The organism is Microbispora sitophila (genome assembly GCF_014892245.1).
Taxonomy (GTDB): domain Bacteria; phylum Actinomycetota; class Actinomycetes; order Streptosporangiales; family Streptosporangiaceae; genus Microbispora; species Microbispora siamensis.
Map to the genome: position 1 here is coordinate 1 of NZ_JADBGC010000013.1, position 56011 is coordinate 56011.

The 56011-nt window shown below is 72.0% G+C and carries 58 protein-coding genes (1 of these 58 cut by a window edge); 34 read left to right on the plus strand and 24 right to left on the minus strand.

All coding sequences use genetic code 11. From position 1 onward, the window contains the following. Positions 1-161: 161 nt before the first annotated feature. Complete coding sequence (locus tag IL992_RS23540; protein WP_193205556.1) at positions 162-752, minus strand: dihydrofolate reductase family protein; 591 nt, start codon at positions 750-752, stop codon at positions 162-164. A 611-nt stretch (positions 753-1363) separates the two neighbouring features. Between IL992_RS23540 and IL992_RS23545 the strand changes: the two genes are divergently transcribed. Together IL992_RS23545 and IL992_RS23550 are read left to right on the plus strand one after the other, a co-directional pair. Further along, positions 1364-1906 carry a hypothetical protein gene (locus IL992_RS23545; RefSeq protein WP_193205557.1) on the plus strand — a complete coding sequence of 181 codons (543 nt, stop codon included), beginning with the start codon at positions 1364-1366 and terminating at the stop codon, positions 1904-1906. Further along, positions 1840-2055, plus strand: a complete 216-nt coding sequence (locus IL992_RS23550) for a hypothetical protein (RefSeq protein ID WP_193205558.1) — start codon at positions 1840-1842, stop codon at positions 2053-2055. The genes IL992_RS23545 and IL992_RS23550 overlap by 67 nt, the downstream gene beginning before the upstream one ends. 6 nt (positions 2056-2061) lie before the next feature. Here IL992_RS23550 and IL992_RS23555 read toward each other — a convergent pair whose 3' ends face one another. From IL992_RS23555 to IL992_RS23565, 3 genes are all read right to left on the minus strand, one after another. Continuing rightward, entirely contained in the window at positions 2062-2826 is a 765-nt protein-coding gene (locus tag IL992_RS23555; protein WP_193205559.1) for an NAD(P)H-binding protein, read from the minus strand. Next, positions 2823-3890 (minus strand): patatin-like phospholipase family protein, encoded by a 1068-nt coding sequence (locus IL992_RS23560; protein WP_193205788.1) that lies wholly within the window; start codon positions 3888-3890, stop codon positions 2823-2825. The genes IL992_RS23555 and IL992_RS23560 overlap by 4 nt, the downstream gene beginning before the upstream one ends. Positions 3891-3981: 91 nt before the next feature. Then, on the minus strand, positions 3982-4383 hold the full coding sequence (locus IL992_RS23565; protein WP_226873666.1) for a VOC family protein: 402 nt from the start codon (positions 4381-4383) through the stop codon (positions 3982-3984). A 74-nt stretch (positions 4384-4457) separates the two neighbouring features. On the opposite strand from IL992_RS23565, the gene IL992_RS23570 reads away from it, so the two are divergent. From IL992_RS23570 to IL992_RS23585, 4 genes are all read left to right on the plus strand, one after another. Continuing rightward, positions 4458-5387: a LysR family transcriptional regulator gene (locus IL992_RS23570; RefSeq protein ID WP_226873667.1), complete on the plus strand. Its 930-nt coding sequence runs from the start codon at positions 4458-4460 to the stop codon at positions 5385-5387. Between the two features lie 123 nt (positions 5388-5510). Further along, a complete protein-coding gene (locus tag IL992_RS23575) occupies positions 5511-7226 on the plus strand; it encodes a PHP domain-containing protein (RefSeq protein ID WP_193205560.1) in 1716 nt (571 codons plus the stop codon). After that, entirely contained in the window at positions 7223-7777 is a 555-nt protein-coding gene (locus IL992_RS23580; protein ID WP_193205561.1) for a hypothetical protein, read from the plus strand. The genes IL992_RS23575 and IL992_RS23580 overlap by 4 nt, the downstream gene beginning before the upstream one ends. An 84-nt stretch (positions 7778-7861) precedes the next feature. Further along, the gene (locus IL992_RS23585; protein ID WP_193205562.1) at positions 7862-8518 is read left to right on the plus strand and encodes a hypothetical protein; all 657 of its coding nucleotides are present in this window, start codon (positions 7862-7864) and stop codon (positions 8516-8518) included. Positions 8519-8585: 67 nt separating this feature from the next. Here IL992_RS23585 and IL992_RS23590 read toward each other — a convergent pair whose 3' ends face one another. The 3 genes from IL992_RS23590 to IL992_RS23600 form a co-directional block, all read right to left on the minus strand. After that, on the minus strand, positions 8586-9185 hold the full coding sequence (locus tag IL992_RS23590; RefSeq protein WP_193205563.1) for a hypothetical protein: 600 nt from the start codon (positions 9183-9185) through the stop codon (positions 8586-8588). 156 nt (positions 9186-9341) lie between these two features. Next, the gene (locus tag IL992_RS23595) at positions 9342-11882 is read right to left on the minus strand and encodes an ABC transporter permease (protein ID WP_226873696.1); all 2541 of its coding nucleotides are present in this window, start codon (positions 11880-11882) and stop codon (positions 9342-9344) included. Between the two features lie 5 nt (positions 11883-11887). Continuing rightward, a complete protein-coding gene (locus IL992_RS23600) occupies positions 11888-12604 on the minus strand; it encodes an ABC transporter ATP-binding protein (protein ID WP_193205565.1) in 717 nt (238 codons plus the stop codon). A 118-nt stretch (positions 12605-12722) separates the two neighbouring features. On the opposite strand from IL992_RS23600, the gene IL992_RS23605 reads away from it, so the two are divergent. Next, on the plus strand, positions 12723-12995 hold the full coding sequence (locus IL992_RS23605; RefSeq protein ID WP_193205566.1) for a cation transporter: 273 nt from the start codon (positions 12723-12725) through the stop codon (positions 12993-12995). On the opposite strand, the gene IL992_RS23610 is transcribed toward IL992_RS23605, so the two are convergent. Beyond that, positions 12985-15888, minus strand: coding sequence for an ATP-binding protein (locus IL992_RS23610; RefSeq protein ID WP_193205567.1), 2904 nt, complete (start codon positions 15886-15888; stop codon positions 12985-12987). The genes IL992_RS23605 and IL992_RS23610 overlap by 11 nt on opposite strands. 338 nt (positions 15889-16226) lie before the next feature. Next, positions 16227-16427 carry a heavy-metal-associated domain-containing protein gene (locus tag IL992_RS23615; RefSeq protein ID WP_193205568.1) on the minus strand — a complete coding sequence of 67 codons (201 nt, stop codon included), beginning with the start codon at positions 16425-16427 and terminating at the stop codon, positions 16227-16229. Positions 16428-16591: 164 nt separating this feature from the next. Here IL992_RS23615 and IL992_RS23620 point away from each other — a divergent pair, with 164 nt between their 5' ends. Together IL992_RS23620 and IL992_RS23625 are read left to right on the plus strand one after the other, a co-directional pair. After that, positions 16592-19777, plus strand: coding sequence for a heavy metal translocating P-type ATPase (locus IL992_RS23620; RefSeq protein ID WP_193205569.1), 3186 nt, complete (start codon positions 16592-16594; stop codon positions 19775-19777). A 68-nt stretch (positions 19778-19845) separates the two neighbouring features. Next, positions 19846-20688, plus strand: a complete 843-nt coding sequence (locus IL992_RS23625) for a hypothetical protein (RefSeq protein ID WP_193205570.1) — start codon at positions 19846-19848, stop codon at positions 20686-20688. Between the two features lie 115 nt (positions 20689-20803). Here the strand turns inward: IL992_RS23625 and IL992_RS23630 are convergent, their stop codons facing one another. The 6 genes from IL992_RS23630 to IL992_RS23655 all read right to left on the minus strand — a co-directional run bounded on the left by IL992_RS23630 (position 20804) and on the right by IL992_RS23655 (position 27468). Next, positions 20804-22324 (minus strand): HNH endonuclease signature motif containing protein, encoded by a 1521-nt coding sequence (locus tag IL992_RS23630; protein WP_193205571.1) that lies wholly within the window; start codon positions 22322-22324, stop codon positions 20804-20806. Between the two features lie 540 nt (positions 22325-22864). Then, positions 22865-23545 carry a hypothetical protein gene (locus IL992_RS23635; RefSeq protein WP_193205572.1) on the minus strand — a complete coding sequence of 227 codons (681 nt, stop codon included), beginning with the start codon at positions 23543-23545 and terminating at the stop codon, positions 22865-22867. 54 nt (positions 23546-23599) lie between these two features. Beyond that, a complete protein-coding gene (locus IL992_RS23640) occupies positions 23600-24661 on the minus strand; it encodes an AI-2E family transporter (protein ID WP_193205573.1) in 1062 nt (353 codons plus the stop codon). Positions 24662-24886: 225 nt separating this feature from the next. Further along, positions 24887-25735, minus strand: coding sequence for a YihY/virulence factor BrkB family protein (locus IL992_RS23645; protein ID WP_193205574.1), 849 nt, complete (start codon positions 25733-25735; stop codon positions 24887-24889). Further along, positions 25732-27033 (minus strand): acyltransferase family protein, encoded by a 1302-nt coding sequence (locus IL992_RS23650; protein ID WP_193205575.1) that lies wholly within the window; start codon positions 27031-27033, stop codon positions 25732-25734. Before IL992_RS23650 ends, IL992_RS23645 begins: the two co-directional genes overlap by 4 nt. Beyond that, a complete protein-coding gene (locus IL992_RS23655) occupies positions 27034-27468 on the minus strand; it encodes a CBS domain-containing protein (RefSeq protein WP_193205576.1) in 435 nt (144 codons plus the stop codon). It lies immediately after the preceding gene. Positions 27469-27568: 100 nt separating this feature from the next. On the opposite strand from IL992_RS23655, the gene fbp reads away from it, so the two are divergent. Together fbp and IL992_RS23665 are read left to right on the plus strand one after the other, a co-directional pair. Next, positions 27569-28690 (plus strand): fructose-1,6-bisphosphate aldolase/phosphatase, encoded by a 1122-nt coding sequence (gene fbp, locus IL992_RS23660; protein WP_193205577.1) that lies wholly within the window; start codon positions 27569-27571, stop codon positions 28688-28690. 24 nt (positions 28691-28714) lie between these two features. Further along, the gene (locus IL992_RS23665; RefSeq protein ID WP_079320260.1) at positions 28715-28927 is read left to right on the plus strand and encodes a DUF1918 domain-containing protein; all 213 of its coding nucleotides are present in this window, start codon (positions 28715-28717) and stop codon (positions 28925-28927) included. On the opposite strand, the gene IL992_RS23670 is transcribed toward IL992_RS23665, so the two are convergent. Next, on the minus strand, positions 28897-29349 hold the full coding sequence (locus IL992_RS23670) for a DUF2267 domain-containing protein (protein WP_193205578.1): 453 nt from the start codon (positions 29347-29349) through the stop codon (positions 28897-28899). The two genes, IL992_RS23665 and IL992_RS23670, sit on opposite strands and share 31 nt — an antisense overlap. Before the next feature lie 76 nt (positions 29350-29425). Further along, on the minus strand, positions 29426-30061 hold the full coding sequence (locus IL992_RS23675) for a phosphoribosyltransferase (RefSeq protein ID WP_193205579.1): 636 nt from the start codon (positions 30059-30061) through the stop codon (positions 29426-29428). Positions 30062-30153: 92 nt separating this feature from the next. Between IL992_RS23675 and IL992_RS23680 the strand changes: the two genes are divergently transcribed. The 22 genes from IL992_RS23680 to IL992_RS23780 all read left to right on the plus strand — a co-directional run bounded on the left by IL992_RS23680 (position 30154) and on the right by IL992_RS23780 (position 46200). Then, positions 30154-30375 (plus strand): hypothetical protein, encoded by a 222-nt coding sequence (locus IL992_RS23680; protein WP_193205580.1) that lies wholly within the window; start codon positions 30154-30156, stop codon positions 30373-30375. A 9-nt stretch (positions 30376-30384) separates the two neighbouring features. After that, positions 30385-31419, plus strand: a complete 1035-nt coding sequence (locus tag IL992_RS23685) for a LacI family DNA-binding transcriptional regulator (RefSeq protein WP_193205581.1) — start codon at positions 30385-30387, stop codon at positions 31417-31419. 52 nt (positions 31420-31471) lie between these two features. Continuing rightward, entirely contained in the window at positions 31472-32647 is a 1176-nt protein-coding gene (locus IL992_RS23690; protein WP_193205582.1) for a sensor histidine kinase, read from the plus strand. After that, on the plus strand, positions 32644-33297 hold the full coding sequence (locus tag IL992_RS23695; RefSeq protein ID WP_193205583.1) for a response regulator: 654 nt from the start codon (positions 32644-32646) through the stop codon (positions 33295-33297). Before IL992_RS23690 ends, IL992_RS23695 begins: the two co-directional genes overlap by 4 nt. A gap of 79 nt (positions 33298-33376) precedes the next feature. Further along, positions 33377-34543: a hypothetical protein gene (locus tag IL992_RS23700; RefSeq protein WP_193205584.1), complete on the plus strand. Its 1167-nt coding sequence runs from the start codon at positions 33377-33379 to the stop codon at positions 34541-34543. A 90-nt stretch (positions 34544-34633) separates the two neighbouring features. Continuing rightward, positions 34634-34906: a GlsB/YeaQ/YmgE family stress response membrane protein gene (locus IL992_RS23705; protein ID WP_193205585.1), complete on the plus strand. Its 273-nt coding sequence runs from the start codon at positions 34634-34636 to the stop codon at positions 34904-34906. A 208-nt stretch (positions 34907-35114) separates the two neighbouring features. Beyond that, positions 35115-35699 carry a D-sedoheptulose-7-phosphate isomerase gene (locus tag IL992_RS23710; RefSeq protein ID WP_319018771.1) on the plus strand — a complete coding sequence of 195 codons (585 nt, stop codon included), beginning with the start codon at positions 35115-35117 and terminating at the stop codon, positions 35697-35699. Beyond that, positions 35696-35905 (plus strand): HypC/HybG/HupF family hydrogenase formation chaperone, encoded by a 210-nt coding sequence (locus IL992_RS23715; protein WP_193205587.1) that lies wholly within the window; start codon positions 35696-35698, stop codon positions 35903-35905. Before IL992_RS23710 ends, IL992_RS23715 begins: the two co-directional genes overlap by 4 nt. Beyond that, complete coding sequence (locus tag IL992_RS23720; RefSeq protein ID WP_319018772.1) at positions 35902-36588, plus strand: D-sedoheptulose-7-phosphate isomerase; 687 nt, start codon at positions 35902-35904, stop codon at positions 36586-36588. Before IL992_RS23715 ends, IL992_RS23720 begins: the two co-directional genes overlap by 4 nt. After that, on the plus strand, positions 36575-37639 hold the full coding sequence (locus IL992_RS23725; protein ID WP_193205588.1) for an NADH-quinone oxidoreductase subunit B family protein: 1065 nt from the start codon (positions 36575-36577) through the stop codon (positions 37637-37639). Before IL992_RS23720 ends, IL992_RS23725 begins: the two co-directional genes overlap by 14 nt. A 2-nt stretch (positions 37640-37641) precedes the next feature. Beyond that, positions 37642-39417: a nickel-dependent hydrogenase large subunit gene (locus tag IL992_RS23730; protein WP_193205589.1), complete on the plus strand. Its 1776-nt coding sequence runs from the start codon at positions 37642-37644 to the stop codon at positions 39415-39417. Then, entirely contained in the window at positions 39414-39896 is a 483-nt protein-coding gene (locus tag IL992_RS23735; protein ID WP_193205590.1) for a NifU family protein, read from the plus strand. The genes IL992_RS23730 and IL992_RS23735 overlap by 4 nt, the downstream gene beginning before the upstream one ends. Then, the gene (locus IL992_RS23740; protein ID WP_193205591.1) at positions 39893-40504 is read left to right on the plus strand and encodes a DUF5947 family protein; all 612 of its coding nucleotides are present in this window, start codon (positions 39893-39895) and stop codon (positions 40502-40504) included. Before IL992_RS23735 ends, IL992_RS23740 begins: the two co-directional genes overlap by 4 nt. Positions 40505-40506: 2 nt before the next feature. Then, the gene (locus IL992_RS23745) at positions 40507-41142 is read left to right on the plus strand and encodes a DUF6084 family protein (protein ID WP_193205592.1); all 636 of its coding nucleotides are present in this window, start codon (positions 40507-40509) and stop codon (positions 41140-41142) included. Continuing rightward, on the plus strand, positions 41139-42416 hold the full coding sequence (locus IL992_RS23750; protein WP_319018773.1) for a hypothetical protein: 1278 nt from the start codon (positions 41139-41141) through the stop codon (positions 42414-42416). Before IL992_RS23745 ends, IL992_RS23750 begins: the two co-directional genes overlap by 4 nt. Further along, a complete protein-coding gene (locus IL992_RS23755) occupies positions 42413-42892 on the plus strand; it encodes a hydrogenase maturation protease (protein ID WP_193205593.1) in 480 nt (159 codons plus the stop codon). The genes IL992_RS23750 and IL992_RS23755 overlap by 4 nt, the downstream gene beginning before the upstream one ends. Beyond that, positions 42886-42990, plus strand: a complete 105-nt coding sequence (locus IL992_RS48990; RefSeq protein ID WP_404804785.1) for a DUF6893 family small protein — start codon at positions 42886-42888, stop codon at positions 42988-42990. The genes IL992_RS23755 and IL992_RS48990 overlap by 7 nt, the downstream gene beginning before the upstream one ends. Positions 42991-42995: 5 nt before the next feature. Continuing rightward, entirely contained in the window at positions 42996-43403 is a 408-nt protein-coding gene (locus tag IL992_RS23760; protein ID WP_193205594.1) for a hydrogenase maturation nickel metallochaperone HypA/HybF, read from the plus strand. Further along, the gene (locus tag IL992_RS23765) at positions 43378-43626 is read left to right on the plus strand and encodes a HypC/HybG/HupF family hydrogenase formation chaperone (protein WP_319018774.1); all 249 of its coding nucleotides are present in this window, start codon (positions 43378-43380) and stop codon (positions 43624-43626) included. Before IL992_RS23760 ends, IL992_RS23765 begins: the two co-directional genes overlap by 26 nt. Positions 43627-43633: 7 nt before the next feature. Further along, the gene (gene hypD / locus IL992_RS23770; RefSeq protein WP_139579948.1) at positions 43634-44758 is read left to right on the plus strand and encodes a hydrogenase formation protein HypD; all 1125 of its coding nucleotides are present in this window, start codon (positions 43634-43636) and stop codon (positions 44756-44758) included. Beyond that, complete coding sequence (gene hypE, locus IL992_RS23775) at positions 44755-45834, plus strand: hydrogenase expression/formation protein HypE (protein WP_319018775.1); 1080 nt, start codon at positions 44755-44757, stop codon at positions 45832-45834. The genes hypD and hypE overlap by 4 nt, the downstream gene beginning before the upstream one ends. An 18-nt stretch (positions 45835-45852) precedes the next feature. Beyond that, on the plus strand, positions 45853-46200 hold the full coding sequence (locus IL992_RS23780; RefSeq protein ID WP_193205595.1) for a hypothetical protein: 348 nt from the start codon (positions 45853-45855) through the stop codon (positions 46198-46200). Here IL992_RS23780 and IL992_RS23785 read toward each other — a convergent pair. Continuing rightward, on the minus strand, positions 46197-47681 hold the full coding sequence (locus IL992_RS23785; RefSeq protein WP_319018776.1) for an MFS transporter: 1485 nt from the start codon (positions 47679-47681) through the stop codon (positions 46197-46199). The two genes, IL992_RS23780 and IL992_RS23785, sit on opposite strands and share 4 nt — an antisense overlap. Before the next feature lie 80 nt (positions 47682-47761). On the opposite strand from IL992_RS23785, the gene soxR reads away from it, so the two are divergent. Next, on the plus strand, positions 47762-48229 hold the full coding sequence (gene soxR / locus IL992_RS23790) for a redox-sensitive transcriptional activator SoxR (protein ID WP_193205596.1): 468 nt from the start codon (positions 47762-47764) through the stop codon (positions 48227-48229). 8 nt (positions 48230-48237) lie between these two features. On the opposite strand, the gene hypF is transcribed toward soxR, so the two are convergent. From hypF to IL992_RS46435, 6 genes are all read right to left on the minus strand, one after another. After that, complete coding sequence (gene hypF, locus IL992_RS23795) at positions 48238-50505, minus strand: carbamoyltransferase HypF (RefSeq protein WP_193205597.1); 2268 nt, start codon at positions 50503-50505, stop codon at positions 48238-48240. Positions 50506-50517: 12 nt separating this feature from the next. Beyond that, positions 50518-50844 carry an STAS domain-containing protein gene (locus IL992_RS23800; RefSeq protein WP_193205598.1) on the minus strand — a complete coding sequence of 109 codons (327 nt, stop codon included), beginning with the start codon at positions 50842-50844 and terminating at the stop codon, positions 50518-50520. Further along, positions 50844-51926: a cobalamin B12-binding domain-containing protein gene (locus IL992_RS23805; RefSeq protein WP_193205599.1), complete on the minus strand. Its 1083-nt coding sequence runs from the start codon at positions 51924-51926 to the stop codon at positions 50844-50846. The genes IL992_RS23800 and IL992_RS23805 overlap by 1 nt, the downstream gene beginning before the upstream one ends. Further along, a complete protein-coding gene (locus IL992_RS48490) occupies positions 51920-53512 on the minus strand; it encodes a PP2C family protein-serine/threonine phosphatase (RefSeq protein ID WP_193205600.1) in 1593 nt (530 codons plus the stop codon). The genes IL992_RS23805 and IL992_RS48490 overlap by 7 nt, the downstream gene beginning before the upstream one ends. A 53-nt stretch (positions 53513-53565) precedes the next feature. Beyond that, positions 53566-54561 carry a zinc-binding dehydrogenase gene (locus tag IL992_RS23815; protein ID WP_226873668.1) on the minus strand — a complete coding sequence of 332 codons (996 nt, stop codon included), beginning with the start codon at positions 54559-54561 and terminating at the stop codon, positions 53566-53568. 89 nt (positions 54562-54650) lie between these two features. Then, on the minus strand, positions 54651-56011 hold the 3' portion of the coding sequence (locus IL992_RS46435; protein ID WP_319018777.1) for a cellulose binding domain-containing protein. Its footprint extends 232 nt past the window's final position; 1361 of the gene's 1593 nt are visible here — the last part of the coding sequence; its start codon lies beyond the right edge, outside the window; its stop codon occupies positions 54651-54653.

The window sequence follows — 56011 nt, forward strand, 5'->3', positions numbered from 1 at the left end:
GAGTGAACTTCACCTCCTTCGGACCGGCCTTCACGATGGGCAACGCCTGGCAGTTCTTCATGGGCTACCGGTTCGCCATCTTCAACTACGCCACCCAATCGCTGGGCGGCGCGGTCACCGTCAGCCGATTCGACCTCACCACCCCCTGACAAGACGCGAAATTACTCCGCGACCCGGCGGTAGATGCACACCTGTACGCCGGTGCCGCCGGTGGTCGTGGAGACCAGTTCGAGCCTGTGCCGCAGGCCGTCGCCCGGGAAGATCGTCTTACCGCCGCCGAGGATGACCGGCATGACGATCAGCCGGAGCTCGTCGACCAGGCCCTCGTGCAGGAGGGTGCGCACGAGGCTCGGGCTCCCCATGACGACCAGATCGCCGTCGCCCGTGTCCCGCAGTTCGCGGATGCGGGCGACGGCCGCGTCGCCGGGGATTCGCGTGGTGTTCCAGGTCAGCTCGTCGTCACTCAGCGACTCCGACACCACGTACTTCGGCATCGCGTTCATCCGGTCGGCGAACGGGTCACCGGCCCGCGCGGGCCACGCGGCGGCCATGTTCTGCCAGGTGCGACGGCCGTAGAGCAGCCCCTCCGCCTTGCTCACCGCGTCGTCGAAGGCGCCGCCGACGATCTCCGGGTCGAAGAACGGGTGCGTCCAGCCGCCGTGCGCGAAGCCGCCGTCCCTGTCCTCCTCGGGACCGCCCGGCGCCTGCACGACGCCGTCCAGGCTCATGAACTCGATGACCGTGATACCCATGGCGCTTCTCCTTGGTGTCCGCCGGCGCCGTCGTCGGCTCCGTCGTGGTTCTCACGGTAGCTTCCGAAAAAATAAATTGTCAAGACAGTTGGATTGTTCGGAGTCGTCGTACGGCTGATGCCGTATCCCCCAGAGGCGGACGACTCCCCCCACGGCCGGGCGTACGGTGAGGCCCGAAATCGAGGATCATTCACGTCAGAATCGTGCTGGCCCGCCTGCTCGTCGCGGGCGGACGGCTCGTCCCGCGGAACACGCTCATCGAGGACGTCGGCGGCTCGCCTACCGGGAGGCGGCGTCCTGGTGGGAGGAGGCCGTCCGGGCCCACGGGGCCGCGGCCGGCGATCCCGGCAGGCACGTGGACCTGCTGCTGCGCCAGGTCGGCGCGCTGCTGGAGGCGGGCGACCTGATCGGGGCGCGGCGGATCAGGACCGAGGCCCTGCGCGTGGCGGACCGGGCCGCGGGCCGCCCGGAGCTGGCGGCCCGCGCGCTGACCGCGCTCGACGCCCCCGCCCTGTGGACGCTGCGCGACCCCTACGAGGCGGCCGGGCCGCGCCTGGCCCGCCGTTTCGAGACCGCGCTACGCGAGCTTCCCGGCGAGGACGTGCTGATGCGTGCCCGTCTGCTGGCCGGACCGTCTGTCGCCGCCCTGGCCCCGTCTGCAGCACACGCTGTGGCAGGCGAACCGGCTCGCCCTCGACGGCCGCTTCGACGACGCCGAGGCCGTGTACGGCGAGGCCGACCGTCAGGCCGAGCAGATCGGGATGTGTCACGCCAAGAGGATCGTCGCCACGGCGCGGCTCACGGTCGGCTACACCAGTGGCGCCATGGGGGCGGCAGGGCCGCTGATCGACATGGTCAGCGACATGCACCCGAGCTTCGTGCACTGCGCCCAGATCCTGCATCTGCTCGCGCGGGGGCGATACGAGGAGGCATACCGGCTCGTGGCCGGCGGGTGGCCGGTGCCGCCCTCCGACGCGTCCTGGGCGCCCATCAGGTGCATGCAGGCCGCGGCGATGGCGGCGGTCGGCGACGCCGACGCCTGCCGTGCCGCCCATGCCGACCTCCTCCCCTACAGCGGGCGATCGCGGTGGGGTACGGGATCGCCGGGCTGGGGCCGATCGACTGGCACCTGCACCTGCTCGCCGCCACCGTGAACGACCCCGGGATGGCCGCCCGGCACCTGCGGACAGTGGAACGGCTCGCGGAGCGCAACGGGTTGCACTGGTGGCGCGACCGGGCGAGGGCGGCGCTGCGCACGCTTCCTCCGCATACCCACAGCCGCCCGGTCCTGGCGGCCGGCTGACCTTACTTACCCGGGCAAATGCCCCAGAGCACGTGAGACGACCGTCTCGGCGGGCCGACCGAGCACCCGTTCGAGATCATCGGTCCGCTGTTCCAGCATGCCCCCGCGGATCTGCGCGTTGATCCAGCTCATCGGGCCCGGCCCGGCGTCGGGCACCTCACGGTAGGGCACGCCGAGCGCCTCGGCCACCTCGGGATAGCTCCACAGGGGTCCCGTGAAGTCGTACGCCCGGCCCAGATGTCCCTCACCGGTCAGCACGTTGGCCGCCGCCTCGGCGAGATCCGACCGGAACGCCGTGTTCAGCCCGCGCCCACCGGTGCTGCTGGTGATCTCACCCTCGACGACCCGCGGGACGAACGCGTCGCTGTAGAAGGGGTGCCGCAGGAACGTGTACGGCAGGCCGCTGCGGAGTATGGCCTGCTCGGTGGCGTGATAGGCCTCCGTCATGCCGGTCGCGCCGACGTCGGCCCCCAGGAAGCTGGTGAAGACGACCGCGCCGACGCCGGCCTCCTTGGCGGCGGTCACCGCGTTCAGGTGCTGCCCGATCTTGCGAACGGTGTCGAGCTCCGGAGAGGAGATCAGGAGGAGACGGGCGGCCCCGTCGAACGCCTCGCGCAGACTCGCCGGGTCGTCGTAGTCACCGCGGCGTGCCGGCACGCCCTCGGGCGCGCGGCCGGGGTCGCGCACCGCGGCCACCACCTCCGTACGGGTGCGTAGATGCTGGATGACGAGGCGGCCGAGCGCGCCGGAGGCGGCCGAGATCACGATCACGGGGCAAGTGAACTCCCTGCCATCGCGACCCTGCCACTGCTTTTCGGGCGGAAGCGGGCGCGGTAGTCGTTCCAGTCCCAGGTGGACAGGAAGGCCGCGGCGGCCGTCCGGCCGTTGCGGTAGAGGTCACGCTTCTGCCGCTCGTCGAGGTCGAAGTCGACCACCCCCACGCCCTCGGTGTCGACCTGGACGGTGCGGGCCCTGACCCAGGGCTGGTCGAGGTACGTCTGGTCGTGGCCGACGATCGCGGTCCCGACCAGGGACGTCAGCAGCCGCAGGGCGGGCAGGTGGGGAGCCCCGACGAGCGGCAGCCTGAGCGTGTCCTCCCGGAAGGCGGGGAGCAGCTTGACCCCGAACGTGGGCCAGCGCGGCTGCTTCCCGTCCTGCCGGTCGAACGTGTCGATGGGAAAGTTGGACAGCACGCCGCCGTCCACCAGGGTCGACACCAGTCCGGTGCCGCCATCGGCGATCGTGACGGGCTCGAAGAAGAAGGGGATCGACATCGAGGCGCGGACCGCGTCGGCCACCCGCTGCCTGCCCGGCTCCGCCACGCCGTAGACGCTCCGGTAGTCCCACGGCAGGCGCACCAGCCTGCCCAGGGTGACGTCCGTGGCCGTCACCACCAGGCTGTAGCGCTGGTCCTCGCCCATCCAGGGCGCCGGGTCGTCGAGCGCCAGGTCGTCGAACGTCTCGACACCCAGGTCGGCCAGCTCGTTCCCCAGCCACTCCCGCAGGTAGTCGCCCTCGAACACACCCCGTTCGAACAGCAGGGACAGCAGCGAGAACCCGGCGCCGACCAGCGGGACGCGCTCCACGGCGGACGCGTCCCTGAACCTGCGGTAGTCGACGCCGAACAGGAGCTCGCGCATGCGCTCCGGCGGCATCCCGGCCGCGGCCAGCGCTCCCACCACCGCCCCCGCGGAGGTCCCGGCGACCCGGGTGCCGACGGCCCGCCCGAACCGGTATCCGGCGGCGTGCAGTTCGTGCAGCGCGCCGACCAGGGCCACGCCCTTGACGCCGCCGCCCTCCAGCACCAGGTCGGCCCGCTTGTCCACCCCGGCCATCGGCACCAGCCCTTCTTCCGACCGTCCTCACCCGGATCTACCGCGCTCGGACGGACCGCACCCCGGCGCCGCGCCGGTGCGGGGTGAACCGTCACTCCTCCTTGTCCTGCGGATACCAGCGCAGCTCGATGACATTGCCGTCGGGGTCCTTCACGTAGACCGAGGTGGCGACGCCGCGCGCCCCGAACCGGGGGCCGGGTCCGTCGATGACGGTGAGGGCGCCGGAGTCGACGACCTCCTGCCAGTCCAGCGGCTCGACGACCAGGCAGAAGTGGTCGACGTTCGGCTCGCCGCGGGAGCCGCGCAGCAGGTCGATGATCGTGTGCTGCGACACCCGCACCGAGGGGAACGGCGCCTTGCCGGCCCGCCACTCGTCGACCCGCACCGGCTCCAGGCCGAGGACGTCGCAGTAGAACGCCAGCGACCGCTCGACGTCCTCCACGGTCAGCACCAGATGGTCGAAACCCTTGACCCGCATGTTCGTTGTGCTCATGGATCCAACGATGGTCGTTACGGCGGCCGGCACCAAGCCCCGATCACGCTACGATCGTTGACTCGCCTTCAACGATGGGGATCCGCATGCTCGAACGGCACGAGATCGAGACCTTCCTGACGCTGGCCGAGGAACTGCACTTCGGCCGTACGGCCGAGCGCCTGGGGGTCACGACCGGCCGGATCAGTCACGCGATCAAGAAGCTGGAGCGGCGCATCGGCGCGCCGCTGTTCGAGCGCACGAGCCGGGTCGTCCGCCTCACGCCGATCGGGCGGCGGCTCGCCGACGACCTGGCGCCCCTGGTGGCCCAGGTGGAGGCCGCCGTACGCCGGGCCGTCGAGGCGGGCCGCGGGGTCACCGGCCGGCTGCGAGTGGCCTTCCTCGGCGAGTGGACGGCGCCGGCGCTGCTGCGGGCCGTCGCCCTGTTCACCGAACGCCATCCGGAGTGCGAGGTCGAGGTCCAGGAGGTGCAGCTGTCCAACTCGCGGGCGAGCCTGCTCGACGGCTCGGTGGACGTCCTCATCGCCTCCTATCCCTTCGACGGCATGGCCTGCGGGCCGGTCCTGCTGAGGGAGTCGCGCGTGCTGGCCGTGCCGGCCGGGCATCCGCTGGCCCGCGAGGAGTCGGTGTCGCTGGATGTCCTCGGCGATCACCCCGTGGTGCAGTACCCCTCGGTCACCTCGGCCGAGTTCAAGCGCGACCGCACGCCCGGCCACACCCCGTCCGGCAGGCCCGTGCCCCGGGGACCGGTCGGCGGCACGTTCTCGGAGATGCTGTCGCTCGTCGCCATGGGCAAGGGGGTTCTGCCGGTGGGCGAGCACAGCCGCACGTACTACCCGCGCCCCGACGTCGCGTACGTGCCCATCCGGGACGCGCCGCCGATCGAACGCGGACCGGTGTGGCTGGAGACCAACACGACCGCCCGCGTACGCGAGTTCGTCCGGGCCGCGGCCGACGCGAACCCTCCGCGTGGCGCATCCGAAAAGGCGGTATCCGCCCTTTAGGATCAGCCGTAAAACCGTGGCCCCCTGCACGGCTCCCGGAGTTCACGCACGGTTCAGCCGGTCTCGCAAAGGTGCCTTTCGTAGCCGGAGCCGGCTTTCCGGCGGGACGCGAAAGGGCACCACATGAGCGAGGGGCACGTACACCCGCACCCCCATCCCCACCCCCACACGCATGACCACGACCACGGGCACTCCGACCCCGGCCCTGTGGTGGACATGACGGTCGCGGACGAGGAACTGTCGCCGGACCAGCTCTCCCGCCGCCAGATGTTCCGGCGGGCCGGGCTGCTCGGCGCCGGCCTCACCGCGGCGGGCGTGCTGGGCGCCCCCGGCCAGGCCGCCGCGGCGAGCACCGCGACCGGCCGCGGCGAGCGCGAGCCGAAGGACGGCTTCCTGTGGCTCGCGGGCGACCACCACATCCACACCCAGTACAGCTCCGACGGCATGTACCGGGTCATCGACCAGGTGCGGCACGCCAACGCGTACGGACTCGACTGGATGGTCATCACCGACCACGGGAGCACGACGCACGCCAAGATCGGCGTGGAGAAGGTCAACCCCGACATCGTCGCGGCCCGCGACGCGGTCAAGGACACCCTCGTCTTCCAGGGCCTGGAGTGGAACATCCCCGCCGCCGAGCACGGCACCGTGTTCGTCGCCCCGGGACGCGGCGAGGTCGCGACGCTGAAGGAGTTCGAGAACTCCTTCGACGGCTCGGTCAAGAACGCCACGGCGAGCACCCCGCAGAACGAGGCCCTCGCCATCGCGGGCCTCAACTTCCTGGCCGACGCCGTCAAGCGCCGCCGGATCCCCGACGCGCTGTTCCTGGCCAACCACCCCGCGCGCAAGGGCATCGACTCACCGCACGAGATCCGCGCCTGGCGCGACACCGCACCGGGGATCGCGGTCGGCATGGAGGGCGCGCCGGGCCACCAGGCCGCCGGCATCCCCAAGCCCAACGGCGCCGGCTCCGGCCGCGGCTACTACGACAACAGCCCGAGCGCCGACTCCTTCCCCGGCTACCCGGCGGAAAGCTACAGGACCTTCGGCGGCTTCGACTGGATGACCGCGACCGTCGGCGGCCTGTGGGACAGCCTGCTCGCCGAGGGCAAGCCCTGGTGGATCACCGCCAACTCCGACTCGCACACGATCTACGCCGACACGAGCGACCGCGGGCCGAACAGCGACTTCAACGCCAACGGCCGATACGAGGACCCGATCTACAACGGCCTCCACAACCTGTCCAACGGCGACTTCTGGCCCGGCTACTACAGCCGCACCCACGTCGGCGCGACCGGGTTCTCCTACGGCTCGGTCATGGACGGCATCCGTCAGGGCCGCATCTGGGTGGACCACGGCGGCCTGATCAGCGGCCTCGTCGTCCGCGCGCGGGCGCGCGGCAACAGCGGCGTCACGCTCGGCGACACCCTGTACGTCCGCCAGGGCGCCCAGGTCGAGGTGGCCATCCAGATCACGCTGGCGAACCGGCCCAACTGGGCGCAGTTCATCCCCACGCTCGCCCGCGTGGACGTCATCCAGGGCGACGTGACAGGCCCGGCCTCCGACAAGGACGTGTTCACCACCCCGAACACCAAGGTCGTCCAGTCGTACGAGGTCGGGAAGAACACCGGCACCGTCACCTTCACCTACCAGGTGGGGGCCGTCGACCACCCCGTCTACGTGCGACTGCGCGGCACCGACGGCAACCGCGTCGCCCCCGGCCTGCTCGGCGCGTCGGTGGACCCGCACGGCCCGGCCATGGACGTGCCCGGCGACGCGGACCCCTGGAAGGACCTGTGGTTCTACAGCAACCCGATCTGGATCGTGCCGCGCCGATGACCGCGCCGATGACCGCGCCGATGCTTGTCGGTTTCGACGACGGATCCCGTACGGTCGCGGGGGCCGAGCACCTCCTCCACCAGGTGGTGGAGGCGCTCGGCTCGCCGGCCGGGGTGATCGGCTGCACGCATTTCGTCCGCAGCGGCGGGCTGCCGCACGTCGCCTGCTCCCTGGCCCTGCCCGGCACGGCTCACCTCGACCCGGCCCGGCTCCCCGAGGGTGTCTTGACGGCGGAGGGCGCGGCGCTGGCGGCGGCGGAGCACGCGGCCCGCGACGGCGGGCGCGTGGTGCTGTTCCCCGGCCACGACGACCTGCCGGCGACGCTCACCGTCGGCGACCTGCTGGCCCGTACGGCGATCGACCGGGTCCTCGTGCTCGCCCAGCCGGAGCCTCCGGCCGACGACGTGGTCCTGGTGACCAACGACCACGTACGCCCGGTCTGGCGGGACGGGCTGATGACCCTGCTCGCCATGCCGGCGCCGGGCGGACGCATCGCCCCGGCCGAGGTGCCGAACCCCACCCCCTGTTGCGCCGACCACGTCTGCACATGACCGATTCGCTATAGGCCCTTCTGTACCAGGTTGCGGTTGCGGTAGAAGATCACTCGTACCATTTCTCCTCTTTTCGAGGTACACGTGAGAAAGATCCTGCGAGTGGCCGCGGCCCCGATGTTCGCCGCCGCCTTCGTCCTCGCCGCCCTGTCCGCCCCCGCGAACGCCGACACCGCCGCCGGCGCGACCGAGAGCGACGCCGAGATCGCCCAGGAGTGGCAGACCGCCTGGGACACCTACCACTTCACCGACACCACCCCGCCCGCGCCCGGCTCGGGCCGCAGCCGGGTCACGAACAGCATCTCCGTCGACATCGACGCGCCGATGCCGTCGACCTTCTACAAATACTCCGACTTCAACAACCACATCGGCAAGAACCCGTTCCTGAAGCGGGTCGTCACGCACAAGGAGTGGCAGACGCCCCCCGCGCTCTACCGCAACCTCACGGCGATCGAGGAGATCCCCTACGAGGGCACGATCGTGGTCAGCAAGACCCACGCACAGCAGCGCCTCCACGCGGACGGGTTCTACTACGAGACCGACAGCTGGTCGCAGCCCAACGTGGTCACGCACCAGAGGATCGACTTCACGCCGCTGCCCGGCGGGAAGACCCGCGTCACGGAGAACCTCACCTTCGAGGCGGACTCCTCGCTGATCGACTTCGTCGCCGCGAACGGCACCGCCTCGCACCAGCAGTTGCAGACGGCCCTCAAGCAGGCGATCGAGAGCGGCGAGCTCTGATCCTCGGGCATCACTGAAAACGGGCGTCTTCCGTGAGGGAGACGCCCGTCTCGTGTCAGTGCCCGATTCAGTGCCCGATGCCGCCGCCTCTGCTCTCCTCGGCCCGCAGGGTCTGGTTGATGGAGCAGTTCTTGATCCCGCCTCTGCAGTTGCCGCTGAGGGAATCGGTGAAGACGCTGACGCTCGACACCTGCTGGACGCCGGCGAAATCGACGGCGCTGTTGCCCGCGGGGGCGTTGACGTTGCGCCTGCCCGTGTTGAGCTGATAGGGCGGACTGCTGATCGTCGGGGCGTTGGCGGTGTTCACACCGGCAGTGCGCTGCGTGCCGCCGCCGTCGTCACCGAACCCGCCGCCGAGGCCACCTCCGAAACCGGCGAGACGGGCGTCGATGCGGGCTCCCCCGTGACCGTGGCCCTTGCCCTTCTTCCCCTTGCCCTTCTTGCCCTGACCCTTCTTACCCTGGCCGCCCTGGCCGCCGTGGCCATGCGGGCCATGCCCACCCTGGCCACCCTGACCGTGCGGGCCGTGGCCGACGGCCGGGGCCGGCGCCGCCAGTGCCCGCGGCGCCGCCGCGACGCTCGGCATCACGATGAGGAGCGCGGCGACGGCCAGACGCCGGGCGGACATCGCCACGACGCGGGATCTCCCTGCCCTGTTGTCGCCCATCCGATCCACACCTGCCTTTACTTTGGGACACAAGCGACGCATCCGGCTCATACCCCTCGCTTCGCCCCTCTTCTCCCGACGTGCGATGTGCTGTGCGGTTGCTGATCCCTTCTTTGCGCTACGCGGTTCCGCCCACGTGTGCGGCGTACGCGCCACTCAGGTTGTGGCGATGGCGGTGAGCACGTCGAGCCTGGCCGCGCGGCGGGCCGGCAGCAGCCCGGCCAGCAGGCCGGCGACGGCGGCCACGGCGACGACGAGCAGGAGCGGACCGACCGGCAGCGTGAGCGTGGCCTCGGTGGTGCGGCCCAGCGCGGTGACCGTGCCCGCGGCGAAGGCGACGCCCAGGCCGATCCCGGCGACGATCGCCAGCGCCGCGACGAGGACCGCCTCGCCACGGATCATCCAGCGCATCTGGGCACCGGTCATGCCGACCGCCCGCAGCAGCCCGAGCTCCCGGGTCCGCTCGATGATGGACAGGGCGAGCGTGTTGGTGATGCCCATCAGCGCGATCAGGACGGTGAGCATCAACAGCGCGGTCACCAGCCCGAGGACCTGGTCGATCATCGCGTTCCGCCCGGCGACGGCCGCCGCTTGGTCGCGCACCTGGGCGGTCGGGGCGTCGGCGAGGGCCCGTTCGATGGCCTTCCTGGCGTCCCCGTCGCGCACTCCGTCGGCGACCTTGACGAAGACGCTCGCGTCGACGTGCTCACGGTAGTTCCGCTCGAAGGTGTCCAGCGAGATGACGTAGCCGGTCGACAGCGCCTGGGCGTCCCGGTCGCGCAGCAGGCCGACCACCGGAAGGCGCCGGGTCCCGGTGCGGGAGAACGTCATCGCCAGGGTGTCGCCGACCTTGAGGTGCCGCTCCCTGGCGACGTTCGCGGCCAGGACGACCCCGCCGTCCGCGACGGCGTCCAGGCGTCCGGCGACCATGTGGAGCGAGGTGACGCGGGGCAGCGTGACCGGGTCGACCGCAGTGAGCGCCTCGGTCGACTGGCCGTCCTTCCAGTGGCCGTAGCGCAGCCGGGAGGCCACCGCGACCTGCGGCAGCTCGCTGACGTGGTGGTAGGCGTGCGCGGGCAGACCGCCCAGCATCTCGTTGCGGGCGCTCTCCACCACGTAGTCGGCGGTGATCACCTCCGTGTACGACCGCGCCGTCGAGTCCTTGATCGAGGTCCCCAGCACGGTCGTGAAGCTGATGAGCGCGAGGCCGAAGGCCAGGGCCAGCGCGGTCGCGGAGGTGCGCCGGGGCGCCCGCGCGGCGGATTCGCGCGCCAGCCGTCCGGGGACGCCGGCCGCGCCGAGCGGCCGCCCGAGCAGCCGGACCAGGCCGGGGGAGGCCGCCGGCCCGAGCAGGGCCAGCCCCACGACGGTGCTCACCGCCGCCTCCCCGAGCACGACGACCGACCCCGGCCCGGCCAGGACGATCGACAGCCCGGCCACGCCGAGCGCGGTGAGAACCGCCCCGGCGACGGTGCGGCCCCAGCCGGCCCGCCCGGAGACGCCGTCGGCCGACGCGCGCCGCATCGCCTCCACCGGCGCCACCGAGGCGGCGCGGCGGGCCGGACCGAGCGCCGACAGGACCGTGACGCCGACGCCGAGCGCGAACGCGACGACCAGGGTCCGGGGCGCGACGACGAGCCCGCCGCCGGGCAGCGTCATCCCGAAGGCGCCGGCGAGGTCACGCAGCCCCGCCGCGCAGGCGACACCGAGGCCCGCCCCCGCCGCGGAGGCGACAAGCCCCACCAGCAGGGCCTCACCGAGCACCGAGCGCATCACCTGGCCGCCGGTGGCCCCGGCCGCCCGCAGGACGGCCAGCTCCCGCGTGCGCTGGGTGACGACGATCGAGAAGGTGTTGGCGATGAGGAACGCGCCGACGAGCAGGGCCGCCGCCGCCAGGGCGAACAGCATCACCTGCAGGTAGGAGATCTGCGTCTTGGCCGCGGCCGCACTGGAGGCGGCGACGTCCCGGCTGGAGGAGACCTCGTATCCGGACCCGAGCGCGGCCGACAACGCGGTGCGCAGCCGCTGGGCGTCGGCGCCGTCCGCGGCGACGACGGCGATCTCCGAGGCGTTCCGGTCCAGCGCGAGCAGCCGCTGCGCGGCGGGCAGGGCGACCAGGGCGACCGTCGTGTTCGGCAGGCCCTCCGCCGGCCCGAACCCGGCCAGCCCCACGACGCGGAGCCGTTCCGTACGCTCGGCCCTTACCGTGACCTCGGCGCCGAGGCCGATGCGGTGCAGGCGGGCGGTCGCGGCGTCGACCACGACCTCGTCCCCGGCGACCGGGGCACGCCCGGCGCGCAGGGTGAACGCGCCGACCGGCGCGGGCTCCCAGGACAGCAGCAGCGACGGGCCCGCCGGGACGATGGTCTTCCCTGCGACGCCGAGCAGCCCCTGACCCCGTACGACGGGGGTGGCGGCGGCCATGCCCGGCACCGCGCGGACGCGGTCCACGACCTCGGGGGGCAGCGGGTCGCGCTCGACCTCCACGCCCATCGCCGAGTCGAACGCCGCGGCGTCGCGGACGGTCAGGTCCACCCCCGCGGTGGCCGTACGGAACTGGTCGTCGAGCAGCCGCTGGGAGGTGTCGGTGAGCACCAGGCTGCCGGTGACGAAGGTGACGCCGAGCAGGACGGCGAGCAGCGTCAGCGCCAGCCTGCCCCGGCGGGCGACGGTGTTGCGGATGATCAGGTGCCACATCGCGGTCACTTCTCCTCGTTGCGCGTGATGCCGGCCACGCGGCCGTCGGCGAAACGGACCACCTGGTCGGCGTACGCCGCGGCGTTGGCGTCGTGGGTGACCATCACGATGGTCTGACCCAGCTCGCGGGCGGCGTGGCGGAGGAAGCCGAGCAGCGCCTCCCCCGTCCGGGAGTCGAGGTTGCCGGTCGGCTCGTCGGCGAAGACGATGCGCGGCCGGGCGGCCAGCGCCCGGGCCACGGCGACCCGCTGCTGCTGGCCGCCGGACAGCTCGGCGGGACGGTGCCGCAGCCGGTCGGCCAGCCCGAGCATCGCGACGATCTCGTCGATCCACGCCTGGTCGGCCCGCCGCCCGGCGAGGGTCAGCGGCAGCGCGATGTTCTCGGCGGCGGTCAGCGTGGGGAGCAGGTTGAAGCTCTGGAAGACGAAGCCCACGTGCTCGCGGCGCAGCAGCGTGCGCTGCCGCTCGCCGAGCCGGCGGAGGTCGGTGTCGCCGATGAACACCTGCCCCTCGTCCACCGTGTCGAGCCCGGCCAGGGCGTGCATCAGGGTGGACTTGCCGGACCCCGAGGGTCCCATCACGGCGGTGAACCGCCCGGCGGGGATCGACAGGGTGGCGCCGTCGAGGGCCCGGACGGCGGTGTCGCCGCGGCCGTAGATCTTCACGACGTCGCGGGCGAGCGCGGCGACGTCGGTACGCGGGGGTGTTTCAGTCAGGGTCATGGGGCGAGCATCACGGCCACGGCTGTCGGCAGGCTGGTCGCGGTCTTGCCGGCCCTCGGGCGGTGCCGGACAGCGGACGGACAGCGGGCCGCCAGAGCGGGGCGGCACGCTGGACGGCATGGCAGACCAGAGCCGTCAGGAGACCGCCGAGTGGCTGACCGTGTGCGTGCCGGCCCTGCTGTGCCGCAGATGCGTGCGCCTGCTGAGCAGGCACGTGCGCGACGTTCCCGGTGTCACCGCGTTCGAGGTCGACGCCGCCCGGGGTCTGCTGCGCGTACGCGGCGGGGTCGACGCGGCGAAGCTGGACTCCGGATTGCGGGCGGCGCTGGCGGCGGCGGGGTTCTCGGGCGACCGGTGCGAGCACCGGCGCGGCGAGCCGCTCAGCCCGTGAGCGCGGCGGCCGTCTTCCGGGCGTGCGCGGCCTCGTCCGGCAGTCCCGCCTCCTCGGCGCAGCCGGCCAGGAACGACCACAGGCGGGCCCTGGCCCAGGGGAACTCGCCCTCCTTCAGCAGCGCCAGCGCGTCGCGGCACTCGCGGACGGCGGAGCCGGCGTCCCCGCGTACACGAGCCATGCGGGCCCGCCCCCAGGCCGCCCACGCCTGGCAGCGGGGGTTACGCGCCCGCCGTGCGACGTCGTCCGCCTCGGCGAGCAGCGCCGTGACGTCGTCGCCCTCGCCCACGTCCAGCCGCGTATGGGCCGTGTGCACGAGGGCGAAGGTCAGCCCATGAAGCGAGTTGCGGCCGCGCACCTCGTCCACGGACTCCCGCAGGACGGCCAGGGCCTCCTCCCGCCGCCCGGACTCCCGCAGGGCGATGCCGAGATGCGCGAGGATCGCGCTGCCGATGATGCGGTCGCCGACGGCCCTGGCCAGGTCGAGGGCACGCCGCCACCGGACGACCGCGTCCTCGAAGTCGCCCACGCGCAGGGCCAGCAGCGCCTCCAGATACTCCGTCATGCCCAGCCACCAGCCGTCGTCGGAGTCGCCGAGCTCACGCCTGCTCCGCTCGATCAGGGCGCGGTAGTGCCCGGGGTCCCCGCCGTACTGGCCGGCCCAGGCCATCACGAGCCGGGAGATCGCGGCGTTGCGTACGTCGCCGATCTCCTCGAAGACCGCGAGGCTCTCCTCGGTGGCGGCGACCGAGCGCGGGGTCGGATAGTAGACGTGCAGGAGCCCGATGCCCTGCAGCGCGCGGGCCCGTGCGGCGGCGGACCCGCCGCCGGTCTCCAGCAGCGCGGTCAGCGCCCGGGTGCCCTCGTAGCGCACGCCGTAGTTCCAGAACATCACGAGCGCGCAGGCCAGCCGGAAGCCGTTCTCGACGTCGCCGCTCTCGAGGGCGTGGTCGACGGCGGCGCGGAAGTTGTCGTGCTCGTCGTAGAGCCGGGTGAAGACGGCAAGATCGCGGACGCGCATGCCGTGCTCCTCGGCGAGGCGCACGCAGTAGGCGAGATGGCGATCGCGGCACTCGGCGATCTCCCCGGCCTCCTCCAGCCGGGCCCACGCGTAGTCGCGTACGGTGACGAGCAGCCGGAACCGTCCGGTGGCCGGTTCCGGCACCACGAGCGACCGGTCGACCAGCCGGAACAGCAGATCGAGCACCTCTCCCCCGCTGACGCCGCCGAAGGCGCACACCTGCTCCGCGGCGGCCGGGGTCCAGCCGCCGCGGAACACCGCGAGGCGGCGCAGCAGCCGCCGCTCGGCCTCCGACAGCAGGTCGTGGCTCCAGTCGAGGGTGGCGCGCAGCGTGCGGTGACGTGCCTCACCGGTGCGCGGCCCCGCCGTCAGCAGCGAGAACCGGTCCGCCAGCCGGGCCTCGATGTCGGCCGGAGACAGCGCCTTCACCCGCGCGGCGGCCAGCTCGATGGCGAGCGGCATGCCGTCGAGCCGGCGGCAGATGGACGCCACCACGGGAGCGGTCTCCTCGTCGAGCGTGAACGAGGGCCGTACGGCACGGGCCCGCTCCGCGAAGAGCCGCACGGCGGGCCCGTCGTTCTGGGTGACGCTCAGCGGACCGACCGCGACCTGCACCTCACCGGGGATCGCGAGCGCCTCCCTGCTCGTGGCCAGCACGCGCAGCCGCGGGCAGGCCACGGCCAGCCGTTCCACGAGGGCGGCCACGTCGTCCACCAGATGCTCGCAGTTGTCGACCACGAGCAGCGTGCGGCCGTCACGCAGGTGCTCCTCGACCGCGTCGGCCGCCGTGTCGGCCGACGCAGTGCCCTGCGGCGGCACGCCCAGCTCGGCGGCGAACGCGTCGGCGACGTCCGTCCCGGGCTCAAGTGCGGCCAGGCGGACCAGCAGCACGCGGTCGGCCAGTGTCTCGTCCGGCGTCTCGTTCACCCTGCGGGCGATCTCGAGCGCGAGCGTCGTCTTGCCCATGCCGCCCGGGCCCGTCAGCGTCACCACCCGCGCCTCCGCGAGCCGCTCCAGCGCCACCGTCACGTCCTCCTGGCGGCCGATCACCGACGTCAGTCGGCGTGGCAATCGGTCGCTGCGCACCTCGCGTGGAGGGGACGGGACCTGCTGGCGGAGGATGGCCTCGGCGAGCGCCTGGAGCTCCGGCGAGGGGTCGATGCCGAGCTCGTCGGCGAGACCGCGGCGCAGCGCCTGGTAGGCGGCGAGCGCCTCCGCCTGCCGCCCGCCGCGATACAGCGCGAGCATCAGCAGACGGTGCAGCCGCTCCCGCAGCGGGTGGCGCGCCACCAGGCGTTCGATGTCGGCGACCGCCTCGTTGTGCCCGCCGGACTCCAGCAGGAGCTCGAACCGGTCCTCGACCGCGCCCAGCCGCAGCTCCTCCAGCCGGGCGCTCTCCGTCGTCGCCCACGTCGTCTGGCCGACGTCGGCCAGCGCGGGCCCCCGCCACAGCCGCAGTGCCTCGTCCAGGCAGCCCAGGGCGGCGGTGACGTTCCCTGCGGATGTCTCCTCCCGCGCGCGTGCGAGCAGCCGCTCGAACACGTGCGCGTCGACGGCGTCCGGGGGCACGGCCAGCCGATATCCCGGGGCCTGCGTGACCAGGACGTCCGCGCCGAGCCCTGCGGCGGCGAGGGCGCGGCGCAGCTTGGACACCCGGATCTGCAGGGCGTTCGCCGCGTCGGCCGGCAGGTCGTCGCCCTCGTCGCCCCACAGGGCGTCCGTCAGGCCGTCCACCGGCACCACGCGCCCGCATGACAGGGCCAGCCGGGCCAGCAGGGCCCGCACGGACGGCGGCAGCGCCGTCGCGGAGCCGCCGGGTCCCCGCACCTCGGCGGGCCCGAGAACCGCGAACGTCACGGCCGTGTTCGGCATGTCACTCCTCGTCACCCAGGCTCCGCCGGGACTGCCCAATATTAAGGGGCGATGAGCGTTTTGCCGGGATCGTCGGCGGTGGTGATGAGCCGGTCGGCCAGGTGCGCGCGTCGCGCCTCACCCACCCCGGCACGGACGAGCCGCGGGTGCGCTGCCAGGGCAAACCGAGGAAGTACAACCCCGGTCGATTCGTGACGCCCTCGCGGTGCACCGGCACCTCCTGCTCGTCGAGCACCGGCACGTGCAGCCAGGGGTAGTGCGGGCGGAAACCGGTCGCCCACACGACGCCGTCGGGGCGCACGCGACGGCCGTCCGCGAGGACGACGTGGTGTCGTGGTTCATCCGGCGGCCTCGTAGCCGGCCTCGGCGATGGCCTCACGCACGGCGGCCGGGTCGGCCGAACCGGTGACCACCACGGTCTTGGCGGTGAAGTCGACGGCCACCGAGCCGACGCCGGGCACCTCGCCGACGGACTCGGCGATCGCCTTGACGCAGTGGCCGCAGCTGATGGCGGGCACGGACAGCACGAGCTGGTTCATCCTGACTCCTTCAACATCCGGCGAAGCGCTGTGCAAGCACCATGCCGGGCGCCGCTGTCCGGCCCCTGTCGGCGGGTTTCGCCAGGCGGACAGGGGGTGGGCAGCGTCGGGAAAGCGCCGCGCGCGACCGTCGCCTCGAAGCTCTTCGATCAGGAGGTGGAGCGATGACGGTCGTGACGACCATGTGCACGCTGGACATCGGCGGCATGACCTGCGCGTCCTGCGTACGCAGGGTGGAGAAGGCCCTCACCCGGGTGGACGGCGTGGCGGCGGCCCAGGTGAACCTCGCCACCGAGGTCGCCACCGTCACCTACGACCCCGCCCGCGTCACCGTCGCGACGCTCGCCGAGTCGGTCGTACGGGCCGGGTACACCGCGGGGATTCCCGCGCCGGAGCCCCAGCCTGAGCCTGTGCCTCAGCCGGAGCCGGACCGGGAGGTCGCCCGGCTGAAGCGCACCTGGCAGGTCACCCTCGCGGCCGGGCTGTCGATGATGGTGCTGATGTACCTGCCGCTGCCCGTCGACGCGATGGATTGGCTGATGCCGCTGCTGCTGGTCGTCGCGACGGTCGCGCAGTTCTGGGCGGGCCGTCCCTTCTACCGCGCCGCCTGGGCCGCGGCCCGGCACGGCGCGGTCGACATGCACACACTCGTCGCCATGGGCACGACGGTGGCGTACGGCTACAGCGCGTTCGTCACGCTGTGGCCGGCCGCGGCGGAGCGGCTGGGACTGCCGCTGCACGTGTACTTCGAGATCTCCGTCGTCGTCATCGCGCTCGTCCTCATGGGGCGGTGGATGGAGGCGAGGGCCAAGAAGCGGACCACCTCCGCCATCAGGAAACTGCTCGGGCTGCGGCCGAAGACGGCCCGCGTCCTGCGCGGGGACACCGAGGCCGAGGTTCCGGTCGAGGACGTCGCCGTCGGCGACCTCGTCCGGGTGCGCCCGGGCGAGAAGATCCCCGTCGACGGCGTCGTGACCTCCGGCGTCTCCACCGTGGACGAGAGCATGATCACCGGTGAGAGCATGCCGGTGCGCAGGGGCGAGGGCGACCCGCTGATCGGTTCCACGATCAACCGGACCGGCTCGGTGGTGATGCGGGCCACCGCCGTCGGGCAGGACACGACGCTGGCGCAGATCGTCCGGCTGGTCGAGCGGGCGCAGGGGTCGAAGGCGCCCCTGCAGCGCCTGGCCGACCTGGTGTCCGGGTGGTTCGTGCCCGCCGTCATCGGCATCGCGGCGCTCACGTTCGTCGTCTGGGCGGTCTTCGGCCCCGACCAGGGACGGCTCACGCTGGGCATCGGCACCGCCATCGCAGTACTGATCATCGCCTGCCCCTGCGCGCTCGGCCTGGCCACCCCCACGGCGATCATGGTGGGCACCGGGAAGGCCGCCGAGCTGGGCATCCTGATCTCCGGCGGCGACGCGCTCGAACAGGCCCGCCGCCTCACCACGGTCGTCCTGGACAAGACCGGCACGATCACCCGGGGCCGTCCGGATGTGGCCCGCCTCGTCACCGTCGCGGGCGGGGACGCCGACGAGCTTCTCGCGTACGCCGCCGGGGCCGAGAGGGGCTCGGAGCACCCCCTCGGCGACGCGATCGTCACGCACGCCTGGAACCGCGGGCTCCGCCTGCCCGAAGTGGAGCGGTTCGACGCCGTGCCCGGCCACGGTGTGGAGGCCCAGGTGGGCGGCAGGGCCGTGCTCATCGGAAACGCCGCGCTCATGCGCCGCCATGACGTGAGCGTCGGCGAGCTGCAGCAGGTGGCCGCCGAGGCCGCGGCCGAGGGAGCGACCCCCGTGTACGTCGCCCTCGACGGCCGCCTCGCCGGACTGATCGGCGTGGCCGACACGATCCGGCCCGAGTCGCACGAGGCCGTCGAGCGGCTGCGCGCGCTCGGGCTGGAGGTGTGGATGCTGACCGGCGACAACAAGGCCACCGCCGACGTCGTCGCCCGGCAGGTCGGCATCGACCACGTCATCGCCGACGTACGGCCCGAGGACAAGGCGGCCCGCGTGGCCGCCCTGCGCGAGAACGGCGCGGTCGTCGCCATGGTCGGCGACGGGATCAACGACGCCCCGGCACTGGCGACGGCCGACCTCGGCATCGCCATCGGCACCGGGACCGACGTCGCCATCGCGGCCTCCGACATCACCCTCGTGGGCGGCGACCTGCGCGGCATCGTCTCGGCCATCGACCTGTCCAGGCGTACCGTGAGGACGATCAAGCAGGGACTCGCCTGGGCGTTCGCGTACAACGTGCTGCTGATCCCGGTCGCCGCCGGTGTGCTCTACCCCTTCAAGGGCGTGCTCCTCGATCCCTCCCTCGCCGCCGCGGCGATGGCGATGAGCTCGGTCAGCGTCGTCACCAACGCACTGCGCCTGCGCCGGTTCCGGCCCGGCTCCGGAGTGTCCCGGCTCGCCGACTGGGGTTATCTCACGGGCATCGCCTGCCTCGCCGTGGCCGTGGGCGCCGGGTTCACCGCGCTCAGCCGTACGGAGGCGGCCCAGCGCGGGATGAACGGCGTGCTCGCCTGGGTGGAGAACACCGGCATGCCGATGCGCCCGGCCATGAGCGTGATGATGACCGCCGAGACCGAGCCCGTGCCCGCCGAGGACGCCGGCGTCCGGATGGACATCCAGGTCCCCCATGACGTCACCCCGGGAGTCCCCGCCACCGTAGGCATCCGCCTGACCGACCCCTCGACCGGCCGTCCCGTCGACGACGTCGTACGCAGCCACGAGGCGTGGATGCACTTCATCGCCACCCGGGCGGATCTGGGCACCTTCGCCCACGTCCACCCTCAGCCCACGGGCCGGCCCGGCGAGTTCTCCGTCCGGCTGATCTTCCCCACCGCCGGCCGCTACCTCGTCAACGCCGAGTTCCGGCGGCGCGGGGAGATGACCGACGTCCTCGACCATCAGGAGTTCACGGTCGGTCGCCCGGACAATTTCACCAGCTCCGAAGAGGCGTCGCCGTCTCCCCGAGAGCAGGTCGTCGGCGGCCTCCGGGTCACCCTCACGGGTGAGGCCGAGGCAGGCGGCAGGAGCGACCTCACCTTCCGCTTCGCCGACGCGGCGACCGGCAGGCCCGTCACCGGCCTGCGCCCCTACCTGGCCGCCGCCGGGCACGTCGTGATCATGCCGCTCGACGGCAAGGGGTTCGCCCACGAGCACGCGAAGGCCGAGGACGACGAGGGCCGCCCCGTCTTCGCCCTGCCGGGCCAGACCTTCGGGCCCGAACTCGGCCTGCACGCCCGGTTCCCCCGCCCTGGCCTGTACCGCCTGTGGGCCCAGTTCCGCGACGCCCAGGGCCGGGTCCTCACCGCGACGTTCACCCTGGAGGCCCGTTAGGAACGTGCACGAAACATGCACGGATCGGTTCGCAGGCTCTGCACATCCGCACGGCACCATGCTCGGATGTGCAGAGCCTGCATGTACGCCGACTGCTCCTGGTCATCCCCCTGGTCATCATGGTGGGCCCGCTGACGGCCGGGTCCACCGCCACCTTGCCACCCAGAAGGTCCGTCACCGCGATCGCGATGCTGGTCGGCGACTATCTGGCCACGCACCCCACCGTGAAGCGCGTACTGCGCTCCAGTGAGGTCAGCGTCACGCTCATCTCGTGCGGTGCCGGGACCGGCTCGCCGACCGACCTGTCGGCGGACTTGGGAGACGGCTTCAGCGGCCGTCTCATCAGGACGCGGGACGCCACCTACTTCCAGATGCCGATCGGTTCCGAGGTCGCTCCCGGGAAGTCCTTCGACAAGGTCACCGACTACTACGAGCCGTACAACCTGCTCGGCATCGGGACACTCGCGATGATGGGCACCAACCTGATCAACAGCCATCGCGCCCACGCGCTCCTGATCAAGACGGGCCGCCTCACGGCTGCGACCATCGAGAGCGGCACCGGCCACCACACCATTCACTACACCGTCCACATCGACGTGCGCCGAGCTGTCGAACGCCTGAATCTTCCGGCTTACATCGGCTACACCAACCCGATGCCGCTCGACCGGCGGACCGAGGAGGAGTACGCCAAGGTGCGGGCAGGCGACCCGGCCGCACAGGCACGGCTCCGTGCCCGCATCGCCGGCGATCTCGGCCCCTCCGCCGACTACGAGCTGTGGGTGGACCTGAGCGGGCGTCCGGTCCGTTACGTCCTGTCGGCCAAGACACGGACCGAGATGAGCTTCTCGGACTGGGAAACCTGCGTGGTCAAAGCACCCCCGTCGGAGCGTGTCCGGGAGCTGAAGGGTTGACCCCGGACTCCCGGTGCCGCCCCGCCCCGGCCTTCACCGTGATCGCGCGGCCACTCCCGCACGGCACGACAGCACTGCTAGTCGCCACGAGCGCCACCGCCACCCGGCCTGCCCGCTAGATCCGCAGTCGCCTGTTGCGGGCTGGGTGGTAGGTGAAGGTCCAGCGGTCGGTGCCGAGTTTGTGGCGGGTGTAGCGGTCGGGGTGGCGGTAGCGGTCGCGGTTGTGGAACTGGCAGGCCGGTCCGAGGAGTTTCAGGTCGGTCAGGCCGCCGGTGCTCCAGTTGTCGGCGTGGTCGATCTGGCACATGGTGGCCGGGAGTGGGCAGCCGTCGATCCAGCAGGTGGCGTAGCGGGCGAAGACGGCCCGGCGTTGGGCGGGGGTGGCCAGGCGGACCTTGCGGCCCATGTCGAGCACCTGCCCCTCGGCGTCCATCACCAGGCGCACCAGGGTGGAGGTGCGGGCAAGGCGATGCACGCTGGAGACCGGCAGCATCTGCCCGGTCGCCAGCAACAACCCCGGCGCCGTCCCCAGTAGCCCACAGCGCATGTTGCCGTGGTCCTCGTGCGTGGTCTGCGCATGTCGGCAGTCCCCCGCAGGCCGATGCCCGGCGTGGGTGTGATGTCCAGGTGCGTCCTCGGGAGGAGGATCGGGCGACTGCCGCTCATCCGACTGTGGCTCGCTTGGCTGTGACTCCCCCGGCTGTGAACCCTTCGGCTGTGGCTCCCTCGGCTGTGAACCCTTCGGCTGTGGCTCCCTCGGCTGCGCGCCGGTTGGCTGTGGGCACGCGGCAGGAGGCGGGTCACCACGTTCACCGAGCCACGCAGGGCCGACGAGACGCCCAGCCGCGTCATCAGGGTCCGCAACGCCAGGGTCCGCAGCGCCGGGATCGATGACATCCATCCGCTCGGTGACGCTGGGGTCGGTGTCTTCGATGTCGCAGGCGGCGGTGCCGCCCACGTCACCGGGGCTTTCCATCTCGCCGTGGCCGCCGGTGTTGTCGGCCTCGCTGGAGTCGGCGGCGCTTCCGGTGTCGCTCGGGGTGCAGCCGCTGGTGTTGTCGGCCTCGCTAGGGTCGGCGGCTTCGGCGTGGCCGGGGTGCTCGGGTTCGGGGTAGTCGGTGGGGAGGGATTCGGCGTTGACCAGGACCAGGAGTTCGGTGGCGATCTCCTGCTCCAGCAGCGCGATGAACGCATCGGCGTTGCGGACCCGCAGCGGGCGGTCATCGCCCTCCGCCCGCGGTTTGGCGTAGGCGTCCAGCAAAGCCCGCAACCGGGCGGCGGCCTCACGCGGCAGATAAAACTCCCCCTCCAAACCCCCACCCCGGGTGGGGCGGACCCGCAGGAACCGCCGCGCGTAATCGCCCTGCTCATCACGCTCCTCCCCATCAGGGTCGAGCACCGCCCGCAAGTAGCGGCCCGCTTTGGCCACCTCCGCCGGACCCGCCTTACCCGCCAGCTCCAGCAAAATCGACTCAGCCAACCCCGCCTGCTCATCATTCAACGGCGCGGTGGCCGTGCAGATCGCCTCCACCACCCCCGCCGCCAAGCTTCCCTCGGCGAACGCCGCACGCACCCGCGGCAGACGGGCCAACTCCACCGCCAAAGTCAGCAACCGGCCCGCACCCGCCACACCCATCCCCCCGGCGGTAGGTACGCAGCCAACTCCGGGTCGAGGCATGCCCATGCCGCTTGGCCTGCCCCACACCATGCACCCGCCCCACCCGCTCAGCAAGAGCACACGTGATCCGATCCCGCGCGACCATCAACTCCTCCGCCTCGGCCAGACAGATATCCACATCGTCCGGCAACGGCGCCAGCGCCAGCTCCTGCGCCGACTCACGCAGAGAACCCACCAACACCCACGACGACCGGCTCTTGTCCCGACCGGCACCGGACACGCCGCCGCTGGGGTCCTGGCTCGCATGCTCGCGGGCGGCTGAGCCCTCGGACGACCACAACGGCGAACCGGAAGTCCACCGATCCCACCAGCCGTCAGCGCTATCAGGGCTATCAGGGCTATCAGGGCTATCAGAGCTATTCGAACGACGAAGGCGCTCAGGATCAAAGTCGAACAGATCCACAGCACCTCCTCGCAAGATTCGAAAATATGTTTTAATTCTTCCTCGCCATCTCACGTTGAGCAACCGCGCGAACGCGATTTGTTGGAGCCACAGGCTTACGGGGTGGCGGACAGGAGATCGAGCAGGGTGTGGAACACGTTGGAGAGCGCGACCGCGACGAGGACGGGGATCACCAGGCCGAGGCAGAGAGCCAGAGCGCAGCCACGACCTCCGCCCATCGGGTTGGGAAGCGATTCCTGTGACTCCAGCCCATGCCATAGCGATCGGGGTTCGAGAAGGAGGAACAGCATCGCGCCCACCTCGCCCACCGTGAACAGCCAGAACCAGGCCCATCTGTTTCCGATCCTGGGCCGGGCTGTACCGATCATGATGAGGAGCGCGGCGACCCAGGCCCCGCCGACGAGCCAGGTCGCGCCGTGGAACGGCACACGGAACGGCCAGCCCGAGAAGAACCCGTCACGCGAGTGAGCGAGCCTGGCCTCCGGGCGGGGAACGGTGGCGTTCAGGTCGCGCAGGAGTTCGCGAGGGGTGTAGGCCCCGTTCTCGGAGCGCTCGGCGTGATACCAGAACAGAGGACCAGTCGACCACCGCAGATCCACCGGAGTGCCGTAGTAGACGACGTACGTGACCTGTCCGGTCCGGAGCGCCGTGTGGAAGTCGGCGAGGGTGCGCTCGCGCGGGGTCATGCTGAGCACGGTCACCAGAGCGCCCCACAGCAGCACGACGAGCAACGCCACGCGTACCCATAGCCCCGCGATTCGGTACGGAAGTCGCATGACGCGAGCTTCCCTCAGCGGGCCCGCGACGGCACCCCTCTTCCGAGAGAACGGCTACAGCCGGTCCTGGCGGGGCAGCACCACCTCGCGGGCCAGGAGGAGCAGGGCCGCCGCCAGCGGGATGCCGAGTAGGGCCCCGACGATGCCGAGCAGCGCCCCGCCGAGCAGGGCCCCGACGATGGTCGCCACGGGCGGCACGTCGACCGACGACTTGAACACCTTCGGGGAGATCCAGTAGTTCTCGACCTGCTGGTAGACGATGAAGAAGACCACGCAGGCGATGCCGGCCTGCACCGAGGAGAGGAAGCCCACCCCCGAGGCCACGACCGCGCCGATGACCGCGCCCACCAGCGGAATCAGGTCGGTGACCGCGACGAAGATGGCCAGCGCGAGCGCGTACGGCACCTTGAGCATGGCCAGGAACAGGTAGGTCACCACCCCGGCGATCAGCGAGATGATCAGGTTGCCCGCGACGTAGCCGCCGATCTGATTGATGATCTCGTCCCCGAGCAGGCGGACCCGCGTGCGGCGTGAGCGGGGCACGAACCGGTAGGCCGTCTCCTTGATGGAGTTGAGCGACCCGAGGAAGTAGAGCGTGAGCACGAGCACGGTGAAGGCGCTGAACAGCGCACTGATCACCACGCTCGCCACACCGAGGAGGCCGCCGAACATCTGGGTGGCCAGCCCGCCGCCCGCGACGTACTGCTGGATCTTGTCGAGGATCTGGTAGCGCTCGTCCACCGAGCGGATCAGCGGGTGGTTCTGGAGTTGCTGCACGTAGTCGGGCAGTTGCCGGACGAACCCGGTGGTCTGCTCGGTGAGCGGCGGCACGACCGCGAGCCCGAAGACCACGAAGAACGCGATGACCGACCCGAACACGATCGTGATCGCGAGGCGGCGGGACAGGTTGCGCCGCTGGAGCGCCTCGACCGCAGGGTTGAGGCCGATGGCCAGGAACAGCGAGACCACGATCAGCACGAGCGCCGAGCCGGCGCTGGCGATCGCCTCGACCAGGAGCCACGCGGTGAGCACGCCCAGGGCGCCGGTCAGGCCGAACATGAACGGGTTGCTCCGCAGTGGGCGTCCCGGCCTGCCGAACGGCTGATCGGAGCTCATGACACCGTCGCCGGCACCGTCGCCACCAGGATCTACACGCTCGACGCCCGGCCGGCTCACGCCCTCGGGGGACGGCTCGGGGGTCGCCGGGGAGCCGGTCGGCTCCGGCGCCGCCTCCCCCTGGCCGGGGAGCGAGGGGAACACGCTGGAGATGCCGCTTCCTGGGGATAGACCGCTGTCGGACACGCCCCCACTGCTGCCCAACCAAGGTCACTTGACACGGATTTATCCGGACAAGTCCTCCATATGGCGCTCAATTGCCCCGTTGACCTCGGCGCCCAGCAGCACGATCAGCGAGGAGAGGTAGAGCCAGAGCATGAGCACGGCCACGGCAGCGACCGCGCCGTACGTCTGGTTGAAGCGCCCGAAGCTGGTCACGAAGACCGACAGGCCCGCCGAGACCACCACCAGGGCGGGCATGGCGAGCCCCACCCCCCAGGGCACCGATCTCCACCGCGACTCCCTGCGGCTGCCGGGGACGAACCGGTAGAGCAGCACCAGTCCCGTCCCGATGAGCAGGACGAGCACCACCCAGCGCGCCACCGAGACGGCCACCCGGGCCACCCGGCCGAGGCCGAGGTGTCCCAGCACCACCGGGAACGCGGCGACGAGCGCCAGCAGAACCGACACTCCGGCGATCGCGGCGACCGTGTAGAGCAGCGCCAGCAGGCGGGTGCCGATGAGGCCATGGCTCTCCTGGCCTCCGTACACCGTGTTCAGGCCCCGCATGAGCGCCTGGACGGCCCTCGACGAGGCCCACAGCAGGCCGACGAGGCTCAGCGCGAGATTGGCGCTGAGCCCTTTCTCTCCGGTGCGCACCGCGGCGGAGAGCTGGGAGACCAGCAGGTGGGCGACCGGTCCGGGCAGTGGCCGGGTCAGCGACGCCAGTTGCCCGGCCGCCTCGCGAGGGTCGGCCACCAGCCCGTAGACCGACACCACGACCAGCAGCATCGGGAAGATCGACAGCGTGCCCCAGAAGGCGATGCCGGCGGCCAGCAGGGACAGCCGCTCCCGCTTCGCCTCCTCGCGCACCCGCCCGGCGATCCTCTTCCAGTCCTCCGCCGGCACTCTCATGGCCGGCGCGACGATCGGGCGGCCCGCAGCAGTGCGGCGCCCGTGAGATAGACCGGGAGCATCGGCGTGGACAGGCCCTCCGAGCCGGTGAGCGCCGCGCCGAGCAGGCCCGCGACGACCAGGCCGGTTCCCGCCAAGGTCGCGACCACCGTCCAGGCCCGCGCCCTCCCCGCGCCCGGCGCCGGGCAGGGGCCCCCGCGCCTCTCCACGAAAGCGAACACGGCGACGAGGCCCGCGAGGGTCGCCGTCAGGAACGCGAGCCAGGGCACGCGCAGGAGCAGCCAGGCGGCCGATCCTGGAGGCGGCTGCGGCAGCAGGCCGGTGACGTAGAGGGCGGGCACGGCGATCACGACCGCGGTCATGTGCCAGAGGAACACCGTCATGATCACGGAGTTGGCCGCGACGACGGCCGTCCACGGGCGCGTACGGCGCAGCATGCGCCCGCCACGCTCGTGCAGGAGCAGGGCCACCCCCGTCTGCGCGACCGCCAGGGCGAGCAGCGCCAGCGTCGGCGGCGAGGTGTTCTGCAGGCGGTCACCGGGATCGGCCACCATGCTCACCGGGTACGGCCCCGGAACGGTGAGCAGCACGAGCGCCGCCAGGCCTCCCGCGATCATGGGCACGGCCACGCGGGGACGGGCGGTCAGGGCCCCCTCCCGCCAGGCGATGCCGAGTTGGTAGACCGCCGCCCAGGCCAGCAGGTAGTTGGCCGCGACGAACACGGCCGGGCCGCCGAGCAGCCGCGCCGCGTCGCCGAACGCCACCATCACCGCGAGCGCGGCCGGCACCGCGAGGCCCGCCCTGCGGTGCAGCGCGAGCAGGATCGGGGTGAGCAGGACGACCGTGACGTACGCGATGAGGAACCACAGCGGCAGGCAGGCGAGCCAGACTCCCATGCCCACGATGGCGGGGTCGGCCCCCAGGAGGACCGCGAGCAGGGCCGCGCCGCTCAGCGTGAGCAGGAACGCCGTCGTGGGGCGGAGCAGCCGGTCGGTGCGGCACAGGAACCAGCCGATCGCGTCGCCGCCCCGCCGCCGGTAGGAGCCGAGCGAGGCGGCTCCCGCGAAGCCGCCCACCAGGAAGAACACCGGCATGACCTGGAACAGCCAGGTGAGCGGCCGGGCCCAGGGGACGAACGCGAGGACCGTGCCGCCGCCGACGCGATCGCCGTACGTCACGACGACGGCCAGCCAGTGCCCGAGCACCACCAGCGCGATCGCGACGGCGCGCAGCAGGTCGATGTGACGGTCGCGGCCGGGCGGCGTGCGTTCCGCCGTACGCCGCAGGGGCGTGAACATCTAGTCGCTCTGATGCTGCGGCTCGCTGATCTCCTTGACCACCGGCGTGAGCAGGTCGGCGGTGAGCTGGTGCATCTGGAGGAGCAGGTCGTCGATCGTCAGTATGCCGACCACGGCCCCCTCGGAGGCCACGGGGAGTCTGCGGAAGGAGTGGCGGCGGAACGTGTCGAAGGCCACCTCGACCTCGTCCTCCGCCCGCACCACCACCGGGTGTTCCGACATCACCCGGCCGACCGGCGTGTCCCCGTCCTTGTCCTCCTGAGCGAGCACGCGTATGGCGAGGTCACGGTCGGTCACTATGCCGGCGATACCGCGCCCCTCCGACACCACGACGCAGCCGACGCCCGAGTAGTCCATGTGCCGCGCGACGTCCCGCACCGGCGTGATCGGCGGGACGATGACCACCGGCGTGGACATGACTTCTTTGATCTTCATGGCCGGCTCTCCCCCTCGTACGGAAGTCCGCCCCGCTTGTGACCTTATGCCCTATTTATCCCCACAAGTCCGAATAAACGTGGAGGTGGAGGTGGTCCCCATGATCACGCTGAGCGTCATCAAGGCCGACACGGGGGGGTTCGTCGGCCACTCCGCCGTCCATCCCCGCCTGATGGCCGAGGCGAGGCGGGAGATCGAGCGGGCGAAGTCCTCCGGGCTCCTCATCGACGGCCACGTCGAAAGCTGCGGCGACGACATCTCGCTCATCATGACCCACACGTATGGCCAGGAGGCGGGGCTGATCCACTCCTTCGCCTGGGACACCTTCCAGACGACCACCCACCTCGCCAAGGAACTCGGCCTGTACGGCGCCGGCCAGGACCTGCTGTCGGACGCCTTCTCCGGCAACCTGCGCGGCATGGGCCCGGGCTACGCGGAACTGGAGTTCGAGGAGCGGCCGTCGGAGCCGGTCCTGTGCTTCCTTGCGGACAAGACCGAGCCGGGCGCGTGGAACCTCCCGCTGTACAAGATGTTCGCCGACCCGTCCAACACCGCCGGGCTGGTGATCGACGAGAAGATGCACGCCGGGTTCGCGTTCGAGGTGTACGACCTGCACGAGGACCGGCGCATCGTCTTCGACTGCCCGGCGGACCTCTACGACATGCTGATGTACATCGGCGCCCCCGCACGCTACGTGATCCACAGTGTCCGCTCCACGACGCTGGGCATGACCGCGGCGGCGACCAGCACCCAGCGGCTGTCGCTGATCGCCGGGAGGTACGTCGGCAAGGACGATCCCGTCATGATCGTGCGCTGCCAGTCGGGCCTGCCGGCCGTGGGCGAGGCGCTGGAGCCGTTCGCCTTCGCCTACTCGGTGGCGGGGTGCATGCGCGGTTCGCACCACGCGCCGCTGATGCCGGTGGCCACCGGGCAGGCGCATCCGTCGCGGTTCGACGGCCCGCCGCGGGTGGTCGCGCTCGGCTTCCAGATCAAGGACGGCCGGCTGATCGGCCCGCGCGACATGTTCGATGACCCGGCGTTCGACGGAGCCCGGCGGCAGGCCGTCGAGGTGATGGACTACCTGCGCCGCCACGGCTCGTTCGAGCCGCACCGGCTGCCGCTCGAGGACCTGGAATACACCACCATGGCCTCCCTCACCAAGCGCCTGGCACGCCGCTGGACGCCGATCACGACCGAGGTCGCGACCCCGGTCGGCGGCTGAAGAAGCTGAAGAAAGAGGTTCGTGATGAAGGCGTCGGTCGGCGACCGCCTGATCGTCGAGAGCATCCACCGGGGCAGGGCGGGCCGCATCGGGATCGTGGTGGCGCTTTACCACACCGACGGCTCGCCCCCCTACCTCGTGCGATGGCTCGACGAGGAGCGGGAGACGCTGTGCTTCTTCCCCGGGCCCGACGCCCGTGTCGAGCACTACTGGGAGCGGTTCCCGGAGAGCCCCTGACCACCCAGCAGGTCGCGCACCTCGCGCGGAAGCTGACCGAGCGCGTGGTCGACCACCCCCGGCGTCAGCTCCTCGTACATCACGGCGGTCACCGCCTTGGCGAGTTTGGGCACGTCGGCGTTGGCGACGCGGCCGGTGGCGGCGAAGTGGGCGGTGAACTCCTCGCGGTCCCGGCGGATCGGCACCGCCGCGGGGTCCCAGCCGTTGTAGTAGATCCCGCGCAACAGGTCGGGCAGTTGCGCGGCGAGGTGCGCCGCGGCGGGCACCGGGAGGCCGTCGCGCACGGCGTGCAGCCAGGTCCGCAGCACGCGGTGGGCGAACTCCCGGTCCTCGGTGCCGATGGCCCCCGCGAGGGCGGCCAGCCACCGGTTGGTCGTCTGCATCGTGTGGTCAAGGCTGTGCACGTGGTGGGTGGTGGACATCACGTCCTCCTCCGCTAACAGTCACTCCATCCCACGCTGCGCACCCGGGCGCGCCCTCTACCAGGGCCGATGGTCCCTATTCTGCGGCGAGCCGCAGACACTCGACCACGTCCTCGTCGCTCGCCTGGGTGAAGTCGTCGTACCACGCGCCGATGGCGTAGAAGTGGTCGGGCGTGTCCAGGCAGACGACCTCGTCGGCGTCCCTGCGCAGGCTCGCGATCGTCTCGGGGGCGCCGACCGGCACCGCGAGCACCACCCGGGAGGCTCCGTGCGCGCGGGCCACCTGGCAGGCGGCGCGGGCCGTCCCGCCCGTCGCGATCCCGTCGTCCACCACGATCACCGTACGGCCGGCCAGGTCCACCGGCTCGCGGCCGCCCCGGAAGCGGCGGGCGCGACGCTCCAGCTCGGCCCGTTCGCGCCGCTCCACCTCGGCCATCTCGGCGCGGGTGATGTTGGCGAGCCGTACGACGTCGGGGTTCAGCACCCGCACCCCGCCCTCGCCGATGGCGCCGAAGCCCAGCTCCGGCTGGTACGGCACGCCCAGCTTGCGTACGACGATCACGTCCAGGGGGGCGCCGAGGGCCCTGGCCACCTGGAACGCCACCGGCACGCCCCCTCGCGGCAGCCCGAGGACGACCGCGTCCTCCGTCCACGGGAGGCCGCGCAACCGCTCGCCCAGGCGCAGGCCGGCGTCACGACGATCGACGAACACGACAGTCACCCCTGCCCTTCACCCCTGTCTTTCACCGTCGGCCTCCGCCGTCGTCCGCGGTAGGGCCGAAGGGCCCGGGGAAGACTTGGAGCATGTCCAATCCCGGAGAGATCGACGAGCTGAAGGCCAGGCTCGACGCGACGGAACGGCAGGTGCGCACGCTCGCCGAGGCCGTCCGGGCGCTGGCGGGCGGCCTGGAGGGCGGGCCGCTGGAGGAGGCCGGGCATGCCCGGCCCGAGCACGCGGCCCGGCTCGCCCACGAACTGCTGCTCGCGGCCGGCCTGATCCAGCCGAAAGAGAGCGAAGGCCCATAGACTGTCGCCGTGACCTCGACCGACCCGGCCCTCGACGGGGAGCTTCCGCGTCAGAGGCTGACCGTGGCCGAGATCGCCCACCTGGCGGGGGTGTCCGCGCCGACCGTGTCGCGGGTGCTCAACGGGCATGCGGGAGTCGCCCTGGCCACCCGGCAGCGGGTGGAGGCGGTGCTGCGGGAGCACGGCTACCGGCGCCGCGACAGCGAGCCCGCCGCGATCCTTGAGCTGGTCTTCCACGCCCTGGAGAGCCTGTGGGCGCTGGAGATCATCCAGGGTGTCGAGCAGGTCGCACGGGAGCGCGAGCTCGCGGTGGTGCTGACCGAGATGCAGGGCCGGCTCACCCCGGGCAGGGCATGGACCGAGCAGGTGCTCGCCCGCCGTCCCACCGGCGTCGTGGCGGTCTTCTCCGAACTCACCGTGCAGCAGCAGTCGCAGCTCGCCACCCGCTCGATCCCCCTGGTCGTGCTCGACCCGACCGGCGAGCCGCTGCACCAGACCCCGTCGGTCGGCGCCACCAACTGGACCGGCGGGATGGCCGCGACCCGCCACCTGCTCGACCTCGGCCACCGACGCATCGCGATGCTGAGCGGGCCGACGCAGTGGCCGTGCTGCCGGGCGCGGCTCGACGGCTACCGCGCCGCGATGGACGCGGCGGGCGTGCCCGTGGACCCCGCGCTCGTGCGGGTCAGCACCCTCTACGTGGAGGGCGGCCTGCGTGACGGGGCCGAACTGCTGCGCCTGCCCGATCCCCCGACCGCCGTCTTCACCGCCAACGACCTGCAGGCGCTCGGCGTGTACGAGGCCGCCAGGCGGGCCGGGGTGCGCATCCCCGAAGACCTGAGCGTCGTCGGGTTCGACGACCTGTCGTTCACCCAATGGGCCGGGCCGCCCATGACGACCGTACGGCAGCCGCTCGTGCAGATGGGGGCCGCCGCCGCGCGGATGGTCCTGGCCCTGGCGGACGGCGAGCGGCTCGAACAGCACCGGGTCGAGCTCGCGACCACCCTCGTCGTACGGGAGAGCACCGCACCGCCATCCCGATAACAGTACTTTTGGCTGGTTCTGCGCAGGCGGCCGATCTCGTAGCCTCGCTGCTGTGCGTGTAGGGGGATGGGCGGCCGACGTCGGACTGGGCGCCGTGTTCGCCGCGGTGCTGGCCTTCTGGGGTTCCCGGATCGCCGACAGCTGGGGCGGCGGCTACTGGCGATTCGACTGCGCCGCCGGAGCGGTGGTGTGCGTGATCGCCCTGGTACGCCGGTTCGACCCGGCACGGGCGGCCGCGGCCGGTCTGGCCGTCGCCGCGACCGCCGTCCTGGCCGCCAGGTTCGCCGATCTGCCCAGCGAGCCCGGTCCCGGGATGGCCCTCGGCCTGGCCGTGCTGGTCGGGGCGGCGGTCAAGGCGCTGCCGGTCCGTGCGGCCTGCGGCGTGGCGGCCGGTGGGCTGGCCGTGGCCGCCGGCAGCCTGTTGACGGCGCACACGCTCGCCGCCGGGGTGCCCTCGGTCACCCTGATGAACGTCCTGGCCTGGGCCGCCGCCGTCGTGGCCGGGCTGTGCCCGCGGCTGCTCGACGCCCGCAGGCGGGCCGTCGCCGAGAGGGTGCGCCGCGCGGAACGGCTGAGACTCGCCCGCGAGTTGCACGACGTCGTCGCCCACCACGTCACCGGCATCGTGGTGCAGGCCCAGGCCGCCCGCCTGGTCGCGCGCAAGAGCCCCGAGAAGGCGGGCGACGCCCTGGCCGAGATCGAGGCCGCCGGGTCCGACGCGCTGGGCGCGATGCGCCGCGTCGTCGGCCTGCTCCGCGACCCGGACGAGCCCGCCACCCCCGCGCCCGGCGGGCTGGGCGGGCTCGGCGAGCTGGTCGGGCGCTTCGAGGCGGGCGGCCGTGCGGTGCGCCTGCGGCTGCCGGGCGAGGAGGAGACGGCGACGTGGCCGCCCGAGGTGGCCGGCACGGTCTACCGGGTCGTCCAGGAGTCGCTGACCAACGTCTCCCGCCATGCCCCGAGTGCCCGTTCTGTGACGGTCAGCGTGGAGCGGAACCGCGAGACGCTCACCGTCGAGGTCGCCGACGACTCGCCCCGGGGCCCCTCGCGGCACCACCAGCGCGGCGGGTATGGCCTGATCGGGATGCGCGAGCGGGTCGAGGCCCTCGGCGGCACGCTGCGCGCCGGGCCGCGTCCGGTGGCAGGTTCGGAGTCCGGCTGGTCGGTGCTCGCCACCCTGCCCGTCCCCCTGTCCTCGCCCTCGCCTTCGTGGGAGCGGGCACGCCGATGACGATCAGGGTGTTGGTGGCCGACGACCAGGCGATGGTCCGCGGCGGCCTGCGGCTGATCCTGGAGGACCAGCCCGACATCGAGGTGGTCGCCGAGGCGGCCGACGGCGCCGAGGCCGTGGAGGCGGCCCGGCGGCTGCGGCCCGACGTGTGCCTGGTGGACGTGCGCATGCCCCGGCTCGACGGCATCGAGGTCACCCGCGCCCTGGCCGGGCCGGGGGTCCCCGACCCGCTGCGGGTGGTCGTGGTCACCACGTTCGACCTGGACGAGTACGTCTACGGCGCGCTGCGGGCGGGCGCGACCGGCTTCGTCCTGAAGGACTGCGGCCCCGCCCTGCTCGTGGAGGCCGTGCGGGCGGCCCACCAGGGGGACGCCCTGGTCTCCCCGTCGGTCACCCTGCGGCTGCTGCGCCACCTGACGGCTCGTCTTCCGGACTCCGGCCGGGTGGACCATCCGCTCTCGAACCGGGAGTTGGAGGTCGTCCGGGCCGTCGCCCGGGGCCGTACGAACCAGGAGATCGCGGCAGAGCTGTTCATCTCGCTGAGCACGGTCAAGAGCCACGTGGCCGGCATCCAGGCCAAGCTCGGCCTGCGCAACCGGGTCGAGGTCGCCGCCTGGGCCTGGGAGAACCGCATCGCAGGCGGCGGGTAGCCGAACCTGGCCGCATCCCCGGCCGTCGTACTCCTCAGAGCTCCTCAGAGCTCCTCGGAGGAGTACGGAAGGAAAGCCGATGATGATACGCCTCGTGGTGGCGGCGGCCACGGTGACGCCGGCGCTCGCGGCACCGGCCCCGGTCTGGTCGTACGCCGACCTGCCCCCGCACAAGGGCTACGACCGCATCGACCTCGTGGCGGCGGCCGGCGCACGGGACATCTGGGCGGTGGGCACCCAGGATCGGTACGTGCGCGGGGTCAAGAGGACCTACAGCGGTAAGGACGGAACCCAGACCCTGGCGCACTTCGACGGCATGACGTGGCGGCGGGCCGCTCTGCCGCCACACGGCACGATCCGGTCTCTGTCCGCCGCCCCGTCGAGCGTCTGGGCGCTGACGTCAGCGCACGACGGGGACGAGGTGGTGCGCTGGGACGGCCGCCGGTGGCGGAGCGTGCCGCCGCCGGCGCCCGGCGCCACCGAGATCGCCGCCACCTCCGGCGGGGGCGCCTGGCTGGCGACGTGGACCAGGGACGAGAGCAGGCTGCTCCGCCACGACGGCAGGGCGTGGCACACCATCCCGTCGCCGAAGGGACTGGCGGTCACCGACATCCTCGTACGCGGCGGACGTGACGTCTGGGTCGGCGGCTGGCTGAGGTCGGGCAGGCCCGGCGCCCAGAACGAGGCCCCCGCCCTGCTGCACTGGGACGGACGGTCGCTGCGCCGGATCACGATTCCGGCGAAGGTCTTCCCGCACGGGATCGCCTATGGGGCGAGCCAGGTGAAGGACATCGTGGTCGCGGGCCCGGGGGACGTCTGGGTGACCTGCTATGACCTGGACAGTGGCCCGGAGGACGCCATCGCGTTGCGGTGGCGGGGCAAGACCTGGAGCAGGGTGACTCCGCCGGCCCGCACCGCGTCCCTGCACGGCCTGGTCGACGACGGCGCCGGCGGCGTGTGGTTCGACTACGGGCTCGCCGAGCCGATGTGGCACCTCCCCGGTGGTCGGATCAACAGTGGCCGAAACAAGGGACGGTGGTCGAAGACGGAGGCGCTCCGGCCGCCGTCCGGGCGGGAGTTCGGCGGCTACGGCGCCGGCGAGGACATCGCGCACATTCCCGGCACGACCCTGCTCATCCGCGCCGGGGCGTCATCCATTCCGGACGTGGGCGAGGACGCCGCGGCGACCACCGCCTCCTACAACTCCACGGATGGATTGATCGTCGCGGGCCCGGAGGCCTCCTGACACACCAAAAGCCGGACATTAACTACCAATATGTGTTATAGCACCCTAATCGGGCAGAAGGGAGGCAGCCGACTCAAGGAGGGTGGCAGCATGGCCGTCAGCGGCATCATCTCCGCCATAATCATCGGACTCATCATCGGCGCCCTCGGCCGTCTGGTCGTGCCCGGGCGCCAGGCCATCCCTATCTGGCTGACTGTGATCATCGGTATCATCGCCGCCCTCATCGGCACGGCGATCGCCCGGGGCCTCGGAGTCGCCAACACTCCCGGCGTCGACTGGCTGGAACTGATCATCCAGGTCGTCCTCGCCGCCGCCGGCGTCGCCCTGGCCGCGGGGGTGTACCACCGCAGAAGCGTCGGTTAGGCCCCTCACCCCGCCGATGGCCCCGGCACGTCCGGGGCCGATCGGCATGTCCGGACTGTAGTGGTCTTTACGAAATCACCGACATCTATTGATTCCCCCCGTCACGGCTCGGCGTACGGTCGTTAACCAGGGGATTTCCTGCAGGGAAGACGCGACCCGGGGGAAGTGGTCCGCGATGGACCAGGCGGTCCTTGCACGTGTTCCGGAGGTGTTCGCTCGTCGTGTGGGGCCGGCGCTCGGCCTGGCCGACGAGGCCGACGTGGTGGCCAGGGCCTGCCACGCGATGGCGACGCGCTTCCACGGCGGCGGCAGGCTCATCGTCTTCGGCAACGGCGAGGCGGCCACCGACGCCCAGCACATCTCCGTGGAGTTCGTCCACCCGGTGATCGTGGGCAAACGGGCGCTGCCGTCGTTCTCGCTCACGAGCGACGTGGCGACGATCACGGGGGTGGCCGCGACGGCGGGCCTGGACGAGGTCTTCGCGCACCAGCTTCGCCGTCTCGCCGCGCCGCGGGACATCGCGCTGGGCATCTCGCCCGATGGGGGCTGCGTGAACGTGCTCAGGGGCCTGGAGACGGCGCACCGGCTCGGCCTGCTCACGCTGGCGCTGACCGGCGGTGACGACGGCGGCCCGATCGGACGCAGCCCGGCCGTCGACCATGTCCTGATCGCCCGCTCCGCCGACCCCCGTGTGGTCAAGGAGGTGCACGTCACCACCTACCACATCCTCTGGGAGCTGGTGCACGTGTTCTTCGAGCAGCCCGGCGTGCTGGATCCGAGGGTCATCCCATGAACTGCCACGACGAGACCTGCATCACCTGCTCGGATGAGGCGGTCGCGGTGACCGTCGTACGACTTCTGGAGCGGGACCTCGCCCTCGTCGACACCGGCCGGGGCCGGGAGGTGGTCAGCGTCGCCCTGGTGGAGACCGAGCCCGGCGACACCGTCCTGGTCCACGCCAAGGAGGCCATCGCGGTCGTGAGGGAGGTGAGGCAGTGAGCGACATCGAGGCGCTGTACCCCTTCCTCTACTCCGGGTCCACCGACCTCGACGCGGTCATGACCTCCGTACGCCAGTCGACGGTGGAGAAGGTCGACGAGATCGTCACCCTGCGCCGGACGGTGCTGGAGCGCGACGGGGAGCGGATGGCCGCCTGCGCCGAGGCGATGGCGGAGGCGTTCGCGGCGGGGGCCCGGCTGTTCGCCTTCGGCAACGGGGGCAGCTCGACCGACGCCCAGGACGTGGCCACGCTCTTCATGAACCCGGGCCATATGAACGGGGGCACCGCGCGCCCCCTCCCCGCGTTCGCGCTCACGGCCGACATCGCGGTCGTGACGGCGCTGGCGAACGACATCGGCTTCGAGGTGGTCTTCGCCCGGCAGCTCGCCGCGTCGGCCTTCGCGGGAGACATCGCACTGGGCCTGTCCACCAGCGGCAACTCGCGCAACCTGATCGCCGCGTTCGAGGAGGCCGACCGGCGCGGCATGCTCACGGTCGGACTGGCCGGCTACGGCGGCGGCCAGATGGCCGAGCTCGGCACCATCGACCACCTGTTCGTGGTCCCCTCGGCCTCGGTCCACCGGATCCAGGAGGCCCAGACGACCGTCTACCACGCCCTCTGGGAGCTCACCCAGCAGGCCTTGACTCGCATGGAAGCTGGTGACGGCGATGACGGCGCCTGACGGACAGCCAGACGGACAGAAGGAGCCCGTCGTCCACATCCTGTGGATAAACGCCGGACTGAGCTGCGACGGCGACTCGGTCGCGCTCACGGCCGCGACCCAGCCGAGCATCGAGGAGATCGTGCTCGGCGCGCTGCCCGGCCTGCCCAAGGTCGCGGTCCACTGGCCGCTGATCGACTTCGAGTGCGGCCCGATGCAGGGCGCCGACACCTTCATCGAGTGGTACTTCAAGGCCGACCGAGGCGAGCTCGATCCGTTCGTGCTGGTCATCGAGGGATCGATTCCCAACGAGTCGATCAAGCGCGAGGGCTACTGGTGCGGGTTCGGCAACAACCCCGACACCGGCCAGCCGATGACGACCAGCGAGTGGCTCGACCGTCTCGCGCCCAAGGCGACCGCCGTGCTCGCCGCCGGCACCTGCGCGACGTACGGCGGCATCCACGCGATGGCGGGCAACCCGACCGGGGCGATGGGCGTGGCCGACTACCTGGGCTGGGAGTGGCGGTCGAAGGCCGGGCTGCCCATCGTCAACGTGCCCGGCTGCCCGATCCACCCGGACAACCTGTCGGAGACGATCCTCTACCTGCTCTACCAGCTCGCCGGGCAGGCGCCGATGATCCCACTGGACCACATGCTGCGCCCCACGTGGCTGTTCGGCCAGACCGTGCACGAGGGCTGCGACCGGGCCGGCTACTACGAGCAGGGCCAGTTCGCCACCGAGTACGGCTCGCCGAAGTGCCTGGTGAAGATCGGCTGCTGGGGGCCGGTCGTCAAGTGCAACGTGCCCAAGCGCGGCTGGATCAACGGCATCGGCGGCTGCCCCAACGTGGGCGGCATCTGCATCGCGTGCACGATGCCCGGCTTCCCCGACAAGTTCATGCCGTTCATGGACGAGCCGCCCGGCGCCCGCGTCTCCTCGACCGCGAGCGAGGCGTACGGCACGGTGATCCGCGCGCTGCGCACCATCACGTTCAAAACGGTCGACAAAGAGCCGAAGTGGCACAAGAAGGGCCGCGAGCTGCTCACCGGTTACAAGGCCCCCTGGAGTTAGCGATGACCCTGGAACGCGAACTGGTCGAGATGGCCTGGGACCCGATCACCAGGATCGTCGGCAGTCTCGGCATCTACGCGAAGGTCGACTTCGCGAACCGCGAGGTCGCCGAGTGCTACAGCACCTCGTCGGTGTTCCGCGGCTACAGCATCTTCATGAAGGGCAAGGACCCCCGCGACGCCCACTTCATCACCAGCCGCATCTGCGGGATCTGCGGCGACAACCACGCCACCTGCTCGGTCTACGCCCAGAACATGGCGTACGGCGTGCGCCCGCCGCACGTCGGCGAGTGGATCATCAATCTCGGCGAGGCGGCCGAGTACATGTTCGACCACAACATCTTCCAGGAGAACCTGGTCGGGGTCGACTACTGCGAGAAGATGGTCCGCGAGACCAACCCGGGCGTGCTGGCGCAGGCCGAGCGCACCGAGGCGCCGCACGCGGCCGACCACGGATATCGCACGATCGCCGACATCATGCGCTCGCTGAACCCGCTGGAGGGCGAGTTCTACCGCGAGGCGCTGGCGATGAGCCGCACCACCAGGGAGATGTTCTGCCTCATGGAGGGCAGGCACGTGCACCCGTCCACGCTCTACCCCGGCGGGGTGGGGACGGTGGCGACCGTGCAGGTGTTCACCGACTACCTCACCCGACTGACGCGGTACGTCGAGTTCATGAAGCGGGTCGTCCCCATGCACGACGACCTGTTCGACTTCATCTACGACGCGATGCCCGGCTACGAGCAGGTGGGCCGGCGGCGGGTGATGCTCGGCTGCTGGGGCAGCTTCCAGGACCCCGAGCACTGCGACTTCGACTACCGGAACATGAACGACTGGGGCCGGAAGATGTTCGTCAGCCCGGGCATCGTGGTGGACGGGAAACTCGTCACCAACGACCTGGTGGACATCAACCTCGGCATCCGCATCCTGCTGGGCAGCTCCTACTACGACGACTGGGCCGACAGGGAGCCGTTCGTCACCGAGGACCCGCTGGGCAACCCGGTGGACATCCGCCATCCGTGGAACCAGCACACGATCCCGCATCCGCAGAAGCGGGACTTCACCGACAAGTACAGCTGGGTGATGTCGCCGCGCTGGTTCGACGGGCGCAACCTTCTCGCGCTCGACACCGGCGGCGGGCCGCTCGCCCGCCTGTGGGTCACCGCCCTGTCCGGCCTGGTGGACATCGGCTACGTCCGGTCCACCGGCCACAGCGTGGAGATCAACCTGCCGAGGACGGCGACCCGGCCGGAAAAGACCTTCGAGTGGCGGATCCCCCAGCGGAACGGGGAACTGCTGTCCAACGCCATCGAGCGCAACCGGGCCAGGACCTACTTCCAGGCGTACGCCGCCGCGTGCGCGCTGCACTTCGCGGAGCAGGCGCTGGGCGAGGTCCGCCAGGGGCACACCCAGACGTGGTCGCCGTTCACCGTGCCCGACGAGGCGATCTCCTGCGGCTTCACCGAGGCCGTGCGGGGCGTCCTTTCGCACCACATGGTGATCAGGGACGGAAAGATCGCCAACTACCACCCGTACCCGCCGACGCCGTGGAACGCCAGCGTGCGCGACTTCAACGGCACCCCGGGGCCGTACGAGGACGCGGTGCAGAACACGCCGATCTTCGAGGAGAACCCGCCGGAGAGCTTCAAGGGCATCGACATCATGCGCACCGTCCGCAGCTTCGACCCGTGCCTGCCCTGCGGCGTCCACATGTACCTCGGCCGGGGCAGGCAACTGCGCGTGGTGCACAGCCCGCACGCGTTCACGGGGACACCATGACGTATGACGTGGCTGTATCGGGCGAGCGGATCGAGCGACTGCTCGGTGCGCTGGTGGGCTCGGAAGCGCGTGCCACGGCGGAGGAACTCCTGCGGGAGATCGTCGGCCTGTACGGCGCGGGCCTCGAACGCGTCATGGCGATCGTCACCGAGGCCGGGGCGGCCGGCGCGCTGCGCGATCTGGTGGAGGACCCGCTGGTCGCGGGCCTTCTCGTGCTGCACGACCTGCACCCGCTGACCACCGCCGAGCGGGTGCGGGCCGTGCTCGAGAGCCAGCCCGCCGAGCTGCTGAGCGTGGAGGGCGGCGTCGTACGGCTGCGCCTGAAGGGCGCCTGCGGCTGCCCCTCGTCGCGGATCGCCATCACCGAGTCGATCGAGCGCGCGATCGCCCGGGTGGCCCCCGAGGTGGCGCGGGTGGACGTCGAGAGCCCGGTCAGGGATACCGTGACACTCCTGCAGATCGGCAGGCGCCCGGCATGAGCACCGGCCTGCGCCGCTTCCGCGAACCGGCCCGAGCCGAGTCGGTGGAGCGGTGCGAGATGTGCGCCGAGCTCCTGGAGGGGGAGCACGGGCACGTCGTCGACCTGGAGACCCGGGCGCTGATGTGCGTCTGCCGGGGCTGCCGCCTGCTGTTCGTCCGGCCGGGCCAGGGGCGGTATCGCGCCGTTCCCGACCGCTTCCTCTACGCGCCGTCCTTCCGGGTCTGCCCCGCCGACTGGGACGACCTGGGCATCCCGGTGCGTACGGCGTTCTTCTTCCACAACTCCTCGCTCGGCCGGACCGTGGCCTTCTATCCCAGCCCGGCCGGGGCGACCGAGTCGCTGCTCCCGCTCGCGACCTGGGAGCGGGTGCTCGCGGCCAACCCGGCGCTGGCGGACGCCGAGCCCGACGTCGAGGCGCTGCTGGTGGACCGGGCTCCCGACGGGTCGTTCTCCTGCCATCTCGTGCCGATCGACGCCTGCTACCGGCTCGTCGGCCTCGTACGAATGCATTGGAAGGGCTTCGGCGGCGGGCGGGAGGCGTGGGAGGCCATCGACGGCTTCTTCGCCGCCCTGCGCCGGCGGGCCCGCATCGTTGAGAGGGGCTGAACTTGGACGGTGATCTCCGCTTCGACTGCCTGGACGCCCGGCCCGAGCCGTACGCGGCCTCGCCCACGCTCGTCTTCCGCCTGCGCGTCACCGACCCCTCCCCCGAGGGCGTCCACGCCATCGCGCTGCGCTGCCAGATCAGGATCGAGCCGCGCCGCAGGCCGTACGGGCCGCGGGAGGCGGCGCTGCTGGCGGACCTGTTCGGCGAGCCGGCCCGATGGGGGGACACGCTGCGGCCGGTGCAGTTCGCCATGGCGCAGGCGATGGTGCCCGCCTTCACCGCGAGCACGGAGATCGACCTGTCCGTGCCGTGCGGCTACGACCTGGAGGTGGCCGCCGGCCGATACTTCGCCTCGCTGGACGACGGCGAGATCCCGCTGCTGCTGCTGTTCAGCGGGACCGTGCTGGCCCGCTCCGGCGGCGGGGTGAGCATGCGGCAGATCCCCTGGCACTGCGAGACCCGCCACCGCCTGCCGGTCGCCGTGTGGCGCGAGACGATCGACACCGCCTTCCCCGGTTCCGGCTGGCTGCGGCTGCGCCGCGACACCGTGCGCGAGATCCTCCGCTTCAAGTCCGAACGCGTGCTCGCGACCGTCGACGAGGCGGTCGAGCTGCTCATGAAGGAGGCGGGCCGGTGACCGCGCCGATGGAGGCGGCCCGCCGCGTCGCGGACGCCGTGCTGTACGAGGGCTACCTGCTCTACCCCTACCGCGCCTCGGCCACCAAGAACCGCATGCGCTGGCAATTCGGCGTGCTCGTGCCGCCGAACTACCCCGGCGAGCCGTCGAGCAGCGTGACCGAGTGCCTGCTGGAGGCCCCCGGCGACGCCCAGCTCGATCTGCGCCTGCGGTTCCTGCACGTCAGGAGCAGGACGGTCGAGCGGGAGGAGGACGACGGCTACTGGCCCGTGCCGAAGCTGACCGTCGGCGGGCGCGACCATCTCAGCTTCGACGAGGCCACCGAGCGGGAGGCCCGGACCGCTGTGTCCCTGGCACACGTGACGGCCAGGCGGTGCACGATCGAGGTCCGGGTGCCGGGCGACCGGGTCATCGAGCCCATCGACGACCCCGGCGGCGAGCGGACCGGCCGGATCGTCTGCGAGCACCAGCCGCTCGACGCGGAGATGCGGATCTCCGCCGAACGGCTGCCCGGGCCGTACGGGCTGGTCCGCCTGCGGGTCGAGGTGGAGAACACGGCCCACTGGGAGCGGGCGGACGCGCCGCGCGAGGAGGCCCTGCGCCGCTCTCTGGTCGCCGCCCATCTGCTGATCGGGGTGAGCGGAGGGGCCTTCGTCTCGCTGCTCGACCCGCCGATGTGGGCCGAGGGCGCGGCGCGGCAGTGCCGCAACGAGAACACCTGGCCGGTCCTGGTGGGCGAGCCCGGCCGCCGCGACGTCGTACTGTCCTCGCCGATCATCCTGTACGACCACCCGGCCATCGCCCCGGAGAGCCCGGGCGACCTGTTCGACTCGACCGAGATCGACGAACTGCTCACGCTGCGCACGCTGACCCTGACCGAGGAGGAGAAGCGGGAGGCCCGGGTCACCGACCCACGCGCCGCCGAGATCCTCGAACGGGCCGCCGACCTGCCGCCGGAACTGCTCGAACGCCTCCACGGCGCCATCCGTCACCTGGAGGTCCCCGCCGGGACGACCCCGGAGGACGACGCCGTGACCGTGGCCGGGGTGCGGATCGCCAAGGGGAGCCGGGTGCGGCTGCGGCCCGGCCGCCGTCGCGCCGACGCGCACGACATGTTCCTGGCCGGGCGGACCGCCCGGGTCGAGGCGGTGTTCCTCGACCTGGACGGCCTGCGCCACCTGGCCGTCACGCTGGAGGACGACCCCGGCGCCGACCTCCAGCGCGAGCAGCGGCGGTTCCTCTACTTCGCACCGGACGAGGTGGAACCCGCATGAGAACCCTGGTGGCCGGCGTGGGCAACGTCTTTCTCGGCGACGACGGTTTCGGCGTGGCGGTGGCCCGCCGCCTCGCCGCCACCGGGGTGCCCGACGGGGTGGAGGTCGGCGACTTCGGCATCCGGGGCATCCATCTCGCCTACGAGCTGACCTCGGGGTACGACCTCACGATCCTCGTGGACGCGATCCCGGCGGGACGGAACCCCGGCACGCTGTCCGTCGTCGAACCGGCGCTCGAGTCCCTGACGCCGGCCCCCGGTGGATGTTTCGTGGACGCGCACGCGATGACCCCCGACGCGGTGCTCACGCTGGCCTCCGGCCTCGATCTCCCGCGGGGAGACAGAGTCCTGCTGGTCGGCTGTGAACCCGCCGACCTGTCGCCGGGAATGGACCTGAGCCCGCCGGTCGCGGCGGCCGTCCCCGAGGCCGCCAACCTCGTGCTTGAACTGATCGAGAAGGAGGCGGGGCCATGCTGAAACGCGCGGTCCTCGTGTTGCTGGCGGCCGGGGTGGCGGTGCTGGTCGTCCAGTCGCTGCCCGACATCCGGCGCTACCTGCGGATCAGAAGGATGTGACCCCGATGCACGAGTTCGGGATCGCCGAGGCCGTGGTCGACGCCGTCGAGCGCCGGGCCGACGGCAGGCGGGTGCGCCGGGCCCGGGTGCGGGCGGGCGCGCTGCTGCGCATCGCCCCGCAGGCCCTCGACCAGGCCTTCTGCCTGGCCTCCGCCGGCACGGTCGCCGAGGGCGCGACGCTCGACCTGGTCATCGAGCCCGTACGGCTCATCTGCCGGGGCTGCGGGCACTCCGCGATGTGCGCCGACCCGCTCACGATCTGCGGATTGTGCGGCGGGATCGACGTCGACACCGAGGGCGGGGACAGCCTCGTCCTCGAATCCATCCAGCTCGACCCCGACACCACTGCGGAGGCGTCCTATGTGCCTGGGCATTCCGGGCGAGATCGTGGAGATCCCGCCCGGCCAGACTGACCTCGCCAGGGTCGACGTGAGCGGGGTCCGGCGGGCCGTCAACATCGGCCTGCTCGACGGTCAGCCCCTGCGGCCCGGCGACTGGGTCCTGATCCACGTCGGCTTCGCGCTGTCGAAGATCGACGAGGCCGAGGCCAGGGCCGCGCTGGAGTTCCTGGAGGGCATCGGCCAGGCGTACGAGGACGAACTGGCGGCGCTGCGCGACTCGTCCATAGAGAGGTGAAGGACCCATGCGCTTCGTCGACGAGTACCGCGACGCGGACAAGGCGCGGGCGCTGTCCGCCAGGATCGCGAGCCTGTGCGAGCCGGGCCGGGCCTACAAGTTCATGGAGGTGTGCGGCGGCCACACCCACACCATCTACAAGCACGGGCTGGAGGACTACCTGCCCGAGACGATCACGCTGGTGCACGGCCCCGGGTGCCCGGTCTGCGTGATCCCGATGGGCCGCGTGGACGACGCGATCCACATCGCAGAACGGCCTGACGTGATCATGACGTCGTTCGGGGACATGATGCGGGTGCCGGGCGGGCGCGGGTCGTTCTTCGACTCCACGGCCCAGGGCGCCGACATCCGCATGGTCTACTCGCCGCTGGACGCTCTGAAGATCGCCCGGCGCGAGCCGGACCGCCAGGTCGTCTTCATGGCCATCGGGTTCGAGACCACCGCGCCGTCGACCGCCATGACCGTGCTGCGCGCGGCGGCCGAGGGCGTGCGGAACTTCTCGGTCTTCTGCAACCACGTGACGATCATCCCCGCGATCAAGGCCATCCTGGACTCGCCCGACCTGCGTCTCGACGGCTTCATCGGCCCCGGCCACGTCTCCACGATCATCGGCTGCCGGCCGTACGAGTTCATCGCCCGCGGCTACGGCAAGCCGCTGGTCGTGGCGGGCTTCGAGCCGCTGGACATCCTCCAGTCGGTCTACATGCTGCTGCTCCAGCTCGCCGAGGGGCGGTCGGAGGTCGAGAACCAGTACGCCCGGGTCGTGCCGTGGGCGGGCAACATCCGTGCCCTGCGGGCCGTGAACGAGGTGATGGAGCTGCGGCCCTACTTCGAGTGGCGCGGCCTGGGCTTCATCTCGCACTCGGCCCTGCGGATGCGGGAGAAGTACGCGGCGTACGACGCGGAGCGGCTGTTCGACATCCCCGGCAACCGCGTGGCCGACCCGAAGGCGTGCCAGTGCGGCGAGGTGCTCAAGGGCGTGCTCAAGCCGTGGGAGTGCAAGGTCTTCGGCACCGCCTGCACGCCGGAGACGCCGATCGGCACCTGCATGGTGTCGTCCGAGGGCGCCTGCGCGGCCTACTACAACTTCGGCCGCTTCTCCCGGCAGCGGGTGAGGGAGGCGACGCGGTGACCAGCCGCGAGGAACAGGTCCTCGAACGCATCGACCGCGCTCGGCAGCGGAAGGCCCGCGTGCGCGAGGAGCACATCACGATGGCCCACGGCGCCGGCGGCAAGGCGACCCAGACCTTGATCGAGGCGGTCTTCCTCGACGCGTTCCGCAACCCGCTGCTCGAGCCGCTCGAGGACGGCGCGGTGTTCGGCGCGGGCGGCGCGCGGCTCGCGTTCACCACCGACTCCTACGTGGTCTCCCCGCTGTTCTTCCCCGGCGGCGACATCGGCGACCTCGCCGTCAACGGGACCGTGAACGACCTGTCGGTGTGCGGGGCCCGGCCGCTGTACCTGTCGGCCGGCTTCGTCCTGGAGGAGGGCTTCCCGGTCGAGGACCTGCGGCGGATCAGCGCGTCGATGGCGCGGGCCGCCGCGGCGGCGGGAGTGTCGATCGTGACCGGGGACACCAAGGTCGTGCAGCGCGGCAAGGCCGATGGCTGCTACGTCACCACGGCCGGCGTGGGACTGCTGGAGCGGGACGCGCGTCTCGGCGTCGCGCACGCCCGTCCCGGCGACGCCGTCCTCGTCTCCGGCCCTATCGGCGAGCACGGCGTCACGATCATGCTGGCCCGGGGCGAGCTGGACATCGAGGCCGACGTGACGTCGGACACCGCACCGCTCAACGGTCTGATCGCCGCCCTCCTCCGGGACACGGGAGACGGCGCCGTACGGTGCCTGCGGGACGCCACCCGGGGCGGCGTCGCGACGATATTGAACGAGATCGCCCGCGCCTCCGGCGTCGCCCTCGTCGTCGAGGAGGACGCGGTGCCCGTACGGCCGGCCGTACGCGGGGCCTGTGAGCTGCTCGGGATCGACCCGCTCTACGTGGCCTGCGAGGGCCGGATGGTCGCGGTCGTGGCCGGGGACGCGGCCGGCGCCGCGCTCGCCGCGCTGCGGAGCCACCCGCTCGGCGAGGGCGCCGAGATCGTCGGCCGCGTCCGGGACGATCCCCCCGGACTGGTGCTGCTGAAGACCGCCTTCGGCGGCACCCGAATCATCGACGTGCTGGTCGGCGACCCGCTGCCGCGGATCTGCTGACCGGGAGGTGACCGCATCATGAGCGAGACCGAACACGGCTACTCCCCGGATGTCGGAGGCGGCAGCGAGGAGGCCAAGCGGGCGGGCGACCTGGCGTTCCGGCCGGAGGCCGCGGGCGAGCCCGGACCCGGGCGGAAGCCGTCCGCCGAGGAGGAGTCGGGCGTGCCCGTGGGTGAGTCGCTCAGCCGGGGAGGCGAGGAACTCGCCAAGCAGAAGCAGGAGCCCGGCCGCGGCCAGGTGGGCGTGCAGGGCAAGACCGACCGTCCGCACGGCCGCTCCACCCTCGATGACTCCACCGGCATCGCGCCGGAGGGGCCCATCGACGAGGAGAGCCCGCCCCTGCCCGCGGGCGACCAGGGCGGCTAGCCCATCGGCCGGCCCATCGGCTGGACATGGTGGGGGCGGCGCGTCCGGAGCATGAAGAACACGGCAGCGGCGCCGAGTGCGGTGAGCAGGGCGACGCCGCAGAGGGTCACCCGCCACCCGTCGGTGAACGCGGCCTGTTCGTGAGCGGCGACGTCGCCCGCGGCGATTCGTGCCGCCGCGACGGCTGAGCCGGTCCTGGCGCCGATGACGCTGACCAGCACCGCGCCGAACACCGCGATGACCAACGCCTCGGCCGTGCCACGCACGGTGTTGAGGAATCCCGCCGCCACTCCGACGCGGTCGGGTTCGACGACGTTCATGGCCTGGCCGTCGGTGATCCCGAACGACAGTCCCATCCCCATGCCGATCAGCAGCAGCGGGCCGAGCAGCGCGAGCGTCCCGATCCCCGGGTGAAGCACGGTCAGCCAGGCGTTGCCCGCCGCGACCAGGGCCAGCGCCACGGTGATCAGAGCGCGGCCGGACATGCCGCGGGTCACCAGCCAGCCGCCCAGCGGCGGGACGACCAGGACAGGGGCGGTCAGCATGAGCATCATCACGCCCGCCTCGCTCGCCGAGACTCCGTTCACGCCCTGCACGTAGGTGGGCAGGAAGACCAGCACGCCCAGGAAGCCGACCGAGGTCGCCAGGGTCCCCAGGCACCAGCCCATGAACGACACGTTCCCTATCAGCGTCAGGTCCAGGACCGGGCGATCGCTGCGGCGTTCCACCACAGCGAAGGCCACCAGCAGCACGGCTCCCGCCGCCAGCGCGCCGAGCACCGGCGCCGCGCCCCAGCCCTGCTCGGGCCCCCGCATGACGCCGAACATCAGCAGGGCCAGCCCGCCGACGAAGGTGGCGACTCCGGCACGGTCCACGCGCGGGCGCTCGGCGGCCCGCGACTCGGGGGCGTATCTGCTGCCCGCCAGGACCAGCAGGCCGACGCCGACGTTCACGCCGAACGTGCCACGCCAGCCGAACTCGCCGACCAGCCAGCCCGACAGGCTCGGGCCGATCGCGATGCCGACGCCCGCCATGGTGCCCATCCCGGCGAAGGCACGCGTACGCGCCGCGCCCTCGAACGTCGCCGCCAGGATCGCGCCGCCCGCCGCCATCATCCCGGCGGCCCCCACCCCGGCCAGCAGCCGTGCCGCGTTCAGCACCCATATGCCGTCCGCGACCGCGCTGACCAGCGCCGCCACCGTGAACAGCGCCGCACCGAGGGTGAAGACGCGGCGGCGGCCGAAGAGATCGGCCAGCGAGCCGCACACGAGCGTGAACGCCGCGAAGGTCAGGTTGTAGCCGGCGACCACCCACTGCAGAGATCCCGCCGACACGCCCAGGTCGCCCCCGATGCGCGGGACCGCCACCGCGGTGCCCGCGATCGACATGGCCAGCGCCAGGACGCCGAGCAGCACGGTGACGGCGGTCACCGGCGGGCTCACCCGTCCCGCACGTCGTCCGCCGATGCTGATGGTGCTCACAAATTCCTCCCCGATTCGTCGGTGGGCACCATCCTGGAACTTCAAGTTAAATTGAGGTCAAGCTCCTTGGGAGGACGTCGATGGCGAAGCTGAATCCGGCCGATCTGCTGACAGTCGGCGAGGTGTCGCGACGTACGGGGGTCGCCGTCAGCGCCCTGCGCTTCTACGAGGCGCAGGGGCTGATCTTTTCGCGGCGGACGGCGGGCAACCAGCGGCGCTACTCCCGGCACATGATCCGCCGCGTGTCGCTGATCCAGGTGGCGAAGCGGCTTGGCATCCCGCTGCGGGACGTGGCGGAGGTCTTCCGAGACCTCCCCCATGACCGCAAGCCCACCAGGCGGGAGTGGGAACGCATCGCGCGTGCCTGGTCCGCCGACCTGGAGATGCGCCGCGCCGCTCTCGAACGGCTCCAGCGCGAGCTCACCAACTGCATCGGGTGCGGCTGCGTCTCCATGAGTGCCTGCCGGTTGCTCAATCCGTACGACGAGCTGGCGAGCCAGGGCCCCGGCCCGCACCGGCTCGACCCCCTCCCCGCCGAACCCGACTGAGATGACGGTCAAGGGGGGCAGTCGCGGGCCGCGGCGACGGCGGCCTGACCGAGGCTGACGCCGCCGTCGTTCGGGGGGACGCGGTGGTGGGTGAGCACCGTGAAGCCGCGCTCCTCCAGCAGGGTCACGGCCCGGCCGAGCAGCAGCAGGTTCTGGAACACGCCGCCGGACAACGCGACCGTGGACAGGCCGCAGGCCTTCCTGATCAGGGCGCAGCCGTCGGCGACGACGCGGGCCACGGCGTTGTGGAGCCGCGCGGCCACCACGTCGCGCGGCACACCCGCGCGCAGGTCGTCGGCGACCGCGCGGACCAGCTCCACACCCGGCACGGCGAACCGCGTGCCCGCGGGAACGAGGCGGCAGGGATAGGCGTCGTCCACGGCGGGGTCGGCGAGCTGCTCGAACTCGATCGCGGCCTGGCCCTCGTAGGTGATCGCGTCGCGGACGCCCGCGATCGCCGCCGCCGCGTCGAACAGGCGGCCCATGCTGGAGGTGAGGGGCGCGTTCCCGCCCCGGCGGGCCAGCGCGACGACGGCCGCCCACTGCCCGGCGTTGCGCCGTACGACGTCCAGGTCCTCCGGGACGTCCCCGTCGTAGGCGAGATCGAGGTAGGCGGCCGCCATGCGCCAGGGCTGCCGGATCGCGGTCGCGCCCCCGGGCATCGGCACCGGCGCCAGGTGGCCCGCCCGTTCGAAGCCGGCCAGGTCGGCGACGAGGAACTCGCCGCCCCACAACGTGCCGTCCGAGCCGTAGCCGAGGCCGTCGAAGGCCACCCCTGCGACCGGCCCCGCGACGCCGTTGTCGGCCAGGCAGGAGGCGATGTGGGCATGGTGGTGCTGCACGCCGACAAGGTCCGCGTCCTGGTCGAGGGCCCACTTCGTGGACAGATATTCGGGATGCAGGTCGTGGGCGACCACCTCGGGCGTGATGTCGAACAGCCGCCGGAAATGCTCGACGCCCTCGGTGAACGACCGCAGGGTCTCGTAGTTCTCCAGGTCGCCGATGTGGTGGGAGACGAACGCACGGTCGCCCGTGACCAGGCAGAACGTGTGCTTCAGCTCGGCGCCGCAGGCGAGCACGGGCCGGGGGGCCGCCCGGGCGAGCGGCAGCGGGTGCGGCGCGTATCCCCGCGACCGCCTGATCGGCAGGTCGCGGCCCCGGAAGACCCGTACGACCGAGTCGTCCGTACGGATGTGGATGGGGCGGTCGTGGGTCAGGAAGGCGTCGGCGATGCCGCCGAGCCTTTCCAGGGCGTCCTCGTCCCGGTAGGCGATCGGCTCGTCGGACACGTTTCCACTGGTCAGCACGATGGGCCGGCCCAGCGCCCGGAGCAGCAGGTGGTGCAGCGGGGTGTAGGGCAGCAGCACGCCCAGCCACCGGTTGCCCGGCGCGACGGACGGCGCGACGGGTGCGCCGGGCAGGCGCCGCAGCAGCACGACGGGGCGGGCGGGCCCGGTCAGCAGGCGCTCCTCGGCCGGGTCCACCACGCACAGCAGCCGCGCCGCGGCCAGGTCGCCCGCCATCACCGCGAAGGGCTTGTCCTCGCGGTGCTTGCGCGACCGCAGCGCCGCCACCGCCGGTTCGTCCGCCGCGAGCGCCGCCAGGTGGTAGCCGCCGAGTCCCTTGACCGCCAGCACGCCCCCCTTCCGCAGCAGCCGTACGGCCTGCCCGAGTGGGTCGCCGCCCGGGTCGCCGGCGGCACCGGTGAACCGCAGCCTGGGCCCGCAGGCGGGGCAGCACACGGGCTGGGCGTGGAAGCGCCGGTCGGCGGGGTCGTGGTATTCCCGGGCGCAGTCCGCGCACATCCGGAAGCCCGCCATCGTGGTGTTGGCCCGGTCGTAGGGCACGTCGCGGACGATGGTGAAGCGCGGGCCGCAGCCGGTGCAGTTGGTGAAGGCGTAGCCGCACCTGCGGTCGGCCGGGTCGGCCAGGTCGTGCAGGCACGCGTCGCAGGTCGCCACGTCCGGCGAGACGAGCGCGTGCCGGTCCCCACCGGCCGCGCTCGGCGCGATCACGAAGGTCCTGCGACCGGTGACGGGCGCCGGGCCCGTGCTGATCCGCTCGATGACCGCCAGCGGCGGCGGGTCGCCGGTCAGCGCGGCGAGGAACTCCTCGACCAGCGCGCTGCCGCCCTCGACCTCGATGAAGACCCCGCGCTCGTCGTTGCCGACCAGCCCGGCGAGGCCGAGCCGCGTGGCGAGGCCGTACACGAAGGGCCGGAAGCCGACCCCCTGCACGATCCCCTCGACCCGGACGGCGACGGCACGCCTGCTCACCCGCACATTGTCTCAGCCAGGGAGCTCGAGCACGTCGTCGAGGGCGACGACCTCGATCAGGTGGCGCAGGTAGGGGGTGAGGGAGACGATCCGGAAGGCCGTCCCGCGCTCCTCCGCGTCGCTGTAGGCGTTCATCACGACCGCCATGCCCGAGGAGTCGATGAACTTCAGGCCGGCCAGGTCGAGTTCGAGCACGTCCACGCCTTCTGCGAGCGTCTTGGCCACCTCCGCGAACGCGTCGTCCGCGGTGGTGAAGTCGAGCTCGCCGGTCATCACCAGGCGCGCCGCTCCGGGCTCGGGAGTGAGCGACTCGACCTGGAACGGGGGCGTGTCCTGCATCAGAGGCTCGTCTCTGTTCGTTGATTCGCAGGTTGGGTTGATCGGCTACAGCACGTCTGTGCCGCGGTGACGCCCTCGTTCAGCAGCACCCGGGCGCGGGGGCAGTCTGGCAGTACATCATGGAAAACACGCAGCCCGAGCACGACGGACTCCGCGGGCACCTTCCTGGCCGCCAGCACCTGGCAGGTCCACGTGACGAAGTCGGTGAACAGCGCGGCGTCGTGGACGTACATCGCGGCGATCAGGAAGTCGGCGATGTGACCGAGATCCTCGGCGGTGTGCTCCAGTTGCCGGGCGCTGTAGCCGCGCATCGGGGCGTACGCCTCGCTGAGCGTGTCCATGACGCGGGCCAGCAGGTCGGCACGGTGCCGGGTCAGGTACGCGTAATCCTCGCCACCGAGATCGGCCGCGGCGCCGCCGGGGCCGTCGTGGGCGGCGGGGAAGGACGGCAGCCCTGCGGCGAGCCGGTCGGCCGCCGCGTCGGCGGTGGGCGCCCACGCGTCCGCGCCGAGCAGGCAGGCGAAGCGGCCGTCGGCGCCGAACCCGGCTCCACCGGCCAGCACGGGGATGCCCACGGCCTGGCAGGCGGCGATGGTGGCGTGCGCGCGGGGCAGCCGGGTCGGCAGCGTGCAGCCGAGCGCGACCACGTCGGGCCCGGTCTGGTGCAGGTGCGTGATCAGGTGCGGGCCGGGCACGCTGGCGCCCAGGAAGTCGACCTGCCACCCCCGCAGGCGCAGCACCTCCGCCATGATGCGGGTGGGCAGCGCGTGATACTCGCCGTCCGCGCAGGCCACGGCCACCCGCCCGCGGGTCGGCGCAGGCCGGACGCGCCCGCTGACGGCGCCCACGGCGCGCTCGCTGACCGCGGTCGCCGAGTGCTCGCGTGCCACCGACCACTCGTTCGACGCCCACAGCTCGCCCACCCGGCGCTGGCCCACGGCGATGATCCGCAGCAGCACGTCCTCGGCGGGGACACCCTCGTCGATCAGGCCCAGGACCAGGTCGACCGCGCCGTACTCGTCGGCCCGGCCGATCAGGTCCAGATAGCGCCCGGTGGCGGCCTCCAGGTCCGTCGTCACCATGATGTCTCCGTCCGTCCCGTCCCCGCGCGTACGGCGAGCAGGGCGCGGTCGTCCTGCTGCCCGCCGCCCGGACCACCGCCCAGCCACTCGGTGCTGAGCTGCTCCAGCCGCTCCACCAGGGCCTCGACCGGCATTCCCCCGCAGGTCGCCAGCGCCTCCTTCAGCCGTTCCTCGCCGAACATCTCCCGGCCGCTCGGGCCGCCGAACGCCTCGGTGATGCCGTCGCTGTACAGCAGGCACACCTCGCCGGGCGCCAGGTCGAGCGTGCCGGGCCACAGGCTGATCTTCTTCAACGCGCCGAGGATGGAACCTCGGACGGCCACCTCCTCCACCGTGCCGTCCCGGCGCAGGACCAGCGGCGGCGGGTGCCCGGCCACGGCCAGGTCCACCAGCACGTGATCGCCGGGGGCGGTCCGCAGCGCGGCGAGGATCATCGTCACGTAGGAGTTCGGCGACGGGGAGGCGAGCAGCGACCGGTTCAGCAGTTCGAGCAGCCGGTCGGGACGGCTTTCCAGCAGCAGCAGCGTGCGCAGGCTGTGACGGACCTGACCGGCCAGGACCGCCGCGCGGGCGCCCTTGCCGCAAACGTCGCCCAGGATGACCAGCGGCGGCCGCTCCACGATTCCGCCGTCGGGCGCCGCGTCGGGCAGGTAGACGTCGTAGAAGTCGCCGCCGATGGCGCCCGCCTGCTGCGAGGCCCGCAGCCGGCCGGCCAGCCGCATGCCCTCGATCTCCGGCAGGTCGGGCGGCAGCAGGTCGCCGGTCAGGATGGTGTTGATCGTGCTCTGCTCCCGGAACAGGGAGGCCGCGGAGATCGCGGCGCCGGCCCGGGTCGCGAGGTCGCGCGCCATCACCTGGTCGTCGTCGTCGAACGGCGACCGCCCCGCGCGGCGGGCGAGCACGATCGCCCCGGCGGGCACGCCGTTGCCGGGCAGCGGGAGCACCAGCAGGTGGCCCGCCGGGCCGAACCCCTCCGGCAGCAGCCAGTCCGGCACGCCACCCGGGTCCTGCTGGCCCGCGGCGCCGTGCCGCAGGCCCGCCAGCGCGTCGGTCAGTCCGGGCACCTCCGCCGCCGCGGCGGCCGGCAGGGTGCCCTCCTCCTGGCCGTACCGGCCGGAAACGGCGCGCACCCACTCCATCCGGCGGCGGGCAGTGGGCGGCAGCAGCACGATCGCCATGTCGCACAGGAAATCGGCGCCCAGCTCCGTCGCGGCCCGGGCGCACCGGTGCGGGTTGAGCGAGGCGGACAGGCGGCGGCCGGCCTCCAGCAGGAAATCGGTGCGCGGCGCCGCATTCAGGTCGGTGAGGTACCAGGCGAACCGGCCCTCGCCGACCGCCTCCGCGCGAATCCGGATCGCCCGGCCGCCGTGGATCACGGTCCGGCCTTCGGGGGCGGACGGAACGGAGTCGAGCGGCGCGGGCGCGGGCAGGCCCGGCTCGACCCGCGGCACCAGGCGGACCGCCGCCGCGTTGGCCAGCGTCACGACACCGCCCGCGTCGCACAGCACGATGCCCTCGCCGCTGCCTGCGAGCAGTGCCGCCACGAGGTCGGGAGCCGGGTCGGCCGAACCGGTGGCGCCTTTCACCCGTGCGTTCCCGTCATGGCCGCTGTCCCCCGATTCCTGTTCGTCGCTCCAGACTACCTTTGCCCCGAAATCGGCAGAATGACGATCTTGCCGATGACCTGGTCGCTTTCCATGTCCGCGTGCGCCCGGCGGATGTCGTCCAGCGCGTACACCGTGGGCGCGGGCACCTCGATCCGGCCGTCGGCGAGCTTGTCGAGGTAGTCCTGCAGGACCTCGGGCGGCAGGTTCCCGCTCGTCCCGCTGTACCCCGTGAGCCGTACCCCCGTGGGGATGTAGCCGATCGGGTAGAAGTCGCGAACGATCCACTGGTTGGACAGCATTCCGGCGAAGCAGACCGTGCCGTGGACGCGGGTGGCGGCCAGCGTGTCCGGCAGGGTGGGCGTGCCGACGAGTTCGAGCGCGGCGTCCACGCCCTCGGGGACGATCCGGCGCACCTGTTCGGCCACCGTGCCGGTGTCCACGATCGGGTGGTCGACGCCGATCTCCGCCAGCGCGGCCGTACGGTCCTCGCGTCGGGTGGTCGCCAGCACGGTCGCGCCCATCTGCTTGGCCAGCACGGCGGTGACCACGCCGAGGGCCGAGGTGCCGCCGCGGATCAACAGGGACTGGCCGGCCCGCAGGTCGAGGCCGACGGTGAGTGATCCGTAGGCCGTCTGCAGGGTCTCCGGGACCGCCCCCAGCACCTCCCACGGCAGATCGGAGCGGAACGGGATGATCTGGGTGCGCGGCACGACGGTGTACTCGGCGTAGCCCCCGTCGAAGGTGCGGCCCATGCCGCCGAGTATCGCGGCGACCTGCTGCCCGGGGACCAGCTCGCCGGACGGGTCGGCGTCCACCGTGCCCACGCACTCGATGCCGGGCACCCGGGGGAAGGTCACCCCCTCGGCCAGGCCGAGCCGGGTGTGCAGCTCGGACCGGTTGAGCCCGAACGCCCTCACCTTGATCCGCACCCAGCCGGGCGGGGGCTCCGGGACCGGCAGTTCCTCGATGGTGAGGTTCTCCACCGGACCCGGTTCCCGCAGGACAACTGCGCGCATGGTGGCGGTCATCGCGTCTCCTCCGTCAGTCGTGGACGGAGTTCCCCAACGCCGCGGGCCGGGGAGGTGTTCCGGCCCGCGACGTGCAGGGATCAGCGCGCTCAGCCCTTGGCGCAGACGGCGCCGTTGAGCGTGAACTGTGCGGGGACGCCGTTGGTGCCGGTGGTGGACCTGCCGTTCAGGCCGAAGCCGACCGAGCCGCCGGCCGGGATCGCGGCCGTCCACGACTCGTTGGTCACCGTGACCCGCTTGCCGCTCTGCGTCGCCCTGGCGTTCCAGACGCTGTTGATCGTCTGGTCACCCGGGAAGGAGAAGACGAGCGTCCAGCCGTTGATCGCCGCCGCCCCGCCGTTCCTGATCGTGACGTCGGCGTTGAAGCTGCTCCCCCAGTCCGAGAGCCGGTACGTCACCGTGCACGGGGAGGGCGACGGGGAGGCGGACGGGGAGGGGGACGGGCTGGTCGAGGGGCCGGCGCCGTTCTTCGCCACCTGCCGCTGCGAGTGGGCGCGGAAGGCCGCAAGTTCAGGGGCGCCCGCGGAGACGCCGAACTTCCCGTCCACGCTGTGGTCCTGATACCACCAGAACGCGCTGCCGTCGCCGTCGGCCGCCTCGAAGTCGGGGAACAACGCGCTCCACCAGGCGGAGCGGTCGACGTTGTGCACGTTGAACTCGCCCATGAAGAACGGCTTGCCGACGAGGGTGTGCGAGTCGGAGATCCAGGCCCGGATCAGCGCCTTGGTCTGGTCGATGCTCAGGTTCGCCCAGGACTCGGTCGGATAGGGGTGGGCCGAGGTGAAGTCGACGTACGGCGACTGGTGGATGGAGACGAACGGATTGCCCTCGTCACCGCCGAAGCCGTATTTCGTGCCGTGCCCCTCCAGGCCGGTGCCCAGCATGTGGTTGGGGTCGATCTCCTTCACGAAGGCGCCCATCTCGTCTACCCACGCGCGCAGGGTCGTTCCGTTGACGTTCTCCGCGGCGCTCTGGTCCTGGTAGCGGGGCTCGTTCATCAACTCCCAGGCGAAGATCGTCGGGTCGTCCTTGTATTTGATCCCGCTGTAGTGGTTGACGCGGTTGAGCGCGTGGCCGACGTAGTTCTTGTATGAGGTGAAGCAGCCGGGGCACCGCGACTTGTCGAAGAACGCCGCCCGCCCCGGATGGCCGCCGGACAGGCCCTCCCACTGCAGCCGGGTGTCGATGCCGCCGTAGGCCTCCCAGTAGTTCTCGAAGACCGGGATCAGCCGGACGCCGTGCGCCTTGGCCGATTGGATGATGTAGTCGAACTGGGCGAACTCCTGCTCGTTGTAGACGCCCTTGGACTTCTCGAACCCGTGCCAGTCCTCGTGGCTGAACATCCACACCCGCAGGACCGTGACCTTGTCGGCCTGGAGGTTCGCGAAGTGCGCGTCGATCCGCGCCTTGTCCATGTACTGCGTCTCGGTGTCGCCCGAGCCGCTGCCGA

What these genes read in the sequence shown, in the direction of transcription:
- IL992_RS23540 (WP_193205556.1), bottom strand. Translation starts at nt 752, where the DNA reads ATGGGTATCACGGTCATCGAGTTCATGAGCCTGGACGGCGTCGTGCAG.
- IL992_RS23560 (WP_193205788.1), bottom strand. Translation starts at nt 3,890, where the DNA reads ATGGCCGGGGTGGACAAGCGGGCCGACCTGGTGCTGGAGGGCGGCGGC.
- IL992_RS23565 (WP_226873666.1), bottom strand. Translation starts at nt 4,383, where the DNA reads ATGAGCACAACGAACATGCGGGTCAAGGGTTTCGACCATCTGGTGCTG.
- IL992_RS23570 (WP_226873667.1), top strand. Translation starts at nt 4,458, where the DNA reads ATGGGGATCCGCATGCTCGAACGGCACGAGATCGAGACCTTCCTGACG.
- IL992_RS23575 (WP_193205560.1), top strand. Translation starts at nt 5,511, where the DNA reads ATGAGCGAGGGGCACGTACACCCGCACCCCCATCCCCACCCCCACACG.
- IL992_RS23580 (WP_193205561.1), top strand. Translation starts at nt 7,223, where the DNA reads ATGACCGCGCCGATGACCGCGCCGATGCTTGTCGGTTTCGACGACGGA.
- IL992_RS23590 (WP_193205563.1), bottom strand. Translation starts at nt 9,185, where the DNA reads ATGGGCGACAACAGGGCAGGGAGATCCCGCGTCGTGGCGATGTCCGCC.
- IL992_RS23595 (WP_226873696.1), bottom strand. Translation starts at nt 11,882, where the DNA reads ATGTGGCACCTGATCATCCGCAACACCGTCGCCCGCCGGGGCAGGCTG.
- IL992_RS23600 (WP_193205565.1), bottom strand. Translation starts at nt 12,604, where the DNA reads ATGACCCTGACTGAAACACCCCCGCGTACCGACGTCGCCGCGCTCGCC.
- IL992_RS23605 (WP_193205566.1), top strand. Translation starts at nt 12,723, where the DNA reads ATGGCAGACCAGAGCCGTCAGGAGACCGCCGAGTGGCTGACCGTGTGC.
- IL992_RS23610 (WP_193205567.1), bottom strand. Translation starts at nt 15,888, where the DNA reads ATGCCGAACACGGCCGTGACGTTCGCGGTTCTCGGGCCCGCCGAGGTG.
- IL992_RS23615 (WP_193205568.1), bottom strand. Translation starts at nt 16,427, where the DNA reads ATGAACCAGCTCGTGCTGTCCGTGCCCGCCATCAGCTGCGGCCACTGC.
- IL992_RS23620 (WP_193205569.1), top strand. Translation starts at nt 16,592, where the DNA reads ATGACGGTCGTGACGACCATGTGCACGCTGGACATCGGCGGCATGACC.
- IL992_RS23630 (WP_193205571.1), bottom strand. Translation starts at nt 22,324, where the DNA reads ATGGGTGTGGCGGGTGCGGGCCGGTTGCTGACTTTGGCGGTGGAGTTG.
- IL992_RS23635 (WP_193205572.1), bottom strand. Translation starts at nt 23,545, where the DNA reads ATGCGACTTCCGTACCGAATCGCGGGGCTATGGGTACGCGTGGCGTTG.
- IL992_RS23640 (WP_193205573.1), bottom strand. Translation starts at nt 24,661, where the DNA reads ATGAGCTCCGATCAGCCGTTCGGCAGGCCGGGACGCCCACTGCGGAGC.
- IL992_RS23645 (WP_193205574.1), bottom strand. Translation starts at nt 25,735, where the DNA reads ATGAGAGTGCCGGCGGAGGACTGGAAGAGGATCGCCGGGCGGGTGCGC.
- IL992_RS23650 (WP_193205575.1), bottom strand. Translation starts at nt 27,033, where the DNA reads ATGTTCACGCCCCTGCGGCGTACGGCGGAACGCACGCCGCCCGGCCGC.
- IL992_RS23655 (WP_193205576.1), bottom strand. Translation starts at nt 27,468, where the DNA reads ATGAAGATCAAAGAAGTCATGTCCACGCCGGTGGTCATCGTCCCGCCG.
- fbp (WP_193205577.1), top strand. Translation starts at nt 27,569, where the DNA reads ATGATCACGCTGAGCGTCATCAAGGCCGACACGGGGGGGTTCGTCGGC.
- IL992_RS23665 (WP_079320260.1), top strand. Translation starts at nt 28,715, where the DNA reads ATGAAGGCGTCGGTCGGCGACCGCCTGATCGTCGAGAGCATCCACCGG.
- IL992_RS23670 (WP_193205578.1), bottom strand. Translation starts at nt 29,349, where the DNA reads ATGTCCACCACCCACCACGTGCACAGCCTTGACCACACGATGCAGACG.
- IL992_RS23680 (WP_193205580.1), top strand. Translation starts at nt 30,154, where the DNA reads ATGTCCAATCCCGGAGAGATCGACGAGCTGAAGGCCAGGCTCGACGCG.
- IL992_RS23695 (WP_193205583.1), top strand. Translation starts at nt 32,644, where the DNA reads ATGACGATCAGGGTGTTGGTGGCCGACGACCAGGCGATGGTCCGCGGC.
- IL992_RS23700 (WP_193205584.1), top strand. Translation starts at nt 33,377, where the DNA reads ATGATGATACGCCTCGTGGTGGCGGCGGCCACGGTGACGCCGGCGCTC.
- IL992_RS23705 (WP_193205585.1), top strand. Translation starts at nt 34,634, where the DNA reads ATGGCCGTCAGCGGCATCATCTCCGCCATAATCATCGGACTCATCATC.
- IL992_RS23715 (WP_193205587.1), top strand. Translation starts at nt 35,696, where the DNA reads ATGAACTGCCACGACGAGACCTGCATCACCTGCTCGGATGAGGCGGTC.
- IL992_RS23725 (WP_193205588.1), top strand. Translation starts at nt 36,575, where the DNA reads ATGACGGCGCCTGACGGACAGCCAGACGGACAGAAGGAGCCCGTCGTC.
- IL992_RS23730 (WP_193205589.1), top strand. Translation starts at nt 37,642, where the DNA reads ATGACCCTGGAACGCGAACTGGTCGAGATGGCCTGGGACCCGATCACC.
- IL992_RS23735 (WP_193205590.1), top strand. Translation starts at nt 39,414, where the DNA reads ATGACGTATGACGTGGCTGTATCGGGCGAGCGGATCGAGCGACTGCTC.
- IL992_RS23740 (WP_193205591.1), top strand. Translation starts at nt 39,893, where the DNA reads ATGAGCACCGGCCTGCGCCGCTTCCGCGAACCGGCCCGAGCCGAGTCG.
- IL992_RS23755 (WP_193205593.1), top strand. Translation starts at nt 42,413, where the DNA reads ATGAGAACCCTGGTGGCCGGCGTGGGCAACGTCTTTCTCGGCGACGAC.
- IL992_RS48990 (WP_404804785.1), top strand. Translation starts at nt 42,886, where the DNA reads ATGCTGAAACGCGCGGTCCTCGTGTTGCTGGCGGCCGGGGTGGCGGTG.
- IL992_RS23760 (WP_193205594.1), top strand. Translation starts at nt 42,996, where the DNA reads ATGCACGAGTTCGGGATCGCCGAGGCCGTGGTCGACGCCGTCGAGCGC.
- hypD (WP_139579948.1), top strand. Translation starts at nt 43,634, where the DNA reads ATGCGCTTCGTCGACGAGTACCGCGACGCGGACAAGGCGCGGGCGCTG.
- IL992_RS23780 (WP_193205595.1), top strand. Translation starts at nt 45,853, where the DNA reads ATGAGCGAGACCGAACACGGCTACTCCCCGGATGTCGGAGGCGGCAGC.
- soxR (WP_193205596.1), top strand. Translation starts at nt 47,762, where the DNA reads ATGGCGAAGCTGAATCCGGCCGATCTGCTGACAGTCGGCGAGGTGTCG.
- IL992_RS23800 (WP_193205598.1), bottom strand. Translation starts at nt 50,844, where the DNA reads ATGCAGGACACGCCCCCGTTCCAGGTCGAGTCGCTCACTCCCGAGCCC.
- IL992_RS23805 (WP_193205599.1), bottom strand. Translation starts at nt 51,926, where the DNA reads ATGGTGACGACGGACCTGGAGGCCGCCACCGGGCGCTATCTGGACCTG.
- IL992_RS23815 (WP_226873668.1), bottom strand. Translation starts at nt 54,561, where the DNA reads ATGACCGCCACCATGCGCGCAGTTGTCCTGCGGGAACCGGGTCCGGTG.